43 protein-coding genes, 1 pseudogene and 1 riboswitch (2 of these 45 cut by a window edge) are annotated in these 57,671 nt (G+C 72.3%); of the genes and pseudogenes, 19 read left to right on the plus strand and 25 right to left on the minus strand.

Annotation, left to right across the window (positions count from 1 at the left end; genetic code table 11):
* The 5 genes from lon to KWI83_RS16785 form a co-directional block, all read left to right on the plus strand.
* On the plus strand, nt 1-2,018 hold the 3' portion of the coding sequence (gene lon / locus KWI83_RS16765; RefSeq protein ID WP_218515156.1) for an endopeptidase La. 397 nt of this gene lie to the left of the window's left edge; the window shows 2,018 of its 2,415 coding nt (coding positions 398-2,415); the start codon falls outside the window, past its left edge; it ends in the stop codon at nt 2,016-2,018.
* A 149-nt stretch (nt 2,019-2,167) separates the two neighbouring features.
* Entirely contained in the window at nt 2,168-2,872 is a 705-nt protein-coding gene (locus tag KWI83_RS39775) for a hypothetical protein (RefSeq protein WP_218515157.1), read from the plus strand.
* 124 nt (nt 2,873-2,996) lie between these two features.
* On the plus strand, nt 2,997-3,449 hold the full coding sequence (locus KWI83_RS16775; protein WP_218515158.1) for a hypothetical protein: 453 nt from the start codon (nt 2,997-2,999) through the stop codon (nt 3,447-3,449).
* Nucleotides 3,450-3,466: 17 nt separating this feature from the next.
* The gene (locus KWI83_RS16780; protein ID WP_218515159.1) at nt 3,467-4,585 is read left to right on the plus strand and encodes a hypothetical protein; all 1,119 of its coding nucleotides are present in this window, start codon (nt 3,467-3,469) and stop codon (nt 4,583-4,585) included.
* 350 nt (nt 4,586-4,935) lie between these two features.
* Nucleotides 4,936-5,427 (plus strand): MarR family transcriptional regulator, encoded by a 492-nt coding sequence (locus KWI83_RS16785; RefSeq protein WP_218515282.1) that lies wholly within the window; start codon nt 4,936-4,938, stop codon nt 5,425-5,427.
* A gap of 12 nt (nt 5,428-5,439) precedes the next feature.
* On the opposite strand, the gene KWI83_RS16790 is transcribed toward KWI83_RS16785, so the two are convergent.
* Nucleotides 5,440-6,228, minus strand: a complete 789-nt coding sequence (locus KWI83_RS16790) for a protein phosphatase 2C domain-containing protein (RefSeq protein WP_218515160.1) — start codon at nt 6,226-6,228, stop codon at nt 5,440-5,442.
* Between the two features lie 375 nt (nt 6,229-6,603).
* Between KWI83_RS16790 and KWI83_RS16795 the strand changes: the two genes are divergently transcribed.
* The 5 genes from KWI83_RS16795 to KWI83_RS16815 are packed head-to-tail and all read left to right on the plus strand — an operon-like array spanning nt 6,604 to nt 12,575.
* Nucleotides 6,604-9,750, plus strand: a complete 3,147-nt coding sequence (locus tag KWI83_RS16795) for a nitrate- and nitrite sensing domain-containing protein (protein WP_308122072.1) — start codon at nt 6,604-6,606, stop codon at nt 9,748-9,750.
* Complete coding sequence (locus KWI83_RS16800; RefSeq protein ID WP_218515161.1) at nt 9,747-10,250, plus strand: roadblock/LC7 domain-containing protein; 504 nt, start codon at nt 9,747-9,749, stop codon at nt 10,248-10,250. Before KWI83_RS16795 ends, KWI83_RS16800 begins: the two co-directional genes overlap by 4 nt.
* Nucleotides 10,247-10,675, plus strand: coding sequence for a DUF742 domain-containing protein (locus KWI83_RS16805; RefSeq protein ID WP_218515162.1), 429 nt, complete (start codon nt 10,247-10,249; stop codon nt 10,673-10,675). The genes KWI83_RS16800 and KWI83_RS16805 overlap by 4 nt, the downstream gene beginning before the upstream one ends.
* Nucleotides 10,656-11,294 carry an ATP/GTP-binding protein gene (locus KWI83_RS16810; protein ID WP_218515163.1) on the plus strand — a complete coding sequence of 213 codons (639 nt, stop codon included), beginning with the start codon at nt 10,656-10,658 and terminating at the stop codon, nt 11,292-11,294. The genes KWI83_RS16805 and KWI83_RS16810 overlap by 20 nt, the downstream gene beginning before the upstream one ends.
* Nucleotides 11,295-11,318: 24 nt before the next feature.
* Nucleotides 11,319-12,575, plus strand: a complete 1,257-nt coding sequence (locus KWI83_RS16815; RefSeq protein ID WP_218515164.1) for a styrene monooxygenase/indole monooxygenase family protein — start codon at nt 11,319-11,321, stop codon at nt 12,573-12,575.
* Here the strand turns inward: KWI83_RS16815 and KWI83_RS16820 are convergent.
* The 4 genes from KWI83_RS16820 to KWI83_RS16835 all read right to left on the minus strand — a co-directional run bounded on the left by KWI83_RS16820 (nt 12,545) and on the right by KWI83_RS16835 (nt 15,828).
* Nucleotides 12,545-13,645: a C40 family peptidase gene (locus tag KWI83_RS16820; RefSeq protein ID WP_218515165.1), complete on the minus strand. Its 1,101-nt coding sequence runs from the start codon at nt 13,643-13,645 to the stop codon at nt 12,545-12,547. The genes KWI83_RS16815 and KWI83_RS16820 overlap by 31 nt on opposite strands.
* Before the next feature lie 103 nt (nt 13,646-13,748).
* The gene (locus KWI83_RS16825) at nt 13,749-14,045 is read right to left on the minus strand and encodes a hypothetical protein (RefSeq protein ID WP_218515166.1); all 297 of its coding nucleotides are present in this window, start codon (nt 14,043-14,045) and stop codon (nt 13,749-13,751) included.
* Nucleotides 14,046-14,126: 81 nt separating this feature from the next.
* Entirely contained in the window at nt 14,127-14,765 is a 639-nt protein-coding gene (locus KWI83_RS16830; RefSeq protein ID WP_218515167.1) for a TetR/AcrR family transcriptional regulator, read from the minus strand.
* Nucleotides 14,766-14,889: 124 nt separating this feature from the next.
* On the minus strand, nt 14,890-15,828 hold the full coding sequence (locus KWI83_RS16835; protein WP_218515168.1) for a diiron oxygenase: 939 nt from the start codon (nt 15,826-15,828) through the stop codon (nt 14,890-14,892).
* Nucleotides 15,829-15,917: 89 nt separating this feature from the next.
* On the opposite strand from KWI83_RS16835, the gene KWI83_RS16840 reads away from it, so the two are divergent.
* Nucleotides 15,918-17,030, plus strand: coding sequence for a ferritin-like domain-containing protein (locus KWI83_RS16840; protein ID WP_218515169.1), 1,113 nt, complete (start codon nt 15,918-15,920; stop codon nt 17,028-17,030).
* On the opposite strand, the gene KWI83_RS16845 is transcribed toward KWI83_RS16840, so the two are convergent.
* The 7 genes from KWI83_RS16845 to KWI83_RS16875 all read right to left on the minus strand — a co-directional run bounded on the left by KWI83_RS16845 (nt 17,027) and on the right by KWI83_RS16875 (nt 24,219).
* The gene (locus KWI83_RS16845) at nt 17,027-17,536 is read right to left on the minus strand and encodes a DUF3291 domain-containing protein (protein ID WP_218515170.1); all 510 of its coding nucleotides are present in this window, start codon (nt 17,534-17,536) and stop codon (nt 17,027-17,029) included. The two genes, KWI83_RS16840 and KWI83_RS16845, sit on opposite strands and share 4 nt — an antisense overlap.
* A 44-nt stretch (nt 17,537-17,580) precedes the next feature.
* Nucleotides 17,581-19,038 (minus strand): penicillin-binding protein 2, encoded by a 1,458-nt coding sequence (locus KWI83_RS16850; protein WP_218515171.1) that lies wholly within the window; start codon nt 19,036-19,038, stop codon nt 17,581-17,583.
* Nucleotides 19,035-20,399, minus strand: a complete 1,365-nt coding sequence (locus KWI83_RS16855) for an FtsW/RodA/SpoVE family cell cycle protein (protein ID WP_218515172.1) — start codon at nt 20,397-20,399, stop codon at nt 19,035-19,037. Before KWI83_RS16855 ends, KWI83_RS16850 begins: the two co-directional genes overlap by 4 nt.
* 43 nt (nt 20,400-20,442) lie before the next feature.
* Nucleotides 20,443-21,498 (minus strand): SH3 domain-containing protein, encoded by a 1,056-nt coding sequence (locus KWI83_RS38585; RefSeq protein WP_256362362.1) that lies wholly within the window; start codon nt 21,496-21,498, stop codon nt 20,443-20,445.
* Between the two features lie 98 nt (nt 21,499-21,596).
* Nucleotides 21,597-22,868, minus strand: a complete 1,272-nt coding sequence (locus tag KWI83_RS16865) for an ATP-binding protein (protein WP_218515173.1) — start codon at nt 22,866-22,868, stop codon at nt 21,597-21,599.
* Nucleotides 22,865-23,602, minus strand: coding sequence for a hypothetical protein (locus tag KWI83_RS16870; RefSeq protein WP_308122073.1), 738 nt, complete (start codon nt 23,600-23,602; stop codon nt 22,865-22,867). The genes KWI83_RS16865 and KWI83_RS16870 overlap by 4 nt, the downstream gene beginning before the upstream one ends.
* Nucleotides 23,603-23,712: 110 nt before the next feature.
* Entirely contained in the window at nt 23,713-24,219 is a 507-nt protein-coding gene (locus tag KWI83_RS16875) for a dual specificity protein phosphatase family protein (RefSeq protein WP_218515174.1), read from the minus strand.
* A gap of 111 nt (nt 24,220-24,330) precedes the next feature.
* Here KWI83_RS16875 and KWI83_RS16880 point away from each other — a divergent pair, with 111 nt between their 5' ends.
* Nucleotides 24,331-25,137, plus strand: a complete 807-nt coding sequence (locus tag KWI83_RS16880) for a nuclease-related domain-containing protein (protein ID WP_218515175.1) — start codon at nt 24,331-24,333, stop codon at nt 25,135-25,137.
* Between the two features lie 383 nt (nt 25,138-25,520).
* Here KWI83_RS16880 and ligD read toward each other — a convergent pair whose 3' ends face one another.
* Nucleotides 25,521-26,402 carry a non-homologous end-joining DNA ligase gene (gene ligD, locus KWI83_RS16885; RefSeq protein ID WP_218515176.1) on the minus strand — a complete coding sequence of 294 codons (882 nt, stop codon included), beginning with the start codon at nt 26,400-26,402 and terminating at the stop codon, nt 25,521-25,523.
* Between the two features lie 62 nt (nt 26,403-26,464).
* Here ligD and KWI83_RS16890 point away from each other — a divergent pair, with 62 nt between their 5' ends.
* Nucleotides 26,465-27,472, plus strand: a complete 1,008-nt coding sequence (locus KWI83_RS16890; RefSeq protein ID WP_218515177.1) for a Ku protein — start codon at nt 26,465-26,467, stop codon at nt 27,470-27,472.
* A gap of 125 nt (nt 27,473-27,597) precedes the next feature.
* Here KWI83_RS16890 and KWI83_RS16895 read toward each other — a convergent pair whose 3' ends face one another.
* The 8 genes from KWI83_RS16895 to KWI83_RS16930 all read right to left on the minus strand — a co-directional run bounded on the left by KWI83_RS16895 (nt 27,598) and on the right by KWI83_RS16930 (nt 34,295).
* Nucleotides 27,598-27,747, minus strand: coding sequence for a hypothetical protein (locus KWI83_RS16895; protein ID WP_218515295.1), 150 nt, complete (start codon nt 27,745-27,747; stop codon nt 27,598-27,600).
* A 25-nt stretch (nt 27,748-27,772) separates the two neighbouring features.
* Complete coding sequence (locus KWI83_RS16900) at nt 27,773-28,627, minus strand: ATP-binding cassette domain-containing protein (RefSeq protein ID WP_218515178.1); 855 nt, start codon at nt 28,625-28,627, stop codon at nt 27,773-27,775.
* Nucleotides 28,624-29,373: a cobalt ECF transporter T component CbiQ gene (gene cbiQ, locus KWI83_RS16905; protein WP_218515179.1), complete on the minus strand. Its 750-nt coding sequence runs from the start codon at nt 29,371-29,373 to the stop codon at nt 28,624-28,626. The genes KWI83_RS16900 and cbiQ overlap by 4 nt, the downstream gene beginning before the upstream one ends.
* Nucleotides 29,374-29,378: 5 nt before the next feature.
* Nucleotides 29,379-29,738: an energy-coupling factor ABC transporter substrate-binding protein gene (locus KWI83_RS16910; protein ID WP_218515180.1), complete on the minus strand. Its 360-nt coding sequence runs from the start codon at nt 29,736-29,738 to the stop codon at nt 29,379-29,381.
* On the minus strand, nt 29,735-30,427 hold the full coding sequence (locus KWI83_RS16915; RefSeq protein ID WP_218515181.1) for an energy-coupling factor ABC transporter permease: 693 nt from the start codon (nt 30,425-30,427) through the stop codon (nt 29,735-29,737). The genes KWI83_RS16910 and KWI83_RS16915 overlap by 4 nt, the downstream gene beginning before the upstream one ends.
* A gap of 33 nt (nt 30,428-30,460) precedes the next feature.
* A riboswitch (cobalamin riboswitch) is annotated at nt 30,461-30,645 on the minus strand.
* 75 nt (nt 30,646-30,720) lie between these two features.
* Entirely contained in the window at nt 30,721-31,428 is a 708-nt protein-coding gene (locus KWI83_RS16920; protein ID WP_218515182.1) for an FHA domain-containing protein, read from the minus strand.
* Between the two features lie 70 nt (nt 31,429-31,498).
* Nucleotides 31,499-33,397 (minus strand): serine/threonine-protein kinase, encoded by a 1,899-nt coding sequence (locus KWI83_RS16925; RefSeq protein WP_218515183.1) that lies wholly within the window; start codon nt 33,395-33,397, stop codon nt 31,499-31,501.
* A 115-nt stretch (nt 33,398-33,512) separates the two neighbouring features.
* Nucleotides 33,513-34,295: an FHA domain-containing protein gene (locus tag KWI83_RS16930; RefSeq protein WP_218515184.1), complete on the minus strand. Its 783-nt coding sequence runs from the start codon at nt 34,293-34,295 to the stop codon at nt 33,513-33,515.
* A gap of 169 nt (nt 34,296-34,464) precedes the next feature.
* On the opposite strand from KWI83_RS16930, the gene KWI83_RS16935 reads away from it, so the two are divergent.
* Nucleotides 34,465-35,892 carry a tol-pal system YbgF family protein gene (locus KWI83_RS16935; RefSeq protein WP_218515185.1) on the plus strand — a complete coding sequence of 476 codons (1,428 nt, stop codon included), beginning with the start codon at nt 34,465-34,467 and terminating at the stop codon, nt 35,890-35,892.
* A gap of 128 nt (nt 35,893-36,020) precedes the next feature.
* Nucleotides 36,021-36,803: a polysaccharide lyase family 7 protein gene (locus tag KWI83_RS16940; RefSeq protein ID WP_218515186.1), complete on the plus strand. Its 783-nt coding sequence runs from the start codon at nt 36,021-36,023 to the stop codon at nt 36,801-36,803.
* Nucleotides 36,804-36,835: 32 nt separating this feature from the next.
* Here the strand turns inward: KWI83_RS16940 and KWI83_RS16945 are convergent.
* Nucleotides 36,836-37,045 (minus strand): annotated as a pseudogene (locus tag KWI83_RS16945) (ATP-binding protein); the annotation flags it as partial.
* Between the two features lie 206 nt (nt 37,046-37,251).
* Between KWI83_RS16945 and KWI83_RS16950 the strand changes: the two are divergent.
* On the plus strand, nt 37,252-38,928 hold the full coding sequence (locus KWI83_RS16950; RefSeq protein WP_218515187.1) for an SWIM zinc finger domain-containing protein: 1,677 nt from the start codon (nt 37,252-37,254) through the stop codon (nt 38,926-38,928).
* Between the two features lie 186 nt (nt 38,929-39,114).
* Here KWI83_RS16950 and KWI83_RS16955 read toward each other — a convergent pair whose 3' ends face one another.
* The 3 genes from KWI83_RS16955 to KWI83_RS16965 all read right to left on the minus strand — a co-directional run bounded on the left by KWI83_RS16955 (nt 39,115) and on the right by KWI83_RS16965 (nt 40,951).
* Nucleotides 39,115-39,528, minus strand: coding sequence for a PIN domain-containing protein (locus KWI83_RS16955; protein ID WP_218515188.1), 414 nt, complete (start codon nt 39,526-39,528; stop codon nt 39,115-39,117).
* Nucleotides 39,525-39,788 carry a CopG family transcriptional regulator gene (locus KWI83_RS16960; protein ID WP_218515189.1) on the minus strand — a complete coding sequence of 88 codons (264 nt, stop codon included), beginning with the start codon at nt 39,786-39,788 and terminating at the stop codon, nt 39,525-39,527. Before KWI83_RS16960 ends, KWI83_RS16955 begins: the two co-directional genes overlap by 4 nt.
* A gap of 200 nt (nt 39,789-39,988) precedes the next feature.
* Entirely contained in the window at nt 39,989-40,951 is a 963-nt protein-coding gene (locus tag KWI83_RS16965) for a methionyl-tRNA formyltransferase (RefSeq protein WP_218515190.1), read from the minus strand.
* A gap of 252 nt (nt 40,952-41,203) precedes the next feature.
* Here KWI83_RS16965 and KWI83_RS16970 point away from each other — a divergent pair, with 252 nt between their 5' ends.
* From KWI83_RS16970 to KWI83_RS16980, 3 genes are all read left to right on the plus strand, one after another.
* Nucleotides 41,204-42,559 (plus strand): lysine N(6)-hydroxylase/L-ornithine N(5)-oxygenase family protein, encoded by a 1,356-nt coding sequence (locus tag KWI83_RS16970; RefSeq protein ID WP_218515191.1) that lies wholly within the window; start codon nt 41,204-41,206, stop codon nt 42,557-42,559.
* Between the two features lie 115 nt (nt 42,560-42,674).
* Nucleotides 42,675-43,730 carry an iron-siderophore ABC transporter substrate-binding protein gene (locus tag KWI83_RS16975; RefSeq protein ID WP_218515192.1) on the plus strand — a complete coding sequence of 352 codons (1,056 nt, stop codon included), beginning with the start codon at nt 42,675-42,677 and terminating at the stop codon, nt 43,728-43,730.
* Nucleotides 43,731-44,150: 420 nt separating this feature from the next.
* Nucleotides 44,151-57,671: the 5' portion of a non-ribosomal peptide synthetase gene (locus KWI83_RS16980; protein WP_218515193.1), read on the plus strand. It continues 774 nt past the right edge of the window; 13,521 of the gene's 14,295 nt are visible here — the first part of the coding sequence; it begins with the start codon at nt 44,151-44,153; the stop codon falls past the right edge of the window.

The following is a 57,671-nucleotide window of genomic DNA, read 5'->3' on the forward strand; positions in this document are numbered from 1 at the left end:
AGTACAAGGCGCTCGCCACCGCCTGGCTGAAGAAGCGCGGCGCCTGGCAGGTCGTCGACCGGGTGCAGGCCATCGACGACGTGTCCGCCCTCGCCGACAACTCCGGGTACTCACCCTTCCTGACCCTGGACCAGAAGATCGAGCTGCTGGAGACCGCCGACCCCGTCGCCCGCCTCAAGCTCGCCACCCAGCAGTTGCGCGACCACCTCGCCGAGCAGGACGTCGCCGAGACCATCGCCAAGGACGTCCAGGAGGGCGTCGACAAGCAGCAGCGGGAGTTCCTGCTGCGGCGGCAGCTGGAGGCCGTACGCAAAGAGCTGCGTGAGCTGAACGGCGAGAAGGAGGGCGAGGAGTCGGACGACTACCGGGCCCGGGTCGAGGCCGCCGACCTGCCCGAGAAGGTGCGGGAGGCCGCGCTCAAGGAGGTCGACAAGCTGGAGCGGGCCTCCGACCAGTCGCCCGAGGGGTCGTGGATCCGCACCTGGCTCGACACCGTGCTCGAACTGCCGTGGAACGAGCGGACCGAGGACTCGTACGACATCCAGGGCGCGAAGGCGGTGCTGGACGCCGAGCACGCGGGCCTGGAGGACGTCAAGGAGCGCATCACCGAGTACCTGGCGGTGCGCAAGCGGCGTGCCGAGCGGGGGCTCGGGGTCGTCGGCGGGCGGCGCGGCGGTGCCGTACTCGCCCTCGTCGGTCCGCCCGGCGTCGGCAAGACCAGCCTCGGGGAGTCCGTGGCGCACGCCATGGGGCGGAAGTTCGTACGGGTCGCCCTGGGCGGCGTCCGGGACGAGGCCGAGATCCGCGGCCACCGGCGTACGTACGTCGGCGCGCTGCCCGGTCGTATCGTCCGCGCCATCAAGGAGGCCGGGTCGATGAACCCGGTCGTGCTGCTCGACGAGATCGACAAGGTGGGGTCGGACTTCCGCGGCGACCCGGCCGCGGCCCTGCTGGAGGTCCTGGACCCCGCGCAGAACCACACCTTCCGCGACCACTACCTCGAAGTCGAACTCGACCTGTCCGACGTCGTCTTCCTAGCCACCGCCAACGTGCTGGAGGCGATCCCGGAGGCGCTGCTCGACCGTATGGAGCTGGTCCGCCTCGACGGCTACACCGAGGACGAGAAGGTCGTCATCGCCCGCGGCCACCTGGTGCCGCGTCAGCTGGAGCGCGCCGGGCTGGACGAGGACGAGGTGACCCTCGACGAGAGCGCGCTGCGCAAGCTGGCCGGCGAGTACACGCGCGAGGCGGGTGTGCGCAACCTGGAGCGGTCCGTCGCCCGGCTGCTGCGCAAGGTGGCCGCCCAGCACGAACTGGGCGAGCGGGAGCTGCCGTTCACCGTCACCGACGCCGACCTGCGCGGTCTCATCGGCCGGCCGCACCACGTGCCCGAGTCCGCCCAGGACCCGGCCGAGCGGCGCACGTCGGTGCCGGGCGTGGCGACCGGGCTCGCGGTCACGGGGGCGGGCGGTGACGTCCTCTACGTCGAGGCGTCGCTGGCCGACCCGGAGACGGGCGCGTCGGGGCTGACCCTGACCGGCCAGCTGGGCGACGTGATGAAGGAGAGCGCGCAGATCGCGCTGTCCTTCCTGCGCAGCCACGGCGCCGAGCTGGAGCTGCCGGTCGGTGACCTGAAGGACCGGGGCGTGCACATCCACTTCCCGGCGGGCGCGGTGCCGAAGGACGGCCCGAGCGCGGGCATCACCATGACGACCGCGCTGGCCTCGCTGCTCTCCGGCCGCCTGGTCCGCACCGACGTGGCGATGACCGGCGAGGTCTCATTGACCGGCCGGGTGCTGCCCATCGGCGGCGTGAAGCAGAAGCTGCTCGCCGCGCACCGGGCGGGTGTCACCACGGTCGTCATCCCCAAGCGCAACGAGCCCGACCTGGACGACGTCCCGGCGGAGGTGCTGGACAAGCTCGACGTCCACACCGTCACGGACGTCCGCCAGGTCCTGGAGCTGGCGCTGTCGCCGGCCATGAACGGCGCGGCGCCGGAGGTTCCGGTCGCGGCGTGACGGACGCGGCCGGAAAAAGGGAAGGCCCGGGTCCCGTGAGGGAGGCCCGGGCCTTCGCCGTGGGTGCGCGCGCTTCGATAACTGTCATCTCCTGAGCCGTCAAGTCCCGAGTTCTCGGAACGTGACCCTTCTTTGCTGTACCGGCCTACTTGAAGCACGGGGTCGCACCGGAAACACCGGAAAGCGAAAAGGCCCATAGCGAAAGTAGGAGATTGACCATGTCGTTCCTGAACAAGAAGCGTGGCGAAGTCCGCCCCCAGCGTGGAATCCGTATCTCGACGATCGTGGCCTCGGCCGTTGTGGCCGCCGGCGGTGTCGTGCTGCCGGCCACCGCGGCGTCGGCGAGCTCGATGCCTGACTCGTCCGCAGTGGCGATGCTCGGCACGCATGACAACCACAAGAAGCACAAGCACGACCATTGCAAGAAGCACCACAAGCACCACAAGCACCACTGGAAGCACTGCAAGAAGCACCACAAGCACCACCACAACAACAAGGACAACTGGGACCACTGGAAGCACCACGACCACAAGAAGAACGATGACCACAAGAAGGACGACCACAAGAAGGACGACCACAAGAAGGACGACCACAAGAAGGACGACCACAAGAAGCCCGGTACCGGCGGTAATGGCGGTAACGGCGGTAACGGTGGCGTCGTCGGCGGTGACGGCGGTAACGGCGGTAACGGTGGCGTCGAGGGTGGCGACGGCGGTAACGGCGGTGCCGGTGGTGTCGTCGGCGGTGACGGCGGTGATGGCGGTGCCGGTGGTGTCGTCGGCGGTGACGGCGGTGATGGCGGTGCCGGTGGTGTCGTCGGCGGTGACGGCGGTGACGGCGGCGATGCCGTCTGACCGACACGCACCAATGGCCCGGACGGGTTCGTGACGCCGGGCCATGACACCAAGCGGCGGGGGGCGAAGGACCACAGATCCTTCGCCCCCCGCCGCTCCGGTCCACAACCCAAGGAGAATCCCCATGTCCCGCAAACTCTGGCGACGCCCGGTCGCCCTGGGAGCGGCCACCCTGGTCGCCGCCCTCTGCACCGCGTGCGCCACCACCTCGGAGCCGACCGCCACGGACCGCAAGGTCGCCGTCACCCCTGCCGAGCAGGTCTTCCCCGACTCCTCGGAGTGCGGTTCGGGGGGCGACGGCGGCGACGGTGGCGACAGCGGCGAGGGAGGCCGCCCCGGTGAGCCCGGTGAGCCCGGTGAGCCCGGCACACGTGAATGCACGCGGTACAGCGACCTGCCGGACAAGCCGAAGGAAGAGCTCACCCTGGCGGACAAGGTCCGCGTAGTGCTGGTCCTCCTGAACGGCGGTGCCTCCGAGGCCCAGATCGCCAGGAAGTACGACATGCCGAAGGACGAGGTCGCGGCCTGGAAAGAGGCGTACATCGAGCGTGACTGGTCCGTGTTGATGGACGCCTGAAATCCAGAGGAGATCTCATGAACAGCAATGCCCGCAAGAAGACCGAGAGGACGTTGACCGCAGCCGCTGTCGCCGTCCTCCTTGCTGCCGGCGGCTTGGCCGTCCCGGTGGGCATGGCGTTCACGGTAGCGGCGCCGCAGGATCAGGCCGAACTGGTCGGCGCCGAAGAGCGAAAGCGACACGGCGGCCAGAACGAGCACGAGAAGGATCACAAAGAGGATCAGGAAATCGAGGAAGGAGAGAAAGGGGAATGGGGCGGTTCTGACCGAGGTGGGGGCGGCAACAGGGACGAACAGCACCACGGCAGGAAGAGCGACAAGAACCACGAAGGTCATGAAGACCGGGAAGACCGCGAAGACCAGGAAAGCCGTGAAGGTCACCGAGGCCACGAAGACCACGTGGGCCATGAAGGCCACGGAGGCCGCGTAGGCCAAGGTCGTGAGGACCGCGAAGGGCGCGAAGGCCATGGAGGCCACGCAGGCCATCGAGATCGTGGGCACTACGACGGCGACTACTGTCCTCCCGGCAACGGCGGCAACGGCGGCAACGGAGGGGACGCCACGGGCACCATCCCGCCCGTGTGTACGGAGCCGGGCCAGGGCGGCGTCGGTGGCGCGGGCGGACGCGGCGGCCGGGGCAAGTGCGGCGGCCATAACGGTCAGGACGGGCGCGAGGGCACCGGCAGCGGTGGCGGCAACGGGGACCCGTGCCACGACCACCCCACTTCGCCCCGCCCGGAGGGAAGGGACCAGGACTCCCACCCGTCCACCTCGGACGACCTTCCGGTCCCGGATACGGGCTCGGCACCGCACCCGGACCCGGACCCGGACTCGAAGGCCGACCCGGACCCGGACCCGGACCCAGATCCGGGTTCGGCTCCGGATGCGGGTTCGGGTTCGGCTCCGGATGTGGATGCGGGTTCGGCACCGGATCCGGACTCGGGCTCAAGGCCCTACCCGGACACGGACACGGACTCGGTGCCGGACACAGACCCGGACACAGACCCGGACACGGACCCGGACACGGACCCGGACACGGACCCGGACACGGACCCGGACCCGGGCTCGGTGCCGGACCCAGCCCCCGCACCCGCACCGGCCCCCGCACCGGAAAACGACGAGGTCGTCGTCAACTAGCCGGGTCGAACAGCCGAACCGGCCCCCCTGCCTCGCCAGCCACCCACGGCGGGGCAGCGGTGTGTCAGAAGCCGCTGTTCCACAGGGACTGCCGGGCGACGTTGCCCTGGTTCCGGGTCTGTGCCCGGGCGTGGCGTGCCTTTCGAAGACTCGGTGGTGCTCGCGCGGGGAGAGGCTGGCGCGAGCATGCCAGCAAGGCCGGTGGAAGACGCTGCGCACGTAGAACGGCGGCTGGGAAGGGGGTCCGGAGGCTGCCGTTGGTCTACGCCTGCGAAATACTGACGGAGCTGCGGTGATCACCGCCGTTGTCGACAACTTTCAGGACCGGGAAAATGGATCAGGGTGCTGACGTGCACGAGGGCGGAAACGACGGCAGACATCGAGGGGAAGCGGACGCGTCGCCAAGCGGTGCGGACCAGGAGTTCCTGGCGCTGGAGCGCGAGCTGACCGTGTTCCTGCGGCGGGCCCGCGCGAACCAGGGCGAGATGGCCCGCGCGGTCCACCCCGACCTGGAGTCGGCGGCGTACGGACTGCTCGTACGCCTGGACGAGTGCGGTCGGCAGCGGGCCACCGAGCTCGCCGCCTACATCGGGGTCGGCAAGGCCACCATGTCCCGTCAGCTGCGTGCCCTGGAGGAGCTGGGCCTGGTGGCCCGCGAGCCCGATCCGGCGGACGGCCGCGCCTGGCTGGTGCACCTGACGGAGGAGGGCCGGACCCGGGTGCAGCGCGTCCGGGAGGCCCGCCGCGCCCGCTACGTCAGCAAGCTCGCCCACTGGGACCGCCGCGAGGTGGCGGAACTCGCGCGGCTGCTGCACCAGTTGAACTCCGGGATGGAGAAGTAGCGCGGGCCGGTCTCAGAGCTCCGCGTACACGGCCGTCGCGTCGTCGTGGGTCTTGCTGCGGCCCAGATACGTCCGCTCCTCGCGGTCGGCGGCCTCCAGTGCCCGTACCCGGTCGACCAGCGCCTCCACGCCCTTCTTGCGCACGAAGGTGAACAGGTCCGTCCAGTCGCCCTCCCGGAACGTCTCCGTCCACCGGGTCGCGCCGTCCGTCAGCGCGGCCAGGGCCCGTACCTGGCCGCGCGGCAGCACCCCGGTCACCGCCCGCTCGGCCACCGAGGGCTCCGCGGCCGCCGTGAAGAAGCCGCCCTCCTTGTTGCGGACGGTGGCGTCGACCAGGGCGTCGGTGGCCAGGGTCGCGCGGGGAAGCCGGGCCAGGCGGTCGTCGAGGCAGGGGGTGACCAGGCCGTCGGGGGACTCCACCAGGAGGGTCGAGTCGGACAGGACCAGGTACTCGACGGTCTCCCGCGACCAGCGGGCCAGGACCACGGTTGCCTGTGGGGTTCGCGGGTGAGAAAGGTCACAGGTTTCCCCGTGTGCCTCGGCGGTACGTGCGATGGCACGGGCCAGGGCGTCGGACAGGGGAACATCCGGGAGTGAAACGGTCAGTTCGGTCAGGGCCCCGCCCAGGCGGGCGGTGTACCAGTGAACGGAATGCAGACAGCCGGCGCCGTCCCTCGGCGGGGTCACTCCGTCCAGCACCACGAGGGAACCGCCCTGTCCGCAGGCGGGCAGTCCGACACTGGCGAAGTCCTCGTTGGGGCGGGCCGGGTCACCCGGCCGGGAAACAAGTTCCGTGCGCATCCGGCCAGTCTGCACGAGCCCTTCACAGCGTCCGCGAAAGGGTGGCGACGGTCGCCGAATCACCGTACCGCCGCAGGTCAGTCGCCGGATTTGAGGTGGAATGGGGGGCTCCGGGAAGGTGTGGCGGCGAATACTGCCAAAGCCCGCCGCCGACGTCCAACCGGCCCGCCGCCGCGGGCCTCGGCAAGCGCCGGAGGAACTTGCCCGCCAACTCCCCTCCGATGTTCACTCCTTCGGGTGGCGGGTCGGGTGATGTGCGATGACTGACCACCGGCACTGGGAGGGTCGGGGACCGTACGTACCGGGTGGTGTGCACACCAGTTGACGGGGCGTCACCCGGGCCCATGGGTACACGAGTCAGGAATGCGAGCACCGGTGCAGAAGACGCGGCCTCGGCGCACAGGCAAGCAGGCGGCCTCCGAGGGGGGCGCGGAGCGCACCCCTGTCGGCAAGGGCCGCCCGACCCACGTACGCAACCGGCTCATCGTGGCCGTGGCCGTCGTGGCCGCCGCCATCGCCGGTGCGGGCACACCCTCCGTGATCGCCGCCTCCGGGCAGCTGCGTGACAGCCAGAACCTGGTCACGCTGAGCGGGCAGACACAGGACGCGCTCGCGCTCGCCCACTCCCTCGCGGACGAGCGGGACGAGGTCACCTCCTACATCGCGGCCGGCCGGCCGAAGTCCAAGGCGCCCTCCGAGCAGCGCAGCGCGCGCGTCGACCGGCAGGTCGAGGAACTGCGGGCGAACACCGACACCCCGGCCGGGCTGCGCTCGGACCTGGACGGCATCGCCGCCGTACGAAGGGCGGCGCTCACCGGTCAGAGCACCGCTCTGCAAGCGCACGAGGCCTACTCCGACGCCATCGCCGAACTCCACCGGCTCACCGAGGACCTCGCCGAACAGCTCCCGCCCCGCGCGGGCTCCGGCGCCTACGCCCTCGCCGAACTCGACACCGCCGTCCAGCAGGCCGCCGCGACCAGGGGCCTGCTCCTCGCCGCCCTCAGCGTGCCCAGCACCACCCAGACGGTCTACGACCCCGTCACCGGCCTGCCCACCGAGACCAGCGTCTCCTCCGAGGCCGACAGCAAGCAGCGCGCCGCCCTCACCGCCGCCGCCCAACAGGCCCGGCTGCGCTCCGACTCCGCGCTCTCCGACTTCCACGACACCGCCACCAAGGCCGCGCGCGGCACCTACGACTCCACGGTCACCGGCCCCGAGGTCAACTCCGCCGACCAGTACCTCGCCGCCCTCACCGACCAGCCCACCCTCTCCGACGAGGACCTCGGCACCAGCGCCGAGAAGCTGAACGCCGCCCTCACCGCCCGGATCGACCTGATGCGCGGCGTCGAGTCCTCCCTCTACGAGCGCCGCACCACCGCCCTGGAGCAACTGCGCGACGACGACGTCACCGCGCTGGAGATCCGCATCGCGATACTCGGCGCCCTGATGCTGCTCGCCGTCGGCGTCGCCACCGGCATGGCCCGCAGCCTCACCCGCCCGCTCGCCGTACTGCGCCTCGGCTCCGCCCGGCTGGCCGGCGCCGAGGACCCGGCCGCGGAGGAGCCGGTCAAGTTCACCGGCCGCAACGACGAGTTCGCCCAGGTCGTCCGCTCCGTCAACGCCCTGCACGCGCACGCCGTCACCCTGCACGAGCGGATCACCACCCTGGAGGCCGACCGCAAGCACCTGGTCGGCCAGCGGCAGAAGATGGCCGACGCCCGCGAGGAACTGCGCACCGAACTCGCCGAGTCCACCGCGCAGCTTCAGCGGCTGCGCGAGAGCATCGGCGGCACCTTCGTCAACCTCGCGCTGCGCACGCTCGGCCTGGTGGAGCGTCAGCTCGGCGTCATCGAGGGCCTGGAGGAGCGCGAGCAGGACCCCGAGCGGCTCGCCACGCTCTTCAAGCTCGACCACTTCGCCACCGTCATGCGTCGGCACAGCGAGAACCTCCTCGTGCTGGCCGGCACCGAGCACGTCCAGCAGCACGCGAGCCCGGTCCCGATGGTCGACGTCGTACGGGCCGCGGTCAGCGAGATCGAGCGGTACGAGCGGGTCCGGATCACCGCGTTGCCGCCGCACGCGCACATCGCCGGGTTCGCCGCGGACGACCTCTCCCATCTCTTGGCCGAACTCATGGAGAACGCCACCTCGTTCTCCCCGCCCGACGTGCCCGTCGAGGTCTCCGGCTGGCTGCTGGAGAACGGCGAGGTGATGCTCTCCGTCCAGGACGAGGGCATCGGGATGACGGGCGATCGCATGACCCGGCTCAACGCCCGGCTCGCCGACTTCGACCCCGAGTCGCCATACGACCAGGAGGGCGAGGACGGACTCGGGCTCGGCCTGTACGTCGTCGCCCGGCTCGCCCACCGGCACGGGGTGCGTGTGCAGCTGCGCGAGCAGAAGCAGGGCGGCACGGCGGCGGTCGTGGTGCTGCCCCAGCCGCTGCTCGCGGAGGCCCCGTCCGCCGCGGTCCCGTCCCCCACCCCCGCGTCCCTCTCGGAGGGCACGCACACCTTCTCCCTGCCCGGTGCCGACGCGGAGGCCAACTCCAACGTCCTGCACGGACGCTCGGAGAACGGCGACCCGCTGGTGGCCCTGGCGGAGCGCGCGGTACGTGGGGAGAAGCCGACGGCCGTGCAGGACGCCGCGGAGTCTGCGGCAGAGACCACGATGGAGCTGCTGCTCCCGGAGCAGCCGAGCGAGGCCGACAAGGGCCAGGACGCCGCCGGTCAGGGCCGGGAGATCCCGGCGGGGCCGGACCCGGAGGAAGAGCCGCGCACGGAGGCAGACTGGCGCCAGGAGCGGTGGGCCGCGCAGACCCCGGGTGTCGACCGCACCCCGCAGGATGAGGAGGCCGGGGACACATCGGCCGACCAGGCCCCGGCACCGGCCGCGACGCCCGCCCAGCGCTCCGCCGCCATCGCCCCCGACCCCTACGCCATCGGCCCCGACACCCACGAGCGCACCCCCGACGAGGGGGACGAGCCCGAGATCGTCACCGACAAGGGGCTGCCCAAGCGCACGCCGAAGATCAACGCGCCCACGTCGGCGCCCCGGCCGCGCACCGGATCCGTCGACGCCGAGGCGCTGCGCCGCCGCCTGGGCGGCTTCCGCCAGGGCGCGGAGGCCGGCCGACGGGACGTCGAGGCAGAGATCGCCGAGCACACGGGCCAGACGGCAACACCGCCCACCCCGACCCCGGACACCCCGCCCCGCGACCCGGCGGCCCCCGGTGTCCCGGTCCGCGACGCGGTGGCCCACGGTGCGTCGGCTCGGGACGCGGCAGCCCACGGCGCCGGGACCGGCGAGGCGGCTTGGGGCGGGGGTGCCGCGCGAGCCACCGAGACCGGCGACGCGGCAGCCCACGGCGCTGCGACCGGTGACGCGGCACCCCACGGCGCCCCGCCCCGCGATGCGGCAGCGCGCGACGTGGGCGGGCGCGGGGGCGCCGGGGGCAGTGACCGAGTACACGCACATGCCGAGGAATCCACGGGGGGCACCGTCGAGGAGGCAAGCAGTTGACCGCGCCCAGTACCTTCGGACTGAGCAGTGAGGCCCGCAATCTGCACTGGCTGCTGACGAACCTCGTCGAGGAGGTGCCCGGCATCCTCTCCGTCGCGGTGGTCTCCTCCGACGGACTGCTGCTGCTCTCCTCCGACCCGGGCCGCAACGCCGAGGCCCGCGACACCAGCGCCGCCCGGCCCACCGGCCCCCGCGGCTCCTCCGCCGACCTGGCGACCATCGTCTCCGGCATCGGCAGCCTCACCATCGGCGCCGCCAAGCTGCTGGAGTTCGGCCCGGTGAAGCACACCATGGTCGCGATGGACGAGGGCAGCCTGTTCGTGATGTCGATCAGCGACGGCTCGCTGCTCGGCGTGCACGGCTCCGCGGACTGCGACATGAGTGTGGTGGCGTACCACATGGCACTCTTCGTCGGCCGCGCCGGCCATGTCCTGACGCCCGAACTCCGCAGCGAGCTCCGAAAATCCCTGGAGTCCGAACCGACGGGGAGTGCCCGATGAGCAGTACACCCGGTACGCCGAAGAAGCTCCCGGTGCGCGGCGGCGACCGCAAGCCCGCCCGCGTCCGCCCCTACTCGCTCACCGGCGGCCGTACCCGCTTCGGGCACGTGCTGCTGGTGGAGACGTTCGTGGCGAGCACGGCCGCGCTGGACGCGCCCGAGGAGCGCAAGGAACTGACGAACGGCTCCCTCAGGTCCACGGTCATGCCGGAGATGCGGGCCATCGTCGAACTGTGCCGCCGGATGCGCACGGTGGCCGAGATCGCCGCGCTGCTGAGGATGCCGCTCGGTGTGGTCCGCGTGCTGCTCAGCGATCTCGCGGACCAGGGAAGAATCCGTGTGTACGGAACGGGAACCGGCCACGGCACGGGCCGGCCGGACCGCGCTCTGCTGGAAAGGGTGCTGAGTGGACTCCGTCGTCTCTGACGCCGCTCCGGGCGTCTCCCCGCTCGTCGAGCCCGACGAGAACCTGAAGTCCTGGCAGACGGACCGTACCCGTGCCCCCATCGCCACCAAGATCGTGGTGGCGGGCGGCTTCGGCGTCGGCAAGACCACGCTGGTCACCTCCGTCTCGGAGATCACGCCCCTGCAGACCGAGGCGCTGATGACCGAGGCGAGCGAGGAGACCGACGACCTCACCGCCACGCCGGGCAAGCTGACCACCACGGTGGCCATGGACTTCGGCCGGATCACGCTCGACGACGACCTGGTGCTCTACCTGTTCGGCACGCCGGGCCAGCAGCGGTTCTGGTTCATGTGGGACGACCTGGTGCGCGGCGCGATCGGCGCGGTCGTGATGGCCGACACCCGCCGCCTGAAGGACTGCTTCCCCGCGCTCGACTACTTCGAGAGCTGCGGACTGCCGTACGTCGTCGCGGTCAACCACTTCGACGGCAGCGAGCTGTTCGAGCCGGAGGATGTGCGGGAGGCGTTGACGATCCCGCAGCACATACCTGTCATGATCATGGACGCGCGCCGCCGGATCTCCGTCATCGAGACCCTCCTGGCACTCGTCGGCCACGCGCTCGACGAGACACCCGAGTAGACCGACCTAGGAGCTACCACCCGCATGCGGAAGATACTCGTCGTCGGAGCCGGTCAGTCCGGACTCCAGCTCGCCCTCGGACTCCAGTCGCACGGGTACGAGGTCACCCTGATGTCGAACCGGACGGCGGACGAGATCCGCTCCGGCCGGGTCATGTCGACGCAGTGCATGTTCCACACGGCCCTCCAGCACGAGCGTGATCTCCAGCTGAACTTCTGGGAGTCCCAGGCCCCGAAGATCGAAGGACTCGGCGTCTCGGTCGCGGCCCCCGGCTCCTTCGACCCGGGCCCCTCGCAGCGGGCGATCGACTGGGTGGGCAAGCTGGACGGGTACGCCCAGTCGGTGGACCAGCGGGTGAAGATGGCCGGCTGGATGGAGACGTTCGCGCAGCGCGGCGGTCAGCTGGTCATCCACGGCGCGGCGGTCGGGGACCTCGACTACTTCTCCCGTACGTACGACCTGGTGCTGGTCTCGGCGGGCAAGGGCGAGCTGGTGCAGATGTTCGCCCGCGATCCCGAGCGCTCCCCGTACAGCGAGCCGCAGCGCGCCCTCGCCGTCGCCTACGTGCACGGTCTCGGCCCGCGCCCGGAGCACCCGGAGTTCGAGGCGGTGCGGTGCAACCTGGTGCCCGGCGTCGGCGAGCTGTTCGTGATGCCGTGCCTGACCACCTCCGGCCGCGCCGACATCCTCTTCTGGGAGGGCATACCCGGCGGCCCGCTGGACGTCTTCAACGGCGTCAAGGACCCCGCGGAGCACCTCTCCCTGACCCTGGAACTCATGGAGAAGTTCCTCCCCTGGGAGTACGCGCGGGCCACCAAGGCCGAACTGACCGACGCGAACGGCACCCTCTCCGGCCGTTACGCCCCCACCGTTCGCAATCCCATCGGCCGCCTGCCCGGCGGCGGCCTGGTGCTCGGGGTCGCCGACGTGGTCGTCGCCAACGACCCGATCACCGGCCAGGGCTCCAACTCGGCGTCCAAGTGCGCCGCCTCCTACCTCGCCTCGATCCTGGAACACGGCGACCAGCCGTTCGACGAGACCTGGATGCAGCAGACGTTCGACCGCTACTGGGCCACCGCCCAGCACGTCACCAAGTGGACCAACGCCATGCTGGCCCCGCCGCCCGAGCACGTCCTCAACCTGATCGGCGCCGCTGGCCAGCTCCAGCCGGTCGCCGACCGCTTCGCCAACGGCTTCAACGACCCGGCGGACTTCGAGAACTTCTTCTACGAGCCGGAGAAGGCCGAGGCCTACCTCGCCTCTCTGGCCCAGCCGCGGTAGGGGCGCGGGGCGTGCGGCGGCCGTGGGTTCGCCTGGTCCGGGCGGACGGCTCCCAGGATCGGGTTGTTCGCGAGGGGGGCGACCTCGATCTTCTCGCCGACGCGGGGGGCGTGGACGACCTTGCCCTCGCCCAGGTACATCGCCACGTGCGTGGCCTCGGGGAAGTAGATCACCAGGTCGCCGGGGCGTAGTTCCTCCAGCGGAATGCGGGGGAGCCGGGCCCACTGCTCCTGGCTGGTGCGGGGGATGGTGGTCCCGGCGTGGGCCCAGGCCTGGGAGGTCAGCCCGGAGCAGTCGTACCTCTTCGGGCCCTCCGCGCCCCACTCGTACGGCTTCCCGACCTGCCGCATGGCGTAGCGCACGGCCCGGCCGCCCCGCGAGGACGGCTTGGCGTCGTCGCCGAGCGCACCGGAGGACACCAGCTCCTGCTGCGCTTTGGCGATCCCCTTGTCCTCGAACTCGGCGAGCGCGGTCAGCTGCTCGGCGCTGAGCGAGGCGAGCAGCCTCTCCACCTCGTCGAGCCGCTTGCGCACCTCGTCCCGTTCCTTCTTCCGCCGCTCGGCGAGGGCGAGTTGCCGGTCCAGCGCGGCCCTCGCCTTGCGGGCCAGCTCGTCGGCCTTCTTCTCGTGGCCGGTCATGTCCGTGACCGTCCTGGCCCGCTCCCGCGCCAGCTGTTTGACCACATGCCCCTGTTCGAGCGCGTGCTGCGGATCGCGGGCGAGCAGCAGGCGGACGTACGGCGAGATGTCGCTGCGGCCCTGGTACTGCTGGCGGGCCAGCCGGCCGGCCGCGCCCCGGCTGTCGTGCAGGGCGAGCCGCGCGCGGGCCAGCGCACTGTCCAGTCGCCGGACCTCGGTGCGCTGTTTCTTCAGCCGCTCCTCGGTGGCGTTGTAGGCCTCGGTGGCCTTCTCGGCCTCCCGGTACAGCCGCTGAAGGTCCGTCAGCAGCTTGGCGACGGACCGCTCCGGGGTCTCGCCCGGCTCCGGTACGGCCGCCGCGGGCACGGCTGCGAGGACGGCGTGGGCCGCCACGGTCGCCGTACACACCAGGCGCAGTAGCCTTCCTGACACGTCATCACCTCCGGTGCGGGGCAGCGGGTCCGCTCCGCACCGCGAGCATGTGACGTGCCCTCGCGTTCCGCGCGCCGACCGTCCGCGGGATGGCGTAACGAGGTCACCCGTCCGCGTCGTCCGGCTTGCCTCCCGGCGTGGCGTCCGGCCTGCGCCACGGCCATCTGAGCCGGTCGCCGCCCTGGTCGCCCGCGGGGTCGTGGACGTACTTCCAGCGGTGGGTGAGCCTGCCCTTGCCGCGGGACACCCGGCGGTAGATCAGAACCGTGGGCGCGCCGCCGTGCGGGTCCGGGACCGGGATGCGGTACGTCTTCGGCGGGTGCCCGGTGAGTCCGAGGAGCACGGGCAGCACGCGGCCGTCCATGGGCCCGCCCTCGAAGGGGGTGTCTTCGCTCTTCACGGCACCAGTCTCAGCCATCCGCCGAGGGCCTGTCGTTTGGATCAGGCCCCGCGTCTGCGGCGTGATCCAAACGACAGGCCCCTAGGCCAGGGCCGCCACGACGGACGCGGTCTGCGGGTCGCGGGCGGCGGTCACCGACAGTACGGCGACGAACTGTTCCACCAGCCAGTCCCTCAGTTCGTCCAGGGGTGGCTGCTTGTCCTCGTCGAGCCAGATGAGGGAGGCGGCCTCCACCGCGGTGATCCACATCCGGACGGTCATGCGCAGCCGGGGGCCCGGGTCGGCGATGCCGAGGTGGCGCATGATGTGCACGGCCGCGGCCCGGCGTACGCCGTCCACGATGGCGGTCGTACGGGAGGTCTCCACCACGCTGCCGCCCTGGAGCAGGGCGCTGAAGCCGGCGTCGTGCTGGTCGACGAAGGCGAGGTAGCGGTCCAGGGCGCGGGACAGCCGGGGCAGGAGCGGTCCCTCGCGCGGCTCGTCGAAGCAGAGCTGCAGCTCCTCGGCGGCGGAGCGGAGGGCGGCCTCGTACAACTGCTGCTTGCCGCCCGGGAAGTAGCGGTACACCAGGGGGCGGGAGACCCCGGCCGCCGCCGCCACGTCGTCGAGGGAGACGTCCTCGGGGGCGCGGTGGGCGAAGAGGGTGAGCGCGGCGTCCAGCAGCTGACGGCGGCGTTCCTCGACGCTGAGGCGGCGGTATGAGGGGGCGGAGGGGGTCATACGGGGCAGCGTAGTCGGCCGGGTGCGGGTTCGTGGTGGCTGGTCGCGCCCACGCGGCGGAGCCGCATGTTGATACAGCCCCGCGCCCCTGGGGGCGTTCCCGCACCCGAACGACGACCCACCCCTATGCCAACAACCCCGAAGACCTCCAAAGCCGCCGCCCCACCCCCCGCAGCACCCCGATGTCGTCCAGGAAGTCCGTCAGACGCTTCGCCCCCGCCTGCATGACCTCCCGCCGATGCCCACTCGCCGTCACCTGCGCCATCGCCTCCCGCTTGTCCAGCCCCACGTTGGTGTAGACCTCGGGATTGACGAAGGCGACCGAGAACACCCGGGCGAACTCCCCTGATGTGAGCCGCGTGAACTCCTGGGACCACTTCGGCGCGGTGACCATCTGCCGCCGCAGCTCCTCGCGGGCGTACCGCACGTGCCGGGCCTCCTCCACGACGTGGATGCGCGTGACCCCCCGGATCAGCGGCTGCACCCGCTCGTCGGGAAAGGTCAGCCGCTGCATCCAGTCGAGGACCTCCTCGCCGAGCAGGGTCGCGGTGAAGGAACCGGGCGTGGTGGAGACCGTCTTGAACAGGCGGCCGAGGTTCTGGTGCACCCGGCTCACCGGGTACCAGGGCGTCTCACCGCGCGCGATCAGCCGGGCGAACATCTTCGAGTGCCGGCACTCGTCCTCGATCTCGGTCAGCGCGTAGCGCACGTGCGCGCTCGTCGCCGCCTTGTCGTAGATGTGCCGGACCAGCAGCTGCATCAGGATGATCTCGAACCAGATGCCCAGGGACGCCAGCGCCGCCGCCTCGTGCCGGGAGAGCAGGATCCGCTGTTCCTCGCTCATCCGCTTCCACATCGGTGTGTCGTACAGCGACACCAGCTCCGGCGGCCAGAACCACTTGCCCTCCTCGAAGGGCGCGTCCCAGTCCAGTTCCTTGTCCGGGTCGAAGGAGTGCCTGGCGGAGGAGTCGAGCAGCCGCTCGGCCACCTGCTCGCGGTCCTTGAGCAGGCCGAGCGCGTCGCGCAGCCCTGCCAGGGCTTCGGTTTCGGTGAGGGTCGTCATGCGCTTATGAGACTGCCCGTCAGCAAGGCCGTCAATCCCCTGCGCGCAACTTGTTGACCACGCGTCTACTACGTGTGAATCTGCGGGACATGTCGACCTTCGACCTGTACGCCATGGACCCCGGGAAGCCCCTCTGGCCGGTGCCCGCGACCGGCTCGGCCCGGTTCAGCTGGGAGTACGACGACGGACGCGACCGCCTGCTGGCCCTCTACCAGAAGGGCAAGGACAAGCAGTGGGACGGCCGGCGGCGGATCGACTGGGACCTGGAGGTGGACCCGTACGACCCCCTCGGCACCCCCGACGAGGCGCTCTCCCTGCACGGCACCAGGCACTGGGCGAAACTCTCCGAGCGGGACAAGGGCGAACTGCGCCGCCACTACGCCTCCTGGCAGTTCAGCCAGTTCCTGCACGGCGAGCAGGGCGCGATGATCTGCGCGGCCCGGATCGTGGAGTCCGTGCCCGACCTCGACGCCAAGTTCTACTCGGCGACCCAGACCATGGACGAGGCCCGGCACGCGGAGATCTACGCCCGCTTCCTGCAAGAGAAGATCGGGATGCTCTACCCGATCAACGACAACCTCCAGTCCCTGCTCGGCGACACCCTGCGCGACAGCCGCTGGGACATGCCCTACCTCGGGATGCAGGTGCTCATCGAGGGCCTCGCGCTCGCCGCCTTCGGCATGATCCGCGACACCACCGACAAACCGCTGCCCCAGCAGATCCTGGCGTACGTCATGCAGGACGAGGCCCGGCACGTGGCCTTCGGGCGGATGGCGCTGCGGGACTACTACCAGCAGCTCACCGACGCCGAACTGCGCGAACGCGAGGAGTTCGTGATCGAGGGCTGCTATCTGATGCGGGACCGGCTGCGCGGCGTGGAGGTGCTGGAGAACTTCGGCGTCCCGCGCGCCGAGGCGGAGGAGTACAGCGAACGCTCCGAGTTCCTCGCCCTGTTCCGCAAGCTGCTGTTCAGCCGGATCGTGCCGTGCGTGAAGGACATAGGCCTGTGGGGCAAGCGCCTGCAGCAGGCCTATGTCGACATGGGCGTCTTCGAGATGGGTGACTCCAACCTCGACCTGCTGATGGCGCAGGACGAGGAGATCGCCGAGCAGCTCGACGCGGAGCGGTTCGCGGCGGAGGAACGGGAGCGGGTGGCGGAGGTGACGGAGGCGATCCGGGCGGGGGCCGGCGAGGACTCCTAGACCGTGCAGCCCAGGCCCTCGGGGACCTCACCCGTCACCGGCACCGCGCTCCCCGGCGGGAACGACGTCCGCAGCGTGAAGGCGTACGGCGTCGGGCCGTGCGTGCGCAGGTGGAGCAGCCGCGCCTCGGCCTCGGCGACGGTCGGCCGGTGCCCGGCGGGGACCCACCACAGCGCGGTGACCGCCTCCTGCAACCGCTCGAACCACTCCCTGCGCCGCGCCAGCATCTCCCGGTGCCGCCCCTGGTACATGTAGGCGGTCAGGGCGTTGGTGTCCCGCCACACCGTCATGTTGACGATGAGCCAGTCGTCGCCGAAGAAGGGCACGTCGGTGGCATTGCCGGAGTCGCCCTGCAGCCGCCAGACGAAACCGTCGGCGGCGTCGGCGGCGGCATTCACGGGGTCGAGGTTGTCGACGAAGTCCTTCAGCTGCGGGGAGTCCAACGGGGCTTTGAGACGGGCGATGTTGACCTGGGCGAGTTCGTACGCGGGCGCGGGTTCCGTCATGACCGAACGGTAGGTCGGCGCCCGAGCGCCGTGGTACCCCCGTCTCACGGCTTGAGAACCGCCTGCATCACCGCCCGCGCGATCGGCGCCGCCATACTGCCCCCGGTGATGTCACGGCGGTGCGCCGCGGCGTCCTCCACCACCACCGCGACCGCGACCTTCGGTTCCAGATCGTGGTCGCCCTGCGCCCAGGAGACGAACCAGGCGTACGGGGTACCGGAGTTGTCGACGCCGTGCTGGGCGGTGCCGGTCTTGCCGCCGACCGTCGCGCCGGGGATCATGGCGTTGGTGCCGGTGCCGTCCTCCACCACGTTCCGCATCAGCTCCCGCATCCACCGGGCGGTCGAGGGGTGCATTGCCCGGCGGAGCGGGCGGGCGCCGGCCGTGAAGACCGTGGCGCCCCGGGCGGTGGTGATCCGTTCCACCAGGTACGGCTCCCGCACCTGGCCCCCGTTGGCGACCGCCGCCGACACCATCGCCATCTGCAACGGCGTGGCCCGGGTGTTGTACTGGCCGATCGAGGACAGGGCCAGCTGCGCCTTGTCGACCGAGGTGTCGAAGGTGCTCGGCGCCACCGAGTAGGGGATGCGCAGCTCGGAGTCGTTGAAGCCGAACGCGTGGGCCGTGGCGGCCATGTCCGTCACGCCCACGTCCACGCCCAGCTTGGCGAAGACCGTGTTGCAGGACTTCTCGAAGGCGTCCCGCAGCGAGGCGTCCGCACAGCCCTCGGCCTCGTTGCGCAGGGTCGTCGTGGTGCCGGGCAGGGTGTACGGGTCGGGCGAGCGGGTCCGCTCGTCGAGGTTGGTGATCACCCCGGCGTCCAGCGCGGCCGCCGCGGTGACCACCTTGAACGTCGAGCCCGGCGGATACGTCTGCCGTACCGCCCGGTTGAGCATCGGCTTGTCCGGGTCCTCGTTCAGGCCCAGCCAGGACCGGGTCACCGCCGGTCCGTTCCCCGACAGCGCCCCCGGGTCGTACGACGGCGTGGAGACCAGCGCCAGGATCCGCCCCGTCGCCGGTTCGATCGCCGCGACCGCGCCCTTGCGGTTGCCCAGCCCCCGGAACGCCGCCTGCTGCGCCGCCGCGTTGAGCGTGGTGGCGACGTCGCCGCCGGGGTTCCGGGTGCGGGCGAAGTCGTTCCACAGAGGGAACGGCGAGAGCCGCGGGTCGGTGCCGGACAGGGTGCCGTCCTCGGCCTGCTCCAGGAACGTCGTGCCGTATTTCTGCGAGGCGAATCCGGTCACGGGGGCGTACAACGGGCCCTGTTGGTACGTGCGTTCGTAGCGGAGGTGTTCGCCGGTGTCCTTGGAGCCGGTGACCGGGCGGCCGCCGACCAGGATGTCGCCGCGCGGCTGGCCGTAACGGGCGATGTCCTGGCGCCGGTTGGCCGGGCTGTCGTCGTACGCCTGGGCCTGGAAGACCTGGATGCGGGCCGCGTTGACCAGGAGGGCGGCCAGCAGCAGGGCGCAGAACGCGGCGGCGTAGCGGATGTGGCGGGTCACGGGGCGACCTGCCCGTCGTACTGCTTGCGGGCCGCGTGGCTCACCCGGATCAGCAAGGCCACGATCGCCCAGTTGGTGACCACCGAGGAGCCGCCCTGCGCCAGAAACGGCATTGCCATGCCGGTCAGCGGGATCAGGCCGGTCACCCCGCCCGCGATGACGAAGACCTGCAGCGCCACGATCGAGGCGAGGCCCACCGCGAGCAGCCGCCCGAAGGGCTCGCGCAGGGCGAGGCCCGCCCGGTAGCCGCGCTCCACCAGCAGGCCGTACAGCAGGAAGATCGCGGAGAGGCCCGCCAGGCCCAGCTCCTCGCCCGCGGTCGCCAGGATGAAGTCCGACTTGGTGGCGAAGCCGATGAGGATGGAGTGGCCGAGGCCCAGGCCGGTGCCGAGCACGCCGCCCGCGGCGAACGCGAACAGCGACTGGGCGAGCTGGTTGGGGCCCAGGCCCGCCTCGATGGACGCGAACGGGTGCAGCCAGTCCTGGATCCGCGCGGCCACGTGCGGCTCCGTCCGGCCGACGGCGACCGCGCCCAGCGTCGCCAGCAGCAGGCCGACGGCGATCCAGCCGGTGCGGCCGGTGGCGACGTACAGCATGACGACGAACAGGCCGAAGAACAGCAGCGAGGTGCCGAGGTCGCGTTCCAGGATCAGTACGCCGACGCTGACCAGCCAGATGGCGACGACCGGGCCGAGGACGCGACCGGTGGGCAGCTGAAGCCGCCAGATGCGGCGGCCGGCGTAGGCGAGCGCGTTGCGGTTCGCGGCCAGGTACGCGGCGAAGAACACCGCCAGCAGCACCTTCGCGAACTCGCCCGGCTGGATGGAGAATCCGGCGATCCGGATCCAGATCCGGGCGCCGTTCACGGCCGGGAAGAAGATCGGCAGGGTGAGCAGGACCAGCGCCGCGGCGACGCACACGTACGCGTACCGCTGGAGCACCCGGTGGTCGCGCAGGGCGGCGACGACATACGCGAACAGGGTGATGCCCAGTGCCGACCAGACGAGCTGGGCGGGAGCCGCCCGGTCGTCCGGCGTCTCCAGGTCCAGCCGGTAGATCAGCACCAGGCCCAGTCCGTTGAGCAGCACGCCGATGGGCAGCAGCAGCGGGTCGGCGTAGGCGGCACGCAGGCGGACCGCGAGATGCGCGAGCAGCGCGAGGACGCCCAGCCCGGCGCCGTAGCCCACCGCGCCGGGCGGGACGGCGCCGGTCCTGGCGAGGCCGACAGCGCAGTAGCCGTACACCGACAGGAGCACGGCTACGACGATGAGAGCCAGTTCGATGCCACGGCGACGGGGGAGACGGACCGTGGGAGCGGGGGTGTCCGCTGCCACGGTGGTTCCGGTTCCGGCCTTCGTCATGTCCGGAACTTACCCAAATGGTGCGGCTTGTGTGCCGTGGACTTCAGCACCAGCGCGGCGACGGTCCGAGGTTGTTGATGTAGCGGGCGGCGCCCCAGGCCCAGGTGCCGCGGCCCTTGAGGAGGTACCAGAGGGGGTTGCCCTGCACGCGCTGGCCCGGCGCCTTGCAGAAGATGTTCACGACGTCGCCCCGTTGGACCCTGCCGATGGCCCGGCTGCGCTGGGTGGGCGACGAGCGCAGCAGCAGGGAGCCGGCGGTGACGACGCCCCGGTAGTCGGCGCGGCCGCCCCCGTCGCCGCCGAGGTCGCCGTCGAAGTCGGCCCAGTCCCCTTCGCCGCCGAAGTCGTCGTTGAAGTCGTTCCAGTCGCCGTCGCCGCCGAAGTCGCCGAATTCGCCGTGGTTCCCGCCGCCGTTGCCGCCGAAGCCGCCCTGGTTTCCGTTGCCCCGGTTGCCGCCGAAGTTGTCCCGGTCGCCGTTGCCCCCGTTGCCGCCGAAGTTGTCCCGGTCGCCGTTGCCCCCGTTGCCGCCGAAGCCGCCCTGGTTTCCGTTGCCCCCGTTGCCGCCGAAGTTGTGGTCGCCGTTGCCGCCCCGGTGGCCGTTCCCGGCGAAGACGTCGACGTCGCCCGCGAAGACGTCGACGCCGCCGTTGCCGTTGCCGCCGAAGTTGTTCCGGCCGCCGTTGCCGCCGAAGTTGTCCCGGTGGCCGTTCCCGGCGAAGACGTCGACGTCGCCGTTGCCCGCGAAGACGTCGACGCCCCCGTTGCCGCCGAAGTTGTCGTGATGGCCGCCGATGCCCGGAACGGGAACGGGGACGGGGACGGGGACGGCACCGACACCGGTGCCTGGAACGGGAACGGGGACGGGAACGGTACCGGTGCCTGGAACGGGGACGGGAACGGCACCGGTGCCGGACTCGCCGCCGGGGGCGGGAACGGCGCCGGTACCGGTGCCGGACTCGCCGCCGGGGGCGGGGGCGGTGCCGGAGCCGGATTCGCCCCAGATGGCACCGGCGAAGGCCGGGGAGATCGCCATCGCGGTGGCCAGGGCACCTGCGACCGCCGTCATGGCGAGACGGGTGCGGGGAGAGCGCAGGGACATGGGAGAACCTCCCGTGAGAGGGCGGGGCGAAGCTGACTAATCGCCACACTAGGAGCGCACTTCGCAAGGCGCCCGTCGCAGTGCGCCATCAGGGAGGGTCACTCCCGGTCCGCCGTATGCCCGTCCGGTGGAGCCTGAGGAAGCGTCAACCGCGCCACCGCCCCGCCGCCCGGCGCGTTGCGGAACTCCAGGCGGGCGCCCAGCACCTCCGCCTGGCCCAGCGCGATGGTCAGGCCGAGGCCGTGCCCCTTCACCCCGCCCTCGGTGCGGAACCGCTGCGGACCGTGCTCCACCAGGTACTCCGGATAGCCCGCCCCGTGATCCCGCACGGTCACCACGGGCCCGTCCACCGTCACGACGACGGGCGGCCGCCCGTGCTTGTGCGCGTTGGCGACGAGGTTGCCGAGCACCCGCTCCAGCCGCCGCCGGTCGGTCTCCACGCGCGTATCCCGCACGACCCGCACCGAGGTGTTCGTCCCCGACGCCCGGACGACCCGCTCGGCCAGCGCGCCCAGCTCCTCGGTGTCCAGGTCCAGCCGCTCCCGCCCGGTGTCCAGCCGGGAGATCTCCAGCAGGTCCTCGGTGAGCGTGCGCAGCGCGGCCACCCGGTCGCGGACCAGCTCCGTCGGGCGCCCCGGCGGCAGCAGCTCCGCCGCCGCGTGCAGGCCGGTCAGCGGGGTGCGCAGCTCGTGCGCCACGTCCGCGGTGAACCGCTGCTCGGCGAGCAGCTTGCCCTGCAGCGAGGCGGCCATGGAGTCCAGCGCGGCGGCGACCGCGGCCACCTCGTCCTGCGGCCGCGTCCGGTCCCGGGCACGCGGGTCGTTCACGCGCGCGTCCAGGTCGCCCGCGCTGATCCGCCGGGCGACCCGCGCCGTGGTGTGCAGCCGCCGCGTCACCCGGGTCACCGCGAACGCCCCCACCAGCACCGTCGCCCCGATCGCCAGCGCCGACGACCAGCCGATCGCCCGGTCCAGGCCGTCGATGGTGCGGGCCTGCTGGGAGTAGTCGACGGCCACCGCGAGGGCCCGGCCGCCGTCGGCGGGGCCCGCCGCCCACATCGTGGGCCGGCCCTCGTGCTCGTCGACCATCGTGCCGCGTTCCCCGGCCGCCGCGAGGGAGCGCAGTGGCGCGGGCAGCCCCTCGGGGTCGACGCCCGCGCCCGGCGTCAGGGGGTCCCCGGCCTCGTACGCCGTCGTCGCGTCCTGAAGGCGGGCCAGTGCCAGGTCGCGGGCCTGGCCGACGGTCTGGTTGGTCACCGAGACATGGACCAGGACGCCGAGCAGCGCGGCCAGGGCGCAGCACATCACCGTGATGAAGACGGCGGCCTTCACCGCGAGGGTGCCGGACCAGCGCGGCAGCGTGAGCCTCATCGGGGGCTCGCGGAGGGCGTGCGGGACGGGCGGTGCGGATCCGGCCGCTTGCCGGTGCGCAGCATCTCGTCGTGGGTGAGCAGCATCGCGCCCTGGTCGGTGTCCCAGCTCCACTGGAGGCGGTACTGGTAGCCGGGGACCTCGGACGGCGCCCACAGGATCACCGACTGCCCGGCGATCTCGATCCCGGTCAGGGCGTCGTCGTAGGCCATGACCTGCACCAGCCGGTGCTTGTCGACGGTGTAGACGCGCACGGCGGTCATCTCGCCGGGCAGCAGCCGGAACCCCAGCGTCATCTCGGGCCGTCCGTCGCCGGTCAGGTCCCGGAAGTACGGCTCCAGGACCGGGCACCGGGTCCGGTCCCCGGCCCCGTCGCATTCCTCCATCCGGTGTTTCGTCTCGCGGTACGCCGCCTTGGACCCCTCGTAGTCGCCGGGGCGCCGGGCGATCTCCGCGCGCACGACCGCCACCGGGTCCACCTTGCGGATGTCGTCACCGGGCACCTCCACGCCCTTGACGACCTGGACGTCCACCTCGCCGATCTCGAAGGCCGGGCTGGACGCCGGCGGCAGCTCGGGCCACAGCCGGGCCGGGCCGACCGCGGTCGGGGTCGGCCCCGCGCCGCGCAGCTCGCCCGCGTCGCCGCAGGCCGTCGCGGTCACCGAGAGCAGCGCGAGGGCGGTGACGGCGCGGACGCGGGCGCGGGTGATGAGCGGCGCAAAGCGGCGGGGCACGGAGCTCCTGTGGTTCGGGACGGTCGGCCCGTACACCTTATTCGTGCGTACACCTTATTCGTGAGGAAGTCCTTTTTGCGCACGAAGCGCCCGGCGGGGGACGCCTCCCCCTACTCCGCGAGCTCCTCCAGTAACCGCACGGTCGGCAGCCCGGTCCGCAGATACTCCACGAACAGCTCGTTGTGCAGCGCCCACGGTGAGCGGCGGGCGCGGATCAGCCGGATCGCCGCCTCGGCGGAGCGGCCCCGGCGGACCAGGGCGTGCGCGATCACCAGGCCGGAGCGGTTGTAGCCGTGGTAGCAGCGGACCAGTACCCGGCGGCCCCGGTCCAGCGCGTCGCAGGCGGCCTCGGCCAGCCGGATCACCCCGGCCAGCTGGGTGCCGTCGAGCGGGCCGTCCGGGATGGGCCAGACCTGGTGGTCGACGCCCGGGTCGGGGCCGTGGCCGGGCAGCCGCAGGAGGGTCTGCACAAGATCGAACTCGCCGCGGACGACGGCGAACTCCAGTTGCCCCGAATGGCCTTTGAACTCGTGCCCGCCCATCCACAGGCCGGGCACGATCTCGTTCCACGGCATGTCCGGGGCCGGTACGTCGGGTTGCCTCCTGCGGGTACGCAACGCGCCTCCCCAACCGCCACGCGGGCGGGCCCGTCCCAGCTCCTCTCAAAGGTATCTGGGTTCTTGCCCCTGGAGCACCCCGCCTGTTCCCATGGTCATGAGGTGATGTGCATGAGCGGACTGCGCGTCGTCCCGACCTGGCAACACGGTCGGGAACGGCTGTACGTCTGCCTCACGGACGGCAGGGACATCGCCTGGTACGACCGTGAGGCGGCCCGGGTCAACCTGCTGAGCGAGGACCGCAGAGACGACGTCCTGGACGCCCTCCGCCCCTTCCTCACCGGCCCGGTCACGGTCGGCCCGCCCCCGGTCCCGACCCCCGCGGAACTGGCCCGGCTGAGCCTGCACCCCGACGACGACCTGGCCCCCAACCGGCCCGGCGAGGCCCTCCTGGTCGCCCTGGACCGGGACCCCGGCGGGCCCGTGCCCCGGCTCCGCGCCGACCCCCGGCGCCGGGCGCTGGAGGCCGAGCAGGTGGTGGGGGAGGCGCTGGACCGGATGGACGGCGCGGGCTGGCACGCCCTGCACTCGATCCCGCTGCCCGGCGGCGACCGCGTCCACCACCTGGTGATCGGCCCCGGTGGCCTGTTCGCCGTGCACGCCCTGTACGCCCGTAAGCAGCGGGTCGTGATAGCCGACCCGATGGTCGCGCTGGGGCGGCGGGAGGGGCGCCCGCTGCTGCGCCGGGTCCGCGCGGAGGCCGACCGCGCCTCGTACGCCCTGACCGCCGAGGTCCACCCCGTCCTCGCCCTGGTCGGCCCGTCCCGCGTCTCGGTCCCCGGCCCGGTCCGCGAGGTCCGCATCCTCCTCGACACGGACCTCGACGCCCTCGCCCGCCTGGGCGGCGTCCTCAAACCGGCGGACGTGGAGGCCCTGCACGTGATGGCACGGGACCGGAACACGTGGGCGAGGGTGTGAGCCCACCTACACGAAGGCGGCCGACGTCAACCGTGACCGGCGCCCGCCTGTGGGGCGGCATCCACTTCCGGGCCAGCGAGGAGGTGGGGGCGTCGTACACGGCGGCCGAGACGAAGGCGTGCCACACGTTCTGCTCGGCCGCGTGCCGCTGGGCGTCGCCGTTGCTCGTGGCGACGGCGATCTCGTTCCGGTCGAGATCACCCGGGCCGGGGCGGCGGGCGCCGGGGCCCGGTCCGGGGCGGCGACGGTGGTGGCCGTGGGGGCGCCGAGGGTGAGTGTGGCGGTCAGGCCGACGACGAGCGCGCGGCGGCGGAGGGTACGGGGGCGGGGGGTTTCCCTGCGCGTTCCTTGCTGTGAGGTGCCCGCTGGACGGGCGCTGCGGCTCACGGCAGTGGACTGGCCCGCCCCTCGTCGAGCAGGGGGGCCAGCACATCGCCGTAGTCCTGCACGCGCGGGGCGATGTCCGTCGCCAGGAAGGTGAGTTGGCCGGCGTCTCGGCAGGCCTCGACCTCCTCCCAGGTCACCGGCGCCGAAACGGTCGGCGTCGCCCGCGCCCGCAGGGTGTACGGAGTCGCCGTCGTCTTGCGCGCGGCGTTCTGACTCCAGTCGACGAACACCTTGCCGGGCCGCAGACTGCGCGTCATGCGGTGTACGACCAGTCGGGGCATCGCCCGTTCCGCCTCCACCGCGAGCCCCTTGGCGTACTCCGTCACCTGATCGGACGGCGTGGGCCGGACCGCCGCGAGCAGATGCAGCCCCTTCGAACCGGACGTCTTCGGGTACGCCTCGATCCCGTCCCGCGCCAGCCGCTCCCGCAGCCACAGCGCGACCCGGCAGCAGTGCACGACGGTCGCGGGCGAGCCCGGGTCGAGGTCGAAGACCAGCCGGTCCGCGACCTCCGGCGCCGAGATCAGCCACTGATGGGTGTGGAACTCGGTCACCAGGTTCGCCGCCCACATCAGACTCGCCAGGTCCTGCACCAGCACCATCCGGGCCGGGCCCTCCGACCGCGGCACCTCGGCGGTGGTGACCCACTCGGGCGTACCCGGCGGCACGTTCTTGGTGAAGAACACCTGCCCGTCGGGGCCGTCCGGGTAGCGCAGGAAGGACACCGGCCGATCCCGCAGATGGGGCAGGATTACGTCGGCGGTCGTCGCGTAGTAGTGCAGCAACTCGCCCTTGGTGAAGCCGGTCGCCGGATGCAGCACCTTCTCCAGATTGCTGAGCGCGACCCGTCGCCCCTCCACCTCTGTGATCGGCGTCATACGATGAGAATCACACGAAAATGACGGGAATCGTACGAACTCTGCTGATACCGCCTCGAAAGGTGCTGAATGTGCGATCCATATGGAACGGCGCCATCTCGTTCGGCCTGGTCAGCATCCCGATCAAGCTGGTGAACGCCACCGAGAGCCACTCGATCTCGTTCCGCCAGATCCACACCGAGGACGGTGGCAGGATCCGCTATCGCAAGTTCTGCGAGCTGGAGGACCGCGAGGTCAGCGGGGCGGAGATCGGCAAGGGGTACGAGGACGCGGACGGCACGATCATCCCGATCACGGACGAGGATCTGGCCCACCTTCCCCTCCCGACCGCCAAGACGATCGAGATCGTGGCCTTCGTGCCGGGAGACCGGATCGACCCGCTCCAGATGGACGCGGCGTACTACCTCGCGGCCAGCGGCGCCCCCGCCGCCAAGCCGTACACACTGCTGCGCGAGGCGCTCAAGCGGAGCAACAAGGTCGCCATCGCCAAGTTCGCGCTGCGCGGCCGGGAGCGGCTGGGCATGCTGCGGGTGGTCGGCGACGCCATCGCCATGCACGGGCTGCTGTGGCCGGACGAGGTCCGCGCGCCCGAGGGCGTCGCGCCCGACACCAACGTCACCGTCCGCGACAAGGAACTCGATCTCGCGGACGCCCTGATGGACACCCTCGGCGAGGTCGACCTGGAGGATCTGCACGACGAGTACCGCGAGGCCGTCGAGGAGGTCATCGCCGCCAAGGCGGCCGGGGAGGCACCCCCCGAGGCTCCCGCACCCGCGGCGGGCGGCAAGGTGCTCGACCTGATGGCGGCCCTGGAGAGCAGCGTCCGCGCGGCCCGGGAGTCCCGCGGCGAGGCCCCGGCCGAGGAGGCCGAGGTCCGCCCGCTCGCCCAGCGCAAGACCAGCCGCGCGGCCCCCAAGGAGCCGGCCGGCAAGAAGTCCACGGCGAAGAAGACGGCCGCGAAGAAGACGGCGTCCAAGTCGACGCAGGGGACGAAGAAGACGGCGGCCTCGAAGAGCACGGCGAAGAAGTCGACGACGAAGAAGACGGCGTCGCGCAAGCGTTCGGCCTGACCGAGGCCGTCTGAGCTGACGTGGCCATAGGGTCCGTGGACGCGGGTACCACACTGTCGGCGCGGCGCGGCGCGGCGCGGCGCGCGAAGCGCGGGGACACGCGCGTGGACTGAGGGGCACCGTCCTCAGTCGTGCGGCCTCGTCTGCGCCGCCGCCAGGGCTGCCAGCTCCTCCGCCGTACGCGGACCGGTGGCCGCGTCGTCCAACAGGCCCTGGGCGCGCAGCAGGTCGGCCGCGGCGACGCCCAGGGCAGGCGCCGCGAAGGGCGGGGACACGCGCGTGGACTGAGGGGCACCGTCCTCAGTCGTGCGGCCTCGTCTGCGCCGCCGCCAGGGCTGCCAGCTCCTCCGCCGTACGCGGACCGGTGGCCGCGTCGTCCAACAGGCCCTGGGCGCGCAGCAGGTCGGCCGCGGCGACGCCCCAGGGCAGGCGCAGGCCCGCCTCCCGCAGCAGCTCCGTGCGGGCCAGGTTCTCGGGCGCCGGGCCGGTGCGCACACCGGACGGGGTGAGCAGGGCCGCGTCGTCGGCCCAGCGCAGGGCGAGGTCGACGTCGTGCGTGGCCATCACGACGGTCGTGCCGCTGGCGCGCAGCCCGCCGAGGGTGGCGAGCAGCCGTTCCTGGCCGTCCGGATCGAGTCCGGCCGTCGGCTCGTCGAGGATCAGCACCCGCGGCCGCATGGCGACGGCACCGGCGATCGCGGTCCGCTTGCGCTGCCCGTACGACAGCAGATGCGTGGGCCGGTCCGCCAGCGCGGCGATGTCCAGCGCCGCGAGCGCCTCCGCGACCCGCGCCCGCACCTCGGCGTCCGGCAGCCCGAGGTTCAGCGGCCCGAAGGACACGTCCTGCGCCACCGAGGCGGCGAACAGCTGGTCGTCCGGATCCTGCACCACCAGCTGCACGGTGGTCCGCAACCGGGTCAGCCCCTTCCGGTCGTACGACACCGGCGTGCCCTCCACCGTCAACTCCCCGGCATGCGGCCGAAGCCCCCCGCTGAGCAACCGCATCAGCGTGGTCTTGCCGCTGCCGTTGCGGCCGAGCAGCGCCAGCGCGCGCCCCTTACGCACCTCGAAGTCGAGGCCGGTGAGCACGGCCGGGCCGTCCTCGTAGGCGAAGGACGCGCCCCGCAGGGCGACCAGGGCGGCGGCCTCGCTCATGACAGGGGCCTTTCGAGTACGAAGGTGAGGGCGGCCAGCGCCGCGAGCAGCGCGACGCTCACGGCCGTGAACGGGACGGAGACGCGGGCCTCGGGCACCAGGACGCGCAGGGTGCCGTCGTAGCCGCGCCCGGCGAGTCCCGCCTGCAGGCGCGCCGCCCGGTCGAAGGCGCGTACGAAGGCGGTGGCGCCCAGCCCGGCCAGGGACCGCCACTGGGCGGCCCGCGTGGTGTGCCCGAGGCGGGCCGCCTGGGCGTCGCGGATCCGGCGCACGGCGTCGAGGAGCAGAAAGCTCATGCGGTACGTCACCAGGGCCACGTCGACGACGGGCGCGGGGACGCCCGCGCGGACCAGGCGGGGCAGCAGGTCGGACATCGGGGTGGTGAACGCGAACAGCAGCACGCCCAGCGAGGCCGCCGAGGTGCGCAGCAGCAGTTCCCCGGCACGCACCGGGCCGCCGTCGGCCAGCCCGACGAACCCGTCCGGGCCGCCGACCCGCACCAGCAGCGGCAGCGCACCGGTGACGCAGAAGCCCAGCGGCACCCGGTAGGCCCGCCACAGCCGCCGCCCGGGCACGCCCGCCGGGCCCAGCAGCACGGCCAGCGCCGTCACCAGCACCAGCGCCGCCCCCGGCCAGGGCGGCAGCGAGATCGCCAGCACCGTGAGTCCCAGCCCGAGCACGGCCTTGTCCACGGGATGGCGGCGGCGCCAGCGACTGCTGTGCGCCGCCGCGTCGATCGGCAGCACGAGGCTCAGGCCCCTTCGGCTCCGTCGTGCCCGGGCGTCCGCGTCGCGCCCTGCTGCTCCTGGACCCGCGCCGCACCCTGGCGCCGCCCGCGCCGGACCCCGAAGTAGTACGCGAGCACGCCCGCGCCGACCGCCGCCTGCAGGGCGAACAGACCGGACTCGATCTCGCCGGACGGCGGCTCGTACAGGGGCGAGAACCAGGGCTCGTAGCCCGGGTCCAGCTCGGTGATCGTCGTCTCCGCCTCGCCGTCGGCACCGGCGAACGGCTCCTCCTTGTGGTCGCCGAGCCCGAGCGCCAGCGGCAGCGCCGCGAGAGCGGCGACGGCGAGCAGCAGCAGGAGGTTGACCTTCGTGTCGCGCTTCACCGGGCCACCGCCTCGGTAGCGGTCCTGTGGCTGAGCAGCACGCCCAGCCGGGTCAGCTCACCCTTGCTGGACTGCACGAGCAGCCGCATCACCAGCACCGTGAGCAGCCCCTCGCTCACCGCGAGCGGGATCTGCGTGACGGCGAAGATGGAGCCGAACTTGCCGAGCGCGCCCAGGAAACCGCTGCTCGGGTCGGGGAAGGCGAGCGCCAGCTGGACGCTGGTGACGCAGTAGGTGGACAGGTCGGCGACGAACGCGCCGAAGAACACGGCGACCATCAGCGGCACGTCGTACCGTCGCAGCAGCCGGTAGACGCCGTATCCGGCCCAGGGGCCGACGATCGCCATCGAGAAGACGTTGGCGCCGAGCGTGGTCAGCCCGCCGTGGGCGAGCAGCAGCGCCTGGAACAGCAGGGTGATGGTGCCCAGCACCGCCATGATCGGCGGCCGGAACAGGATGGCGCCCAGTCCCGTGCCGGTGGGATGCGAGCAGCTCCCGGTCACGGACGGCAGCTTCAGCGCCGACAGGACGAACGTGAAGGCGCCCGAGGCGCCGAGGAGCAGAGTGCTCTCGGGGTGCTCCCTGACCTCACGGGTGAGGGACCTCACTCCGTGGACGACGAACGGCGCGGACGCGGCACCCCAGGCGATCGCGTGCGCCGGAGGCAGAAAACCCTCGGCTATGTGCATGGCTTCAGCAGACCCTCTCCAGCACCTCGTGGATGGTGTACAACGCGCCTCGGCCGGTCTCCTGGCTGACGGGTGACACCGCCCGTGCTCCGCCTTCCCGGGTCGCAAGGACCCAGTGGCTGCCCGCGAGGGCCGGAGCCGGACTTCCCGATCACAGTGGCGAGGGCCGCACCGGCATCACACCGGATTTCCCGTTCACCAAGGCGTGGTGACAGTAGTGTGCCCGCGGGGGTGGTGACAAGCGGCGCATGGGGGGCGCGAAGGCGCTGGTCACGCGGCGCACCCGACCGACGTCACCCGTCGAGTTCCCGGTCCAGCAGCGCGAGGTCCGGCGGTACGAGGTGGGTGGCGTCCACCAGTTCCTGGAGCAGGGCGTGCAGCGGCACGGCCTCGTCGGCGTTCAGGCGAGCGCCGATCTCCGCGACCCGGCGCTCGATCCCGGGCGCCTCCCAGTCCGTTTCCGGGCGCAGGAAGCGCAGTTGCTGCAGGGCCTTGCGGGAGGGGAAGGGGCGGGGGGCGGACTCGTGGCGCAGGTAGCGCTGGCCCAGGACGACCAGCAGGAGCCGTTCGTCGTCGTCGAGGGCCGGGCGGGCCCGCGGGAAGTGTCCGGGGCGGCGGGCGGGGTCCGTGACGTACAACTCGATCAGGTACTCGCGGTGGCCGAGGCCCCGCACGAAGAGCGGGGTGTAGCCGGAGGGGAGGGGGAGCGGCGCGGCTCGGGGAGCGAGGAGTTCGCCGTGGGGGAGGCGCACGGGGCGGCCGCCCGTGTTGCGCAGCCACCAGTGGCCGTGGTGGTACGTCAGGTCTCCCTGCCGACGGCTCACCCGCCGGTCGTCGCCGCCGACGTACAGGGCCGTGGCGGGGCGGCCCGGGGCACGGCCGAAGCACACCACCCGGCCGGGCTCCGGAGCGGCCGTGACCTCGCCCGCCGCCGATCTCGCGTGCAGCGTGTCCGCGGCGGCCGGTGGGGCACCGCGCGCGAGACTCTCACGACGGTTCATCCCCGGGCTCCTCGGCGTGGCGGCTGGTCACCACCACTGTGCGGCACGGGTACGGGACCCTTCCCGCCCGTCAGCGTTCGGGCAGCTCGGCGGCCGCCGAGGTGGCCAGGTCGGTGACCATCGCGCAGAGGTCGCCCATCGGGCGTTCGCCGCCGACGCGCAGGCGCACCATCTCGGCGGCCGTCCTGGCGCCCTGGCCGCTGTACCGGCGGTATTCGAGGAAGACCGTGCAGGTCTCGTCGCCGTCGCCTTCCGGCTCCACGAGGGCCCGGTAGCCGCTGAGCCGGACGACCTCGCGGTCCTTGGCGGACTTGGGCTGGTCGCGGAAGAAGCTCACCTCCGCCTCCAGGTCGTCCACCTCGCTGAACCACTCGCAGTTCCAGTTGGCGACACCGGCCTCCGGCATGTCCGGCCTGATGCCCGGCACGGCGGCCGACAGCGCCTTCGCGTCGAGCAGCGCGCAGGCGTCCGCCCAGGCCAGCGAGGTGTCGGGGTAGCCCGGGGAACGGCGGGGGACCGAACCGCTGTTCAGCACCTCGGCGGCGCTCCGGGCGGCCGTGTTGGCGACCGTGCACAGCGTCGCGCTGCCGCCGGTCACCGAGCCGTCCCCCATGTCGACGCGGATCCCGACGAGGGTGCCCTCGGCATCCCCGCCGGCGGCGCTGTCGTACAGCAACAGGCCGCACTCGTCGGACTCCGGTGGCTCCTCGATGACGCCGATCCGCCCGATGCGGGTGGTCGGCCGGGAGCCTTCGGGCCGGGAGCCGGGGCGTAACTGGACCGACACGTCGATACGGGACTCGTCGTCGGGTCTGACGAGCACGTCACAGCGGTCGAAGTTGCCGTAGTCCACGTCCACACGGGCCTCGCCGAACCGGCCGAGGGCGGCCGGGTCGGTCAGGGCGCACACGTCGGCGGTGCGCGGATCGCCGATCAGCGAACCCTCGGCGGCGCGGCTCCGGCCCGCCTCATCCGTACCCTGACCCGAATCGCCGCCGTCGGGGACGAGGATCAGTCCGCCCAGGACCAGCGCGGCGCCGACCCCGACGGCCGTGGCCAGCAGCGACCGGCGCGCCGGCCATCGCCACCGCGGCCGCCGCCCGGTCCGGGTGATGGTGGACTGGGAATGGGACTGGGACTGGGACGCGGCGACGGCGGCCAGCAGCCGTCCGGCCTCGGCGGCGTCGGGGCGTTGCCGTGGGTCGCGGCGCAGCATGGCGGTGAGGACGGGGTGCAGCGGGCCCACGGCCTCGGCGTCCATCGCCACGACGCCCTGCTCGGCCTTCCAGTACGTCAGGCGCTCGGTGTCCGTCCCGCCGTCCCCCGACTCCCCGCCGCGTGGCGGCGCCCCGGTGACCAGCGCGTACAGGGTGGCGGCCAGGCAGAACACGTCCGAGGCCGGCCGGGGGAGGTGGCCCCGGGCCAGTTCGGGGGCGGCGTAGTCCGGGGTGAAGCTGAGCGGGCCGTTGCCGGTGACGGTCTCGGCGCCGCTGGTCCGGTGCGCGGCGCCGAAGTCCAGCAGCTTCGCCGTACCCCGCCGGGTGAGACCGATGTTGGCGGGCTTGACGTCACAGTGCACGATCCCCGCCTCGTGCAGCGCGGCGAGCGCGTCGGCGAGTTCGGCACCGATCCGGGCCGCCCGCTGCGCGGACATCGGCGGCTGCCGGTCCAGGCCGCCGCCGGGGACGTACTCCATGACGAACCAGTACGTCTCCTCGCCGTCCCGCTCCACGGTGACGACGTCGAACAGCGTCACGACGTGCGGGTGGTCGCGGAACCTGGCCAGCGCGCGGGGCTCGGCCAGCAGCCGTCGTACCGCCGTGTCGTGGTCGCCCTCGATCCGCTCCGGTTTCAGCGCGACGTCCTGCCCCACCACCGTGTCGTGGGCCAGCCACACCTCGCCGCTCCGCCCGGCGCCGATGACCTCTCTGAGGACATAACGGCCGGCGAACTCGTCTCCGGAACGCACGGTTCTCCCCCTCGCCAGTGCCCAGGACGCGCACCCGGTCACGCGCGTGTGCCTCGAACCTACTGGGAGTGGGGGACGATCCGCATTCTCTCCCCAGAGGCTCCATCAGGCGCACTCATGATGGAGAGGTGGTGTCGTCGTCCTCCAGCAGGTCCAGGTCCGGCGGCACGAGCGTGGTCGACTCCACCAGGCCCTTCAGCAGGTTGTGCAGCAGGCTGTTGTCGGACGGGCGGCCCTCCGAACGGTCGTGCATCAGCGGGTACTTGAAGCCGGTGCCGTGCAGTCGGCGGCGTACCGCCTCGACCCGGTACTCGATCCGGCGCTCGGTCCACTTGCCGTCCGGGTGCAGATAGGCGAGCTGTTCGGCGGCCCGGCCGTAGCTCAGCGGGCGCGGGTCCTGCTCGTACAGCAGATACCGCTGGCCGAGCACGACCAGCAGCAGCCGCTCGTCCTCGTCGAGGGGCCAGGTCTCCGGGCGCAGGGTCTCGGCGCGGCGGCGGGAGACCGGGCCCCGGTCGTCGTGGCCCGCCACATACAGCTCGACCAGGTGTTCCCGGTGGCCCGAGCCCTTCACGAACAGCGGCGTGTAGCCGGTGGCGAGCGGGATCGGCTCGGTGCTGGTGTGCATCATCCGGCCACGGGGGAGTCGTACGAGCTGCTGCCCCGTGTTGCGCAGCCACCACTGCCCCTGCCGGAACGTCAACTCCCCGTGCCGGCGGCTCACCCGCAGGTCGTCCACGCCGACGCCGAGGTCCACGTCGGGCTTCTCCCCGCGCCCGAAGCACACCGTCAGGCCCGGCCGGGGCGGGGCGCTGAGGTCGCCGGTGACCGTGCGGGCGTGCAGGGTGCCGGGCAGGGCGGGCGCGACACCGCGCGCGAGGCTGGCGGAGCGGGACATCGCTGGTCTCCTCGGCTCGGGGTGTTCGTACGGGCTGTGCCCACCAGGGTCGTCGACGGTTTCGGGACCCCTCCCCAAGTGTGCCCCGTACAAAGGCCGTGCCCGACTGCCGCACGTCAACGACGATGGCCCGTACGGGCATTGAAGTCCACACCAGGGGGAGCGCAGGATGGACCAACCGACGTACACCATGCCCGTCGTACCGGAACCCGGCCCGCCACCCCGCCCCCGGCGGTACGACCCCCTGGCCGTCGCCCTCGGCAACGCCTCGCTCCTCGGCGTCGGCTACCTGCTGATGGGGCGGCGCAAGCTCGCCGTCACGGCAGCGCTGGGCACGGTCGTCCTCGTCTCCGCGCTCGTGTCCACCGCCTCCTGGGGGTACGAGATCGCCGCGCTGGTGTGGTGGGTGGCCGTCATCGCCCACGGGTGGTTCCTGGCGAGCCGTGGCACGCCCCGCGTCGCCGCGCGCGGCCGGCGCCTGGTCGCGCTCTGCGTCACGCTGCCGGTGCTGCTGGCGGTGGGGCTGCTGCGGTACGACGCCACGCGCATCGGGCGGAGCGTCACCGAGGCCCGCGACCAGGGCGACTGCGCCGGGGTGTTCACCGCGCAGGACAAGGTGTGGGCCGGGCATCGCGTCGCCGACGCCCCGCTGAGTGCCCGGGGCGACGAGGTGGTGGAGGACTGCCGGCGGCTGGGGACGGCCGAGGTGCTGCTGGACAGCGGTCTGCGCAGCAACACCGAGGCGCTCGAGCAGGGCTTCGGCATCCTCGGCTCGGTGCTCCGCGAACCCGGCAACGAGCAGACCGTCCGCACCGTCCTGGACGGATTCCTCGACGGCCTGCCCACGAACAGCCCCTGCGGCACCGTCGAGATCACCGACTGGCTCCGTGACCGCGAGCCGACCCGCGACCAGCTCGACCGGTCCGCCGACACCGCGAACCGGGTCGCGCCCGGCGCGCTCGTCGCCTGCGGCGACAACCTCATGAAGGGCAGCGACTGGGAGACGGCCAAGGCGCGCTACCGTCAGCTGCTCGACGAGTATCCCGACGACAACCTCGAAAACCGGGCCCGCGCGGGGATCACCAAGGCCACACAGGCCATCGAGCTGGACACCGTCCGCACCCTGCTGTCGGGAACGGCGGACGAACAGCCCGAGTACTGCTCCCGACCGGCCAAGTACAGCGCCGCCAAGCCGATGGGCAAGGGCACCAACCGCGCGCTGTACTACGGCAACACCGAGTACACCGACCAGCTCCCCGGCAACTGGAAGGCCGGTGACGCCGCCGACGCGGTGGCGATCGTCTGCGTGGGCGAGACGGACTTCGGGACCTCCGTCGAGACGTGCCCGTACCAGGCCCGGGACTCCGGTGCCATCAGCTACGTGACCTTCCACAAGATCGCGATCCCGGTCCGGGTCTACGAACTGCGCACCGGCAAGCTCGTCAGCAAGCGCACGATCCAGATCAGCGGATCGAGCTGCCCCTCGATCATCACGTACTACACGTACGGCACCGACGACACCCCGCCGACGAACCGCTACGTCACCGAGTCCAAGTCCGATGTGCGGGGCGCGTTCAGGCCGCTGATCAGCAGGTGACCAGGGGCTCCGGAGCCCTCGGCCGACGCCGGGAGCAGGTGCGGCGGGACGGGTCCCGACAACGGCCACTACGGTTCGCCAGGGCCCGACCCCACACACCACCCCACCCCACAGGGAGGAACCCCTCCATGCCCAGCACTCGGACCTGTGTGCTGGCGGGCGTCCTCGCGTCCGCTTCGGCCGCCGCGCTCACGCTGCCCGCCCAGGCCGCCACTCCCGCCCCGCCCGAGCGGGCGGCCGCCCGGTGCGCCCACCCGTCCGAGGTCCTCGACCTGACCGGCTGGAAGCTGACCCTGCCCACCGGCGAGGACGAGGACCCCACCGAGATCACACAGCCCGAGCTGGCGACCTTCTCCGCCAAGCCCTGGTTCCGCGTCGACCGCGACTGCGACGCCGTCCGGTTCCGGGCCGCCGTCAACGGCGTGACGACGGGAGGTTCCAGCTACCCGCGCGCGGAGCTGCGGGAGATGACGGACGACGGCGAGGACGAGGCCGCCTGGTCCACCACGGACGGCACCCACACCCTCGTGGTCAGGGAGGCGTTCACGGCCCTGCCCAAGGACAAGCCGCAGGTGGTCGGCGCGCAGGTGCACGGCGGGGACGACGACGTCACGGTGTTCCGCCTCGACGGCAGCAAGCTCTACATCACCGACGGCGACGACAGCCGCCACCACCTCGTCACCGACGACTACGAGCTGGGCACCGAGTTCGAGGCCAAGTTCGTGGCGGGGGACGGGAAGATCGCCGTCTACTACAACGGCGGCCTGGAGACGACGATCTCCCACGACGGCGACACCAACTACTTCAAGGCAGGCGCCTACACCCAGGCCAACTGCGGCAACTCGGACCCCTGCTCCAGCAGGAACTACGGCGAGGTCCGCATCTCGTCGATCGAGGGCAGCCACTCCTGACGTGCCGATCCGTCCCTCGCGTCATCAGACCGATGCCCCTGGTCGGCGAGGAGGGTACGGATGTGTTCGAGGCGCTCCAGGTCCTTCGGCCCGTGGGGTCGGACGGTGGCCTTGGCCTCGCCGATCAAGGCGATGGCCGCCCGGGGGCTTTGCGGGCGCTCGCCGGGGGCCAGGGCGAGCGGGTCGACCTCGTGCTTGGTCCGCGCGGCAGGGTCGGCGATCTCCGCCGAGCCCACCGCACCGAGCGACAGCCCGCGTCGGCGTTCCACCAGGTCCACCATGGGCAGTGTGATGAGCTGGTCCAGGACGCAGGCCGCGCCGCGGGTGCCGGTCGTCTGCGGTACGGCCCGCAGCGCGGCCGGTAGCGGGACCGGCTGATCAACCCTGGCTCGACCCCCTAGGCTGGCGGAGTACCGACTGCACCATCACAGCAAAGCGGAAAAGGATCATGCGCGGCCTCACCGAAGCGAACCTCAAGACGCTGGCCGGTGCCCGTTCCTTCGAACGCGCCCTCGGGTATCTCGACGCGGTGTCCGTGGTGGAGGTCGGTGACGGCTGGGTCACCGCGAGTGTCCACGGGACGGATCGGTACGAGGTGGAGCTGACCCTGGACGGGCCCGGCGGGCTGTCCGGCGCGTGCGACTGCCCGTACGGCCTGGAGGGCAACTTCTGCAAGCACTTGGTCGCCCTCGGCCTGACCGTGCTCGCCCAGCGGGAGAGCCTGCCGCGGCAGCGGAAAGCGGCCCGGGAGCGCGCGCAGGGCCTCGACGGGTGGCTGTCCGCCCTGTCCAAGGACGAGTTGCTCGCCCTGCTGCGGGAACAGATCGACGAGGACCGGCAGTTGCGGCGACGTCTGGAACTGCGCGCCGCGAGCGCCCGCGGGGACCTCACCGCCGTCCGGTCCCGTATCCGCGATCTGCTCGACATCGGCCCCTTCGCGCAGTACGGCTACGTCGAGTACGCCGATGCCCGAGCCTACGCCGACCAAGCGGGGCAGGCGGTGTCCGCGATCGGCGCGCTGACCGGCTCGGGCCGGGCCGCCGACGCGATCACCCTGGCCCGGGAGGCGATGCGGCTGCTGGCCGAGGCGTTGGAGAGCGTCGACGACTCCGACGGCCGGCTCGGGCAGATCGGTGCGGACCTCGCCGACGCCCACCTCGACGCCTGTCGTGCGGCACGCCCCGACCCAGAGGAGCTCGCGCGCTGGCTGGTCGGCCATGCGCTCGGCGACATCGACGACGGCCTGACCGACATCGATCCGCTCGATTACGACGATGTCCTCGGCGAAGAAGGCATGGCCGTCCTGCGAAAGCTGGCCGTCGAGGCGTGGCGGCGCAACCGCCGCGGCTGGGCGGAGAAGCACCTGATGGAGCGTCTGGCCAAGGCCGGAGGAAACGTCGACGCGGTGATCGCCGTGCACGCGGCCGATCTCGCACCGAACGGCCACACGCACCTGGTCATCGCCCGCGAGCTGGATGCCGCCCGGCGTTCCGACGAGGCCCTGGACTGGGCGGAACGCGGTATCCGGGACGCCCGGGAACTCTCCGCCGTGGACACCGCCCTCGTCGACTATCTCTGCGACCGCTATGCGCGGGCGGGCCGGATCGCCGACGCTGTCGCCGTGCGCCGCGACCACTTCCGTGCCCGTCGATCGCTCCTCGCGTACCAGCAGCTGCGCGCCGCCGCGCGGGCCGCGGACAGCTGGCCGGCCGAGCGCGAGGAAGCCCTCGCCCTGCTGCGTGCCGACGCGGAGCGGCCGCAACAGAGCTGGTACGGCGGCCCCGTCCTGGTCGACGCACTGCTCGACGACAAGGACGTCGACGCCGCCTGGCAGGCCGCCACCGCCACCGGCGCCGACGACCGACAGTGGCTCACCCTCGCCGACCTGGCCCGTGCCACCCGCCCCGCCGACGCGCTCAGCGTCTACCTGCGCCTGGCCGAGCCGCTGACCGGGCAGACCGGCAACACGGCCTACGAGCAGCTCGTCGGCCTGCTGCTGAGCATCCGCGACTGCCACCGCGGCCTGGGCACCGAGGACGAGTTCGCCGCGTACGTCACCGCGCTGCGCACCGCCCAGAAACGCAAGCGGAATCTGATGCGCCTGATGGACGAACACGGCCTGTGAGCCAGGCGGTTCTCGCGCCCCTCCCACCAGACCGGCCATCGCCGTATGACGAGACCCCTGTGGTCGCAGACCATCCTGTCGGCGTCCCACGCAGTCCGGTGCTCACCGAGCCCACGGCCAAGCCGACGTTCTTGGAAGACGTTGCAGGGAGCGGCCGTCGCTCGTGCCGGTGTTGCCCCAGCGGGATCAAATCTTGAAGACGGTGGCCCGTCCGCCGCACAGCGCGGTGAGGTCCTCCGGATCCGAGGTGAGGATCGTGACCGGCCCGGGGGCGGCGAGGGCGGTGGCGCTGAGCATGGCGTCGATGGCGTACTTGCGGCCGTGCAGACCGGCGTCGGCGAGGAGGGCGGCGGCGTGGCGGGCGATGGGCTCGGTGACCGGCTCGACGAGCAGGCGGGACAGTGTCCACTCCAGCGCCGGGCGGTTGATCCGCGGGTGGACCACCTCTACGAGGGTGGCCGCGGAGGTGATCACCCGGAGGTCGTCGGCGCGGGCGAGGGCGAGCCAGGCGGTGACCGTGCGGTCGCGCAGGACAGCCTTGGCCAGCCCTTCGCTGCCGAGGACCAATGTGCCGCCGGGGACGGCGGGGGAGCGGGTCACGCTGCGTCCGCCCCGCCCCGCGGCTGCTCCCGACGCGCCTGGTGGAGCTGGTCGCGCAGGGTTTGGATCTCCTCCTCCGTGACGGGGCCGTGTTCGGCCTCGGCGACGGCGATGAGTTCGTTGAGGTTGTCGCGTTCGATCTGGCGGGCGACGGCGGCGGCGACGTAGGCGGACAGGCCGGAAGGACCGCTGCGCGCCTTGGCGGCCTCGGCGATGTCGCGCGGCATGGTGATCGAGTACTTGCCGGTGGGCTCACTCATGCCACCCATCCTACCCGTAGCCCTACCGCTGGCCTGAGGGCTGCGCTGCCGGGCTGAGGGGAACCGACAGGCGGGCCACGTGGACATCGTTGAGCGGGAGCTGACCGACCCCTGCCTCACCTCCTCAACAGGGGCTGCGTACCGGCGGCTGATCGTCCCTCGTGTTGATCGCGTCCGACGTCGAGAGGCCGTCTCTTGCTTCATCCCGCCATGCCGATGGGGTGGTTGGTCAGGTAGCCGCCCATGGAGGTGAAGTACTCGGTCGCGGGCAACTCGCGGCCGTCCTCGGTGCGTACGCGGGTGAGGGCCAGGCCGTGGTTGCGGCCGGTGCGGGCGTCGGCTCCGGCGACGATCACCACGCCGTCGCCCTCGCGGTAGAAGATGCGGCCGGGTGTGCCGCCGTAACGCCCCTCGGAGACGAAGGCGGACAGGACCTCGAGTCGCTTGCCCTTGTGGAAGGTGAAGGCGCTGGGGTACGGCTCGGACTGGGCGCGGACCAGGCGCTCCAGGTCCTCCGCCGGCCACGTCCAGTCGATGCGGCTGTCCTCGATGGACCGCTTGTGGAAGAAGCTCGCCCGGGACCGGTCCTGCCGGGTGAACTCGGTCTGCCCGGCGGCGATGAGGTCGAGCGCGCCGATGGTGACCGGCGCGATGAGGTCGACGGTCTTGTGGAAGAGGTCGGTGGCGGTGTCCTTCGGTCCGACCGCCACCGCTTCCTGCCGGACGATGTCGCCGGCGTCGAGTTCGTCGTTCATCATGTGCGCCGTGACGCCCACTTCGGGCTCGCCGTTGATCAGCGCCCAGATCAGCGGGGAGAAGCCGGCGTACTTCGGCAGCAGCGAGTCGTGCACGTTCAGTGTGCCGTGGCGCGGCAGGTTGAAGATGCGCGGGGGAATCCAGGTCCGCCAGTTGTTGGCCACGATGATGTCCGGGTCCGCCTCCTTGAGGCGCTCGAACAGCTCGTCGTCGTCAGGGCGGTTGCGGATCACGACCGGTACGCCGTGCTCCTCGGCGAGGTCGGCGACCGAGTCGCTCCAGATCTTCTCGTACGCGTGCTCGCTCTTGGGGTGGGTCACGACCAGGACCACGTCGTGCTCGGAGTCCAGGAGGGCTTGCAGGGTGCGGTGCCCCCAGGTCTGGTAACCGAACATGACGACCCGCATGGGGCTCCTCCTCAGGGCAGGGGTTGATCGGAGGCAAGTAAAGCAAGCCTTACCTAAGGTTGCAACGTCGCCGACTTCACGTCCACTTGACCGCCATCGAGCCGCGGGTGTCCGCTTTGTCCTGTCGACAGCTCCATAGGATTAGCTTAGGCTCACCTAAGTTTCGCTGGGGGGTGTGCCGTTCTGCCGGTGTGCCCTCCTCACGTACTTTCCCCACGCCTGACAGGCGGCTGCCCGCACGATGGGAGTGACATGTCACAGGTTCTTCCTGGTGACGCACCACCGGTACACGACCTCATTGGCATCGGCTTCGGGCCGTCCAATGTGGCCATGGCGATCGCGATCAGCGAGCACAACGCACGCGTCGGCAGGCAGGAGGCGGTCACCGCTCACTTCTTCGAGCAGCAGCCGAGCTTCGGCTGGCACCGCGGCATGCTGATCGACGACGCCACCATGCAGGTGTCCTTCCTCAAGGACCTGGTGACGCTCCGGAACCCGGCCAGCGAGTACAGCTTCCTCTGCTATCTGAAGAGCAAGGGGCGGCTGGTCGACTTCATCAACCACAAGAACCTCTTCCCGCTGCGGGTGGAGTTCCACGACTACTTCGAGTGGGCCGCGGCCAAGGTCGACGACATGGTCTCCTACGGCCACGAGGTCGTCGCCGTCAGTCCCGTCGTCCGGGACGGAGTCGTGGAGTACCTCGACGTCACGGTCCGGTCGGGGGAGGGGCTGGCGCTCCACCGGGCCCGCAACCTCGTCATCGGCACCGGGCTGCGCCCCCTCATGCCGGAGGGCGTCGAGCGCGGCGAGCGCGTCTGGCACAACTCCGAACTGCTGAAGAAGGTCGATGGACTGGAGGGCACCTCGCCCTCCCGCTTCATCGTCGTGGGCGCCGGCCAGAGCGCCGCCGAGAACGTCGCCTACCTGCACCGCCGTTTCCCCGAGGCCGAGGTCTGCGCGGTCTTCTCCCGCTACGGCTACAGCCCCGCCGACGACAGCAGCTTCGCCAACCGGATCTTCGACCCCGAGGCGGTCGACGAGTTCTTCACCGCGCCCGAGGACGTCAAGCGCAGGCTCATGGACTACCACGGCAACACCAACTACTCCGTGGTGGACATCGATTTGATCGACGACCTGTACCGGCAGATGTACCAGGAGAAGGTCCTCGGCACCGAGCGGCTGCGCTTCCTCAACGTCTCCCGCCTCACCGACGTCAAGGAGACGCCGGACGGCGTACGTGCCGGTGTGACGTCCCTCGTCACCGGCGAGGAGACCCTCCTGGACGCGGACGTCGTGGTCTTCGCCACCGGCTACAGCCCCGCCGACCCCGTCGGTCTGCTCGGCGAGGTCGCGGACCGCTGCCTGCGCGACGACGAGGGGCGCGTCCGCGTCGAACGCGACTACCGCATCACGGCCGACCCCGAGCTGCGCTGCGGCATCTACCTCCAGGGCGGCACCGAGCACACCCACGGCATCACGTCGTCCCTGCTGTCCAACACCGCGATCAGGGTCGGCGAGATCCTGGACTCGATCCTCGGCCGGGGCCTCACGTCCGCTTCCCGCGAGGCTCGGACGGTCGCCGACGGAGTCGGCAGCACCGCCCGCTAGTCCCGTCACCCCCGGATCCAGCCCCCCACATCGCCGCGCCCTGCAGTGACGCCCGCGCGCCCGACAGGCATGGCAACACCGTGTAACACCGCGAAAGCCCGTGAAAGGAAAGAACGTGTCCACTGGTACACGCCCCGCGCCGGCGCGGTTCGCCGGATACATCCCCAGAGCGGCCGTGGCCGCCGTCGCCGCGCTCGCCCTGACCGCCTGTGGGGGCGGATCCGGCAACACCGAGTCGGAGTCCACGTCCTCGGCGTCGAGCGACGCGGGTGCGAAGTCCACGGCCTTCCCGGTCACGGTCGAGCACAAGTACGGCAGCACGACCATCGAGAGCGAGCCCAAGAAGGTCGTCACGCTCGGCCTGTCCGACCAGGACGCGGTGCTGGCGCTCGGTATCAAGCCGGTCGGGGCGGTCGACTGGTTCAAGGAGGACCCGTACGGCAAGTGGCCCTGGACCAAGGACAAGTGGGGCTCCGACCTGCCGGAGATCGTCGGTGAGCGCGACGAGTACAACATGGAGAAGATCGCGGCGCTGAAGCCGGACCTGATCATCGCCCAGTACTCGGGCATGAAGAAGGAGCAGTACGACACGCTCTCCAAGATCGCCAAGGTCGTCGCCCAGCCCAAGGACTACCCCGACTACGCGGCGCCGTGGGAGGTGATGACCCAGCAGATCGGCAAGTCGCTGGGCAAGGAGGCCGAGAGCGAGAAGCTGATCTCGGACATCGACGCGCGGTTCAAGGCGGTCCGGGACGAGCACCCGGAGTGGGCCGACCTGACGCTCTCCGTGGCCGACAGCTTCGAGGCCGGCAAGTACTCGGCGTTCACCAAGACCGACCCCAAGGCGATCTTCTTCAACGAGCTCGGCTTCAAGCTGAAGCCCGAGATCGACAAGCTCGCCAAGCCGGGCTGGAACGTCGCCGAGCTCAGCGCCGAGAAGCTGAACGTGCTCGACGTCGACCGCCTCGTCTGGGTCACCTCCAGCACCGAGGCCAACGACCGGATCAAGGCCGAGCCGCTGTACAAGAAGCTGAAGGTCCACCAGGACAAGCGCGACCTGTTCGTCCCCTACCAGGACCCGGACATCGGCGCCGCGTTCTCCTTCAACACCGTCCTGTCGATTCCGTACGCCATCGACGAGATCGTTCCCCTGCTGGAGAACATCAAGTGACGACCGTCCTGTGACGACCGTCCTGTGACGGCCGTTCTGCGACTGACGGTGCACCGCTGACGCCCGCCCGGCCACGGGAGGCGGCTCAGCGGTGCACGTCGCCGGGGCTGTCCGCCGGCAGCGGGCAGGGTTCCGGCACAACGAAGCGCGCCGGGGCGTGCCACGCCCCGGCAAGATCCGCGCGAGAGCCGTCCGCGTTCCGCCCGTCCGGGTCCCAGCACTCCGCAGCCAGGGCCGCGCACCGGCCTCGGTCCCGTTGCCCGCGCACAGGACGCGTATCTCCGCGTCTCCCCGATGACGCTCCCGTCGGGATCCCCGTCGTCCTGTCGGCGACCCGCGAGGCGCCCTGCCCCGCACCCCACGGTCGTACGACTCCCCACTCATCCCACCGACGCACCACCAGGGAAGGGCCTTCCGAAGATGTTTGACGCCGAGTCGGACCGGACCTCCGCTGCCGGGACACCCGTCACCGGCGGGCAATCCGGCATCTGGCTTGCCCAGCAGATCGAGCCGGAGAGCACGGCCTACAACATCTCGTTCGCCCTGGAACTGCACGGCGACGTCGACCAGGCCCGTCTGGCGGCCGCCGTACGGCAGGCCGTCGAGGAGGCGGAGGCCCTGCACGTCCGCGTCACGGCCGAGAACGGCGCCCCACGGCAGACCGTCGAGCGGATGCCCGTCGACGTGCCCGTCGTCGACTTCCGAGGCGAGCCCGACCCTGAACGGGCGGCCGCCGACTGGATGGAGGCCGACCGCGACCGGACCGTCGACCTCGCGGCCGGGCAGCTGTTCGTCCAGGCGGTGCTCCGGCTCGCGGACGACCGTGCGCTCTGGTACCAGCGTTATCACCACATCCTCGTCGACGGCATGGGTGTCGCGCTCCTCACCCGCCGGGTGGGCGAGCTCTACAGCGCGGGCGAACAGGCTCCCGCTGCCCCCGACTGGGCGCTGGCCCGCCTGGTCGCCGCCGACCAGGCGTACCGCGGCTCCGAGCAGCACCAGGCGGACCGCGCCTACTGGCTGGACCGCATGGCCGACCGTCCGGAGCCCGTACGCCTCGTCGAACGCGCCCCCTCACTGATGACGCGGCGTCTGCGCCGCACCACGGAGCTGTCCCCGCACGAGACCGCCGCGCTGGGCGCCGCCGCCCAGAAGGCGGGCGTGCGGTCCTCCCACGTCCTGGTGGCTGCCGTGGCCGCCTACCTGCACCGGGTCAGCGGTGAGCGGGACCTCGTGCTCGGCCTGCCGGTCACCGCCCGCCGGGACGCCGTGTCGCTCGCCGTGCCGGGCATGATGTCCAACGTCGTCCCGCTGCGGGTGTCCGTCCGCCCCGGTACGACCGCAGCCGACCTGATGGCCGACGTAAGGCGCGCGGTCGGCGAAGCGGTCGAGCACGGGCGGTACCGGGCGGAGGACCTCGCCAGGGACCTCGGACTGGCCGACGGCGTGGCGGAGCTGGTCGGCCCGACCGTCAACATCCTGCCCCGCGCCCTGGACCTGCGCTTCGACGACCACACGGCCGCGCTCCACCCGACGTGGCTCGGCCCGGTCAGCGATCTGGCCTTCAGCTTCTCCGAGGCGTCGGCGGGCCACGGACTCCGCGTCCACCTCGACGCCGACGCGGACGCCTGCGACGAACCGACGTTGCGCGACCACGAGCACCGCTTCCTCCGGCTGCTGCGCTCCCTCGCCGACGACCTCGACCGCCCCGTCGGCCACATCGAACTCACCTCCGGTACCGAACGCGCCCGGCTGCTCGACGAGTTCGCCGTGGCACCGCGCGAGGTGCCCGAGCTGTCCTGGCCCGCCGCGTTCGAGGAGCAGGTCCGCCGCTCGCCCGACGCCGTCGCGCTGGTGTGCGAGGACCGGGAGCTGTCGTACGCCGAGCTCAACGCCGCCGCCAACCGTCTCGCCCGGCTCCTCGCCTCCCGCGGCGTGGGCGCCGAGGACGTCGTCGCCGTGGCCCTTCCCCGCTCGCCCGAACTCGTCGTCGCCCTGCTCGCGGTGATGAAGGCCGGGGCGGCCTACCTGCCGCTGGACGCCGATCATCCCCAGGACCGGATCGCCTACATGCTGTCCGACGCCGGGGCGCGCACCGTCGTCACCGTGCGCGAACTCGCCGCCGAACTCCCCGAGATGCCCGGTCTCGCCCAGGTGCTGCTCGACGATCCGGCCACGGCGGACGAACGCGCCGCACTGGACGGTGCGGACCTCGGACCGCCGATCGCCTTGGACCGGGCCGCGTACGTCATCTACACCTCCGGCTCCACCGGCCGCCCGAAGGGCGTCGTCGTCACCCACGACGGCGTCGGCAGCCTCATCGCCACGGCCACCGACCGGATCGGGGTCGACGCCACCAGCCGGGTCGTGCAGTTCGCGTCCGTCGGCTTCGACGTGACGGTCTGGGACCTGATCATGTCGCTGTGCGTGGGCGGCCGGATCATCGTCGTCCCCGCCGAACGCCGGGTCGCCGGTCCCGCCCTGACCGAGTACATCGCCCGGCACCGCGCCACCCACATGATCCTGCCGCCGTCGCTGGTCTCGGCGCTGCCGCAGGACTGCGAGCTGCCCGAGGGCGCCGTCCTGATCGTCGGCACCGAGGCGGTGCCGAGCGAGCTGATCGCCCGCTGGTCCGGGCGGCTGAGGGTCGTCGTCGCCTACGGGCTCACCGAGGCGACGGTCAACTCCACCCTGTGGCTCGCGAACACCGAGCGGCCGGGCCCCGCACCGATCGGCCGGCCCGACCCCAACACCCGCGCGTACGTCCTCGACTCGGCCCTGCGCCCCGTACCCGTGGGCGCCGAGGGGGAGTTGTACGTCGCCGGACGCGGCCTGGCCCGCGGCTACCTGGGCCGGCCCGGGCTGACCTCCGAGCGGTTCGTCGCCGACCCGTTCGGCGCGCCCGGCGGCCGGATGTACCGCACCGGCGACCGGGTGCGCTGGGGAGCCGACGGCAACCTGGAGTTCCTGGGCCGGGCGGACGGCCAGATCAAGATACGCGGCCACCGCATCGAACCCGGCGAGATCGAGAGCGCGTTCATGGCCTGCCCCGGCATCGCCCAGGCCGCCGTCCTCGCCCGCGACGACCACCGCGGCGTGCAGCGCCTGGTCGCCTACCTCGTCGCCGAGGCGGACGGCGGGGACACCGGCGCCGCCGTGACGGCCGCGCGCGCCCACGTGGCGGACACACTGCCGGACTACATGGTGCCGTCCGCCGTCGTCGCCCTCGACGGACCGCTGCCGCTGACGCCCAACGGCAAGCTCGACAGCCGCGCCCTGCCCGAACCCCGGTGGACCGCCATGAGCGGATCCGACGCGCCGACCACCCCGGCCGAGACGGCGCTCGCCGCGCTCTTCGCGGACGTCCTCGGCCTGCCGTCGGTGGGTGTCCACGACAGCTTCTTCGAACTGGGCGGCGACAGCATCGTCGCGATCCAGCTGGTGAACCGCGCCCGCGAGGCCGGACTGGCGATCAGCCCGCGCGACGTGTTCCGGCAGCGGACCGTGGCGGCGCTCGCCCGCGCCGCAGGCCGGTCCCCAGCCCGTACGGCCCCCGCGGCCCCGGTGGAACTCGACGAAGACGCCCTGCCCGTCTCCCCGCTCCAGGAAGGCTTCTTCTTCCACGCGCAGTTCGACGACCGGGCCGCGGATCTGTACGTCGTCCAGGAACTGCTCGACCTCGCGGGCTCCGTCGACCCGGGCAGACTGCGTCAGGCGCTGCAACTGCTGCTCGACCGGCACCCCTTGCTGCGCGCCTCGTTCCGCCAGCTGCCCGGCGGCGAGGTCGTCCAGCGGCTCGCGGAGCGCGTGGCCCTGCCCTGGCGGGAGGCCGACGTGCACGGGACCGGCCTGGACGAACTGCTGGCGGCGGACCGCGCCGAGCGGTTCGACCTCGCCCGTCCGCCGCTGATGCGGGCCACCCTGATCCGGGACGGGCAGCGCCACCGGCTGCTGCTCACCCTGCACCACATCATCGCCGACGGCTGGTCCGTCTCCGTGCTGCTGCGCGAACTGCTCGCCGCCTACCGGGGCGAGGAGCTGCCGGAGCCGGCCGCCCCGCACCCCTATCTGGCCTGGCTGACCGGCCGGGACCGCGACGCCGCCCGTGAGGCGTGGCGGCAGGCCCTGTCCGGCCTGGAGGAACCGACCCGGCTGCCCGACCTCTCCGCCGCCACGGACGACGACAAGGCCGCCGCCCGGCCGGAGCACGTCGACACCCTGCTGCCCGACCGGCTCACCGCCGACCTGACCGCCTGCGCCCGCACCCACGGCCTCACCCTCAGCACCGTCGTCCACGGCCTGTGGGGCCTGCTGCTGGGCGGGCTGACCGGCAGCCAGGACGTCGTGTTCGGCACCACGGTGTCCGGGCGTACCACCGAGGTCGACGGCCTGGACTGTGCTGTCGGCCTGTTCATCAACACGATCCCGGCCCGCGTCCGCCTGCGCGCCGACGAGCCGCTGACCGAGCTGCTGCGGCGTATCCAGGACGAGCACGCGGCCCTGCTGGACCACCAGCACCTCGGCCTCGCCGACATCCAGCGGACCGTGGGCGGCGGTGAACTCTTCGACACGCTCGTCGTGTTCGAGAACCAGCCGACCGCCGACGTGACGGCCGCCCACGGTCCCGACGCGCTGTCCATCACCGGCACCGAGGTGTTCGACGCGGTGCACTACCCGCTCGCGCTCATCGTCGAGCCCGAGGACGGCCGCCTCCGCCTGCGGTTCAAGCACGACGCGGCGCGGCTCGACCAGCTGACCGTGGCCGTGCTCGCCAACCGGTTCGTGGCGCTTGTGGAAACGCTGGTGTCCGACCCCGGCCGCCTCGTCTCCCGGACCGGCCTGCTCTCCGGCCGGGAGCAGGAACGTCTCGCCGACCTCAACGCCACCGCGCACCCCGTCCCGGAGGCCACCCTCGCCTCGCTCTTCGCCGCCCAGGTGGCGCGCACCCCGCAGGCCACGGCGGTCGTCTTCGAGGGCACCGAGCTGACCTACGCCGAACTCGACCGCCGTGCCGAGGCGTTGGCCCGTCGGCTGCGGGCGCGGGGCGCGGGCCCGGAGCGGTTCGTCGCGGTCGCGGTACCGCGCTCGGCGGAGCTGATGGTCGCCCTGCTGGGCGTTCTGAAGGCGGGCGCCGCCTACCTGCCCGTCGACCTCGACTACCCCGCCGACCGGGTCGCGTTCATGCTCGGCGACTCCGGCGCACGTACCGTCGTGACCACGGCGGAGGCGGCCGGGCGGTTGCCCGAGGTGCCGGGCCTGGAGCACCTCGTGGTCGGGCACGAGGAGGATGCGCCCGACGTGCCGGGGGAGTCGGCCGGTCCCGACCACCCCGCGTATCTGATCTACACCTCCGGCTCAACCGGCCGCCCCAAGGGCGTCGTCGTCACCCACCGGGCGATCGTCAACCGGCTCGCCTGGATGCAGGGCGCGTACGGGCTGGGCGCGGACGACCGGGTGCTGCAGAAGACGCCGTCGAGCTTCGACGTGTCGGTGTGGGAGTTCTTCTGGGCGCTGGTCGAGGGCGCCACCGTCGTCCTCGCCCGCCCCGACGGCCACCGCGACCCCGCCTACCTGGCCGAGCTGATCCGCGCCGAGCGGATCACGACGATGCACTTCGTGCCGTCGATGCTGGCCGCGTTCCTCCAGGTCGCGGAGGCCGGTACGGGCACGCCGGAGTGGGCGGCGAGCCTGCGCCGCGTCTTCTGCAGCGGCGAGGCGCTCACCGGCGCGGACGCCCGCCGCTGGCGGGAGCTGACCTCCCGCGCCGGTACCGGCCGCCCGGTGCCGCTGCACAACCTCTACGGGCCCACCGAGGCGGCCGTGGACGTGACGTACTTCCCGTACGAGGGCGGCGGCGAGCTCGCCGTGCCGATCGGCCGGCCCGTGTGGAACACCCGCCTGTACGTGCTCGACGCCTTCCTGCGCCCCGTCCCCGACGGCGTCCCCGGCGAGCTGTACCTCGCGGGCGTCCAACTGGCCCGCGCCTACCACGACCGGCCGGGACTGACCGCCGAGCGGTTCGTCGCCGACCCGTTCGGCGCGCCCGGTGAGCGCATGTACCGCACCGGCGACCTGGTCCGGCGCCGCTCCGACGGAGCCGTCGAATACCTCGGCCGCACCGACCGCCAGGTCAAGATCCGCGGCAACCGCATCGAACTGGGCGAGATCGAGGCGGCGCTGGCGGGCCTGCCCGGAGTCGCCCGCGCGGCGGTGATCGTCCGCGACGGAGCCCTCGTCGGCTACGCCGTCCCCGCGCCCGGCACCGGCGCCCTGGACACCGACGCCCTGCGCGCGGCGCTCGCCGACGCGCTGCCCGCGACCATGGTGCCGTCCGCCGTCGTGGCCGTGGACGAACTGCCGCTGACGCCCAGCGGCAAGCTCGACCAGAACGCCCTGCCCGCACCGGAGGTTGCTCCCAAGGCGGGCGGACGCGCGCCGCGCGACGAGCGGGAACGCGCCCTGTGCGAGATCTTCACCGCCGTCCTCGGCATGCCGGGGATCGGCGCCGACGACGACTTCTTCGTCCTCGGCGGCGACAGCCTCACCTCCATCGCCGTCGCCACCCAGGCCCGGGAGAGGGGACTGACGATCAGCCCGCGCGACGTGTTCGAGCACCGTACGCCCGCCGCGCTCGCCGCAGCCGCAGCCGCAGCCCAGCAGGACCAGGACAGCGTGCGGCCTGCCGCCGAAGCCCCGGCCGTCACCGTCCCGGCCCCCGGCGCCGGGCAGGCCGCGGCGGCCCTGAAGGCGATGCTGGCCCAGCAGGAACAGTCCGGCGCGACGGTCGACCCCGCCCTGCGGGCCCTGCTCGACCAGCTCACCGCCGCGGCCGGAACACCGCAAGAGCCTCCCGCCCCGCTCGGCGGACTGGAACTCACCCCGGAGGAGACCGAACGCGTCGAGACCGCCGCCGGGGGATTGCCGGTCACCGACATCTGGCCGCTCTCCCCGCTCCAGGAGGGCATGTACTTCCACGCCACCTACGACACGGGCGACGCCCTCGACGTCTACCTCTCCCAGGAGACCCTGGACTTCGACCACCGCGTCGACGCCGACCGGCTGCGCGCCGCCTGCCGGACGCTGCTGGACCGCAACGCCGGTCTGCGGGCCGGATTCCTCAGCGACGGCCTGCCCCGCCCGGTGCAGTTCGTCGTGGACGGCGCCGAGATCCCCCTCGTGGTGGAGGACCTGTCCGCCCTGCCCGCCGACGAGCAGCGGACCCGGACCGCGGAGCTGCTGGCGGCAGACCGCCGACGGCGCTTCGACCTGTCCGCACCGCCGCTCGCCCGCCTGCTGCTGATCCGGCTCGGCGACGGCCGGGACCGGCTCGTCGTCACCCACCACCTCATCCTGTGGGACGGCTGGTCCGCGTGGCTGTTCCTGGAGGAACTGTTCACGCTGTACGAGCGGTCCGGCGACGCCACCGGCCTGACGGCCCCCGGCTCCTACCGCGACTACCTGGCCTGGCTGGACGAGCAGGACAACGAGGCCGCGATCGAGGCGTGGCGACGCGCGCTCGCCGGGTTCGACGAGCCGACCCTTCTCGCCCCGACCGGCCGCGACAGCGGCCCGGTGATCCCCGTCGACCTCGACTCCGTGCTGACGCAGGAGACCAGCGACCGGCTGCGCACCGCCGTACGACGGCACGGACTCACCCTGAACACCGTGCTCAACGCCGCCTGGGGACTGGTGCTCTCCGCCATGACCGGCCGCGGCGACGTCGCCTTCGGCACCGCGGTCGCCGGACGCCCCGCCGAGGTGCCGAACGTCGCCGGCATCATCGGCATGTTCCTCAACACCATCCCGGCCCGCGTCGCCCTCACCCCGCACGAGCCCCTGCTCGACCTGCTGCGGCGGATACAGTCCGAGCGCGCCGCCGTCATGCCGTACGAGTACGTCGGCCTGGGCACCCTCCAGCAGGAGACCGGCCACCGTCGCCTGTTCGACACCCTGTTCGTGCTGCGCTCGGCCGACGGCGAGGACCGCGCGGCCGAGCTGAGGCAGCGGCACGGCATCACCGACGTGTCCAACGTGGACGGCACCCACTTCCCGCTCACGCTGATCGTCACGCCGGAGACCCGGCTGCGGGTGACCCTGGCGGCCCGGCCCGACCTGTTCGACGCCGAGGACGCCACCACGATCCTCACCCGGTTCACCACCGTCCTGGAGCGCCTGACCGAAGCCCTCGCCGGTCCGGCCGCCGCCTCCGCCCGCACCGTCGGCGTCGACCTGCTCCTGCCCGCCGAGCGCGCCGCCCTGGTGGCAGGCTGGGAGACCACCCGGGACCCGGTGCCGAACGAGACCATCGCCGACATGCTCACCGCGCAGGTCGCCCGCACCCCGGACGCGGTGGCGCTGGTCTTCGGCGAACGCGCCCTCACGTACGCCGAACTGGACGCGCACATCAACCGCCTGGCCCGGCTGCTGCTCGCCCGGGGCGCGGGCCCGGAGAAGGTCGTCGCCCTCGCGCTGCCCCGGTCCATCGAGATGGTGGCCGCCCTGTTCGCCGTACTGCGCACCGGAGCCGCCTACCTCCCCCTCGACCTGGACCACCCGGCCGACCGGCTGCGCCTGATGGTCGAGGACACCGGCCCCCTGTGCCTGCTGTCCACCACCGCCGTCGCCCCGACCCTGCGCGGCCAGACGGGCCCGGTCGCACCCGAACTCCTCCTGGACGACGAGGCCGTGGCCGCCGAACTCGCCGCGCTCCCGGACGGGGAGATCACCGACGCCGAGCGCCCGGCGTTCGCGCACGACATACCGGACCGCCTGGAGTACCCGGCGTACGTCATCTACACCTCCGGCTCCACCGGCCGCCCCAAGGGCGTCGTCACCCCGTACCGGGGCCTGACGAACATGCAGCTCAACCACCAGAAGGAGATCTTCGACCCGGCCATCGCCTCGGCGGGCGGGCGACGGCTGCGCATCGCGCACACCGTGTCCTTCGCCTTCGACATGTCCTGGGAGGAGCTGCTGTGGCTCGTCGAGGGCCACGAGGTGCACGTCTGCGACGAGGAACTGCGCCGCGACGCCGAGGCCCTGGTCGCCTACTGCGACCGGCACCGCGTCGACGTGGTCAACGTGACACCCACGTACGCCCAACTCCTCATCGAGGAGGGCCTGCTCGACCGGGACGAGGCGGCCGGGAAGCACCGGCCCGCCCTGGTCCTGCTCGGCGGCGAGGCCGTGTCCGACGCGGTATGGACCAGGCTGCGCCGCACTGAAGGTGTCTACGGCTACAACCTGTACGGGCCGACCGAGTACACGATCAACACGCTCGGCGGCTCTACCACCGACAGCGCCACCCCCACCGTCGGTCTGCCGATCCGCAACACCCGCGCCTACGTCCTCGACACCATGCTGCGGCCCGTCCCGCCGGGCTGCCCCGGCGAGCTGTACATCGCGGGCACCGGCCTGGCCCGCGGCTACCACGACCGGCCCGGCCTGACCGCGGAGCGGTTCGTCGCCGACCCGTTCGGTGAGCCGGGCGAGCGGATGTACCGCACCGGTGACCTCGTACGGCAGCGTCCCGACGGCCTGCTGGACTTCCTCGGCCGCACCGACGACCAGGTCAAGATCCGCGGCTACCGCGTCGAGCTGGGCGAGATCACCACGGCGCTGTCCTCGCACCCGAAGGTGGCTCATGCCGCGGTGGTCGTGAACGAGGCGGCGGGGACGAAGCGCCTGGTCGGGTACTTCGTGCCGGAGGCCGGGGGCGAGGTCGGGGACGACCTGCTTCAGCGGCTGCGCGACCACCTCAAGGCGGGCCTGCCCGACTACATGGTCCCCTCCGCGCTCGTCGCCGTGGACACGCTGCCGCTCACCGTCAACGGCAAGCTGGACGTGCGGGCCCTGCCCGCCCCGGACTTCGCCGGTACGGGTACGAGCCGCGCGCCGCGCACGCAGCAGGAGAAGACGCTGTGCGCGCTCTTCGCCGACGTGCTCGGCCTGCCCGAGGGCAGCGTCGGCATCGACAGCGACTTCTTCGAACTGGGCGGCCATTCCCTCCTGGCCACCCGCCTGGTCAGCCGGGCCCGCACCGCGCTGGACGCCGAACTGGCGATCCGGGACCTGTTCGAGGCGCACACCGTCGCCGAACTGGTGGAGCGCGCAGCCCGCTCCGGCGGCGCCGCCCGCCCCGCACTGACGGCCGGCGAACGGCCCGACGAACTGCCGCTGTCCCACGCCCAGCAGCGACTGTGGGTCATCCAGCAGATCGAGTGCACCTCGGCCGCGTACAACTTCCCGCTGGTCATGCGGCTGCACGGCACCCTCGACGTGGACGCGTGGCGCCTGGCGCTGGCCGACGTGACGGCCCGTCACGAGGCGTTGCGCACGGTCTTCGCCGAGCGTGACGGCCAGGTGTTCCAGCGGGTGCTACCCGCCGAGGATGCGCACCCGGTGGTCGAGTGCCTCCGCGCCACCGAGGACCAGGTACCGGGCATCGTCGACGTGACGGTCAACCGGCCGTTCGACCTCGCCGCCGAACTGCCGCTGCGCGCCACGATCGTGGAGCTGGCGCCGGACGACCACGTCGTCATCCTGCTGCTGCACCACATCACCACCGACGAGTGGTCGGACCGTCCGTTCCTGCGCGACCTCGCCACCGCCTACGCGGCCCGCCTCGACACCGGCGAGGCCCCCGACTGGGAGCCGCTGCCCGTCCAGTACGCCGACTACGCGCTGTGGCAGCAGCGCCTGCTCGGCGACCCCGCCGACCCGGACAGCCTGGCCGCCCGGCAGCTGGAGTACTGGCGTACGACGCTGGACGGCGCGCCCGAGGAACTCGAACTGCCCACGGACCGACCCCGGCCCGCACGCCCGGCGTTCTCCGGCGCCGAGCTCGACATCGAGTTCGACACCGACGTCCACGAAGGGCTGAAGCGGCTCGCCCGTGAGACCGGCGCCAGCATGTTCATGGTCGTGCACGCGGCTGTCGCCGCCCTGCTGCACCGCATGGGCGCCGGGACGGACGTCCCCCTCGGCGCGCCCATCGCCGGACGCGGCGACGAGGCGCTGGACGACCTGGTCGGCTTCTTCGTCAACACCCTCGTGCTGCGCACCGACCTGAGCGGCGACCCGAGCTTCGGCGAACTGCTGGCCCGGGTCCGGGAGACCGACCTGGCCGCGTTCTCGCACGCGGACGTGCCGTTCGAGTCGGTCGTGGAGAAGCTCAACCCCACCCGGTCGCTGTCCCGCAACCCGCTGTTCCAGGTGATGGTCGGCTACCACGCCCGCACCGGCGACGGACTCGAACTGCCCGGACTCCGGGCGGAGTACGTGCCGTTCCGGGTCGGCTCGGCCAAGTTCGACCTGGTGTTCAGCTTCACCGAGCGCCTGGCCGCCGACGGCGACGAGGGCCTGCTCACCTGCCGACTGGAGTTCGCCACCGAGCTGTTCGACCAGGCGACCGCCGAGCGGATCGGCGACCGGCTCCGCAGACTCGTCGCCGCACTCGTCGCCGCGCCCGAGCGGCCCGTCTCGCAGGCGGAGATCCTCGCCGACGACGAGCGCCGACTGGTCCTGGAGGGCTTCAACGCCACCGCACGGGAGGTGGACGAGGCGTCCCTGCCCGCCCTGTTCGCCCGGCGGCTGGCCGAACGGCCCGGCGCCATCGCCGTGGTGGAGCGTTCCCGCTCGGTCACCTACGCCCAGCTGGACGCCCGCTCGAACCGCATCGCCCGGCTCCTCGCCGCGCGAGGTGTCGGTTCCGAGAGCGTCGTCGGCGTGGCTGTGCCCCGCTCGGCCGACATGGTCGCCACCGTGCTCGCCGCGCTGAAGCTGGGTGCCGCGTTCCTGCCGCTGGACCTGGCCCACCCCGCCGACCGGCTCGCGTACATGATCGGGGACTCGGGAGCGGCCCTGGTGGTCGGCGCCGAGCAGGTGGCCGGGAAGATCCCCGACGTGGCGGGCGTGGCGGTGGTACTGCTCGACGCCCCGGAAACGGCTCGTGAGCTCAATGCCTTGTCCGAGGCGCCCGTGGACGGCGACCCGGTCGCCCTGGACCAGGCCGCGTACGTGATCTACACCTCCGGTTCGACCGGTCGCCCCAAGGGCGTCGTGGTCCCGCACGAGGGCATCGCCAGCCTGGTCGCCACCGCCGTCGACCGCATGGGCCTGGAACCCGACAGCCGGGTGCTGCAGTTCGCGTCGATCGGCTTCGACGTCTTCGTCTTCGAGCTGTCGATGGCCCTGTGCCACGGCGGACGCCTCGTCCTGATCACGGACCAGGCACGGGTCGCGGGACCGGCGCTCACCGACTTCCTCGCCGACCAGCGGATCACCCACATGATCCTGCCGCCGTCCCTGGTGTCGGCCCTGCCGCCCGGCTGCGAGCTGCCCGGGGGCTCCACCGTCCTGGTCGGCACCGAGACGGTGCCGCCGGACCTGTTCGAACGCTTCGGCACCGCGGCTCACCTGATCTGCGCCTACGGACTCACCGAGGCGACGGTCAACTCCACGCTGTGGCCCTCCCGGGAGCAGGGGGGCAGGCCCTCCGGCCGCGTTCCCATCGGCCGACCGGACCCCAACACCCGCTGCTACGTCCTCGACGAGCACCTGCGGCCGGTCCCGCCGAGTGTGGCGGGGGAGCTGTACGTCTCCGGACGCGGCCTCGCCCGCGGCTACCTCGGCAAGGCAGCGCTCACCTCGGAGCGGTTCGTCGCCGACCCGTACGGCCCGCCCGGCAGCCGCATGTACCGCACCGGTGACCGCGCCCGCTGGCGGGCGGACGGCAACCTCGACTTCCTCGGCCGCGTCGACACCCAGGTGAAGGTGCGCGGCTTCCGGATCGAGCTGGGCGAGATCGAGGCCGCCCTGGCCGCACACCCGTCGGTCGCCCAGGCCGCCGTGGTGCCGGACCGCGACGGCGACATCGTCCGCCTCGTCGGCTACGCCGTCCCCGAGCGCGGGGCGGACCTCGATCACCAGGCGCTGCGCGCCCATGTCGCCGGGCTGCTGCCCGAGTACATGGTCCCCGCGCTGGTCATACCGCTCGACGGCCCGCTGCCGCTGACCCCGAACGGCAAGCTGGACCGCAGGGCCCTGCCCGCGCCGGACTGGTCGGCGATGACCGGCGACGCCCGCCCGGCCACCGCGACACAGGCCCGCCTCGCCGACGTGTTCTGCGAGATCCTGAAGCTCGACAGCGTCGGCGTGCACGACAACTTCTTCGCGCTCGGCGGTCACTCCATGGCCGCGATGCGGCTCCTCGGCCGGATCCGCGCCGAGTTCGGGGCCGAGCTGAGCGTCCGGGACGTCTTCGACGCGCTCACCGTCGCCGGTATCGCGGCCAAGCTCGACGGGGCCACGGCTGCCCGCCCCGCGTTGCGGGCCGCCGAGCGCGGGGCGGGCGACACCACCCAGATGCCGGTCGCGCCGGTCCAGCGGTGGCAGTGGGACGCGTACCGACGCGGCTGCGGCTTCGACCACGCCCTGGTGCTGCGCTCGCCGGGCGGCCTGGACGCCGACGCGCTCGCCGCGGCCCTGGCCGACGTGACGGACCGCCACGAGCCGCTGCGCACGGCGTTCACGGAGCGCGACGGCACGGTGTTCCCGCAGCCTGCCGAGGCCCCCGTCCTGGCCATGGAGCGGTGCGCCGACCTCGACGCACGGCTGACCGAACTCGCCGCCCAGGCACCGGACCTGGAGCGGGAGGCGCCCCTGCGGGCCCGGCTGCTCACCGCCGAGGACGGCAGCCAGGCGGTCCTGCTGACCCTGCACTACCTCGCGGTGGACGAGTGGTCGGTGGTGCCCCTGTTCCGCGACCTCACCACCGCGTACGCCGCCCGTACGGCGGGCCGGGCGCCCGAGTGGGAGCCGCTGCCGGTGACGTACACCGACTACGCCCACTGGGCCCGCGAGGTGCTCGGCGACCTCACCGACCCGGACAGCCGGGGCGGACAGCAACTCGCCTACTGGCGGCGGACACTGGGGGACGCC

Source organism: Streptomyces sp. TRM70350 (assembly GCF_019219825.1).
In the GTDB taxonomy this organism is placed as follows: domain Bacteria; phylum Actinomycetota; class Actinomycetes; order Streptomycetales; family Streptomycetaceae; genus Streptomyces.

Coding starts and splice junctions, on each gene's coding strand:
- KWI83_RS16775 (WP_218515158.1), top strand. CDS start 2,997: ATGTCCCGCAAACTCTGGCGACGCCCGGTCGCCCTGGGAGCGGCCACC.
- KWI83_RS16780 (WP_218515159.1), top strand. CDS start 3,467: ATGAACAGCAATGCCCGCAAGAAGACCGAGAGGACGTTGACCGCAGCC.
- KWI83_RS16790 (WP_218515160.1), bottom strand. CDS start 6,228: ATGCGCACGGAACTTGTTTCCCGGCCGGGTGACCCGGCCCGCCCCAAC.
- KWI83_RS16805 (WP_218515162.1), top strand. CDS start 10,247: ATGAGCAGTACACCCGGTACGCCGAAGAAGCTCCCGGTGCGCGGCGGC.
- KWI83_RS16815 (WP_218515164.1), top strand. CDS start 11,319: ATGCGGAAGATACTCGTCGTCGGAGCCGGTCAGTCCGGACTCCAGCTC.
- KWI83_RS16830 (WP_218515167.1), bottom strand. CDS start 14,765: ATGACCCCCTCCGCCCCCTCATACCGCCGCCTCAGCGTCGAGGAACGC.
- KWI83_RS16835 (WP_218515168.1), bottom strand. CDS start 15,828: ATGACGACCCTCACCGAAACCGAAGCCCTGGCAGGGCTGCGCGACGCG.
- KWI83_RS16840 (WP_218515169.1), top strand. CDS start 15,918: ATGTCGACCTTCGACCTGTACGCCATGGACCCCGGGAAGCCCCTCTGG.
- KWI83_RS16845 (WP_218515170.1), bottom strand. CDS start 17,536: ATGACGGAACCCGCGCCCGCGTACGAACTCGCCCAGGTCAACATCGCC.
- KWI83_RS16855 (WP_218515172.1), bottom strand. CDS start 20,399: ATGACGAAGGCCGGAACCGGAACCACCGTGGCAGCGGACACCCCCGCT.
- KWI83_RS38585 (WP_256362362.1), bottom strand. CDS start 21,498: ATGTCCCTGCGCTCTCCCCGCACCCGTCTCGCCATGACGGCGGTCGCA.
- KWI83_RS16865 (WP_218515173.1), bottom strand. CDS start 22,868: ATGAGGCTCACGCTGCCGCGCTGGTCCGGCACCCTCGCGGTGAAGGCC.
- KWI83_RS16880 (WP_218515175.1), top strand. CDS start 24,331: ATGAGCGGACTGCGCGTCGTCCCGACCTGGCAACACGGTCGGGAACGG.
- ligD (WP_218515176.1), bottom strand. CDS start 26,402: ATGACGCCGATCACAGAGGTGGAGGGGCGACGGGTCGCGCTCAGCAAT.
- KWI83_RS16900 (WP_218515178.1), bottom strand. CDS start 28,627: ATGAGCGAGGCCGCCGCCCTGGTCGCCCTGCGGGGCGCGTCCTTCGCC.
- KWI83_RS16915 (WP_218515181.1), bottom strand. CDS start 30,427: ATGCACATAGCCGAGGGTTTTCTGCCTCCGGCGCACGCGATCGCCTGG.
- KWI83_RS16920 (WP_218515182.1), bottom strand. CDS start 31,428: ATGAACCGTCGTGAGAGTCTCGCGCGCGGTGCCCCACCGGCCGCCGCG.
- KWI83_RS16930 (WP_218515184.1), bottom strand. CDS start 34,295: ATGTCCCGCTCCGCCAGCCTCGCGCGCGGTGTCGCGCCCGCCCTGCCC.
- KWI83_RS16935 (WP_218515185.1), top strand. CDS start 34,465: ATGGACCAACCGACGTACACCATGCCCGTCGTACCGGAACCCGGCCCG.
- KWI83_RS16940 (WP_218515186.1), top strand. CDS start 36,021: ATGCCCAGCACTCGGACCTGTGTGCTGGCGGGCGTCCTCGCGTCCGCT.
- KWI83_RS16950 (WP_218515187.1), top strand. CDS start 37,252: ATGCGCGGCCTCACCGAAGCGAACCTCAAGACGCTGGCCGGTGCCCGT.
- KWI83_RS16960 (WP_218515189.1), bottom strand. CDS start 39,788: ATGAGTGAGCCCACCGGCAAGTACTCGATCACCATGCCGCGCGACATC.
- KWI83_RS16965 (WP_218515190.1), bottom strand. CDS start 40,951: ATGCGGGTCGTCATGTTCGGTTACCAGACCTGGGGGCACCGCACCCTG.
- KWI83_RS16970 (WP_218515191.1), top strand. CDS start 41,204: ATGTCACAGGTTCTTCCTGGTGACGCACCACCGGTACACGACCTCATT.